This is a genomic window from Mesorhizobium sp. 128a, assembly GCF_053848025.1.
Genome location: NZ_JBSPKY010000009.1, coordinates 114553 through 170849, shown reverse-complemented (window position 1 = coordinate 170849; position 56297 = coordinate 114553). Strand labels below are relative to the sequence as shown.

Below are 56297 nucleotides of genomic sequence, written 5' to 3'. Positions count from 1 at the left end.
GCATCGCCGCTTCCGGCGTCGGCTTCAACCTCGTGCTCACCGGCGCGCTGGTGGCGCTGCTGTTCTTCTTCGACCGGCCCGTGCTGAGCCTTTTCCTGAGTGGTGACAGCACCGCGATCGACATCGCCGCCCATATCAACAGGATAGCGTCCTGGTCATTCATCCTGTTCGGCATCACCATCGTGCTGTTCGCCACCGTGCGCGCCACAGGTGCGGTGATGCCGCCGCTGATCATCCTGGTGATTTCGGTGCTCGTCGTGCGCACCGGCTTTGCCTATTTCTTCAGGAGCTATATCGGCGCGGAAGCGCTGTGGTGGAGTTTTCCGGCGGGATCGATCACCTCGCTGCTGCTGGCCGCCGCCTACTATCGTTTCGGCCGCTGGCGCACCATGCACATGATCGAGGATCGGCCGGCAGCCGGTGAGCCGCCTGACACCGGCCTCGGCATCCCGCGCCAGCGCGCCAACATGGCGCCGGAGACGCCGAACGGGTAAGGTTCAGCGCGCATATTTGGCGCCGAACACCAAAGCGATTACCGAGAAGATCGTGATCATGCCTGCGAAGGCCAGGCTTGCAGTCGCGGCACTGGTCCAGCTCGACAGCAGGCCGATGCCGATCACCGGCAGCGCGTTGCCGCAGAAGCAGCAGATGAAGAAAGCCGACACCACTTCGGCGCGGCGATCCGCCGGTGCGATCTGGCTCACAACCTGCAGGCCGCCGCGATAGCCGAGCGCGCCCACCACGCCGCACAGGGCCGTCGCGGCGATCATCAGCGACATCGAGGCAAAGATCTGCGCCGCGACCACCAGCGCCACAGCCGGGATCATCAGCGCCAGCGCCGCCAGCATGCCGGTGCGGCTGAGCAGCCAGGTCGTGCCCAGAATGGTCGCGGCCGCAACGATCGACAGTTCGAAGAACAGCCCGCCGGCCTCGGCATGGTTGGCCACATGCAGCTGCTGCGCCAGGATGCTCGGCGCCAGTGCTGCATAGAAGCCGACCAGCGCCATGGCGCCGAAGCCGGTCACCGCTGGCGCCACGAAAGCGGCGCGGATGTCGGCCGGCACCGACAGCCGCGGCCGCAGCGAAACATCGGCCAGCCGTCCCGGCCGCGAGACCGTCTCCCGCGTGCGCCAGATCAGGATCGTGACCACCACGAGTAAGGCAAGATAGACCGCAAACGTCAGTCTCAATGGCCACGGCGCATATTCGGCGAGCAGCCCCGACACCAGCGCGCCAAGGCCGAGGCCGACGAAGTTGGTGCTCGTGGCGATGACGGCGGCGCGCGACTTGTCCTCGCCCTCGATCAACTCCGCCAACCAGGCGGTGCCGGTTCCCGCGCCGATGCCGATGCCAAGGCCGCTCAGGATGCGGGCCGCATCGAGCCAGGCGACATTCTCGGCCAGCAAGAACACCAGCGCGCTGACTACCGCCACCGCCATCGCCGCCAAGGCCGCAGGACGGCGGCCAATGCCGTCGGACAAACGTCCGAACATCAGCAATGCGCCGAGATTGCCGACGACATAAACGGCGTAGACCAGCGTCAGCGTGATCTGCGAGAAACCGAAGGCCTGCTTGTAGATGACGTAAAGCGGCGTCAGCGCCGTGCTGCCGGCGAACAAAGCTGCAATCATCGCAGCAACGGCGGCCATCCCGGCGCGGCCGCCGAGTTCATTGTCGCGCGTCGTCATGGTCTCGGTATAGCTGGTCATGGCAACCTCCGGCCAGTTGCCCAACGCCCCAATAGAAGTCCAACGTCGATGTAAGGACGGCCGTTCCACTTGCCCAACCCGCTCCTGACAATCTTGCCAGTATGGCCTTGCCCGAAATCCTCCCTTAACGTCTGTCCATCGAGAGGGAGAATCCATGGGCAAAGGCAGGGTTGAGGCATTCACCGATGGCGTCGTCGCCATCATCATCACCATCATGGTGCTGGAGCTGAAAGTGCCGCATGGCGAGGACCTATCAGCGCTGGCGCCGCTGTGGCCGATCTTCTTCAGCTACGTCTTGTCTTTCATCAATGTCGGCATCTACTGGAACAATCTGCACAACATGTTCCACACCGTGCAGCGCGTCGACGGCCGCGTGCTGTGGGCAAACCTCAACCTTCTGTTCTGGCTGTCGCTGATCCCGGCAACAACGGCCTTCATGGGCGAGAATCATTTCGCGCCGATCCCCGTCGCCGTCTATGGCGTCGACCTGGTGCTGTGCGGGGTCGCCTACAGGTTTCTTGTGACCAAGCTGCACCATCTGCACGGCAATGAAACCGCCTTCGCCAAGGCGCTGGGCAGTGACCGCAAGGGCAAGATTTCGGTAGCGCTTTACACAACGGCGGTGCTGCTGACTTTCGTCAACCAGTGGATCGGCTTGGCGATCTATGTTCTGGTGGCCGCCGTCTGGTTCGTGCCGGATACGCGTTTTTCGCGGGTGATCGAAAAGTAGCGCACGCTGCCGCTACTTGCGCATCGCCTTCAGCTTTTCGGCGACCGACGCGGCGAGATCGGCATAGCGCTCCTCCAGCCGTTCGGCCGCCTTGATGATCGAAAAATCATGGCCGAATTTCTCCAGCGCCATGCGCAATTTCTCGACGAACTCGGCCTGTTTTTCCAGCGCCGAAAACAGCGTCTTCACCTGCGCTTCGCTGATATCGGGATTGGCGAGCATCTGCGGCACCTCGCGGCCCATCTGATCGCCGGTGGCGGTCTGCTCCTTCAGGATTGCAATCCAGTCGGTCAATCGGTCGATCTCCTTCGATGGCCGGCAGCATGCGCAGCGCCCACCGCTCCGGTCAACCCGAAGCCACGGCAACGGGCTTGCCTGGGCCGCGTCTGGCGCTAAGTTCGGCGCAACCCCAAACCAAGGAAAAGACCATGACCTCCGACGCCGAAATCCAGTCCGCTTTGCCCGCCCTCAGCTCAGGCAATGTCGCCGTTATCACCGGCGGCGCCAGCGGCATCGGCCTTGCCGCGGCCAAAAGGCTGGCGGCGATGGGCATGAAGACGGTGCTTGCCGATCTCGGCGGCGCGCGTTTGGACGAAGCCAAGCAGGTCGTCGCAGCGATCGGTGGCGACGATAACGTTCTTGCAGTTGCCACCAACGTCTCCTACGTCGACGACGTCGAAAGGCTGGCCAACACCGTCGACAACGCTTTCGGGGCGGTGTCGATCCTCATGAACAATGCCGGGGTCGGCAACAATCCGGGCAAGCCCTGGGAAAACCGGGTAGCTTGGAGGCGATTGCTCGACACCAATTTCTGGGGCGTCGTGCACGGCGTCGAGGCCTTCGCGCCGGCCATGCTGGCGTCGGGCAAACCCGGCTTGATCGTCAACACCGGCTCCAAGCAAGGCATCACCACGCCGCCCGGAAATCTGGCCTACAACGTCTCCAAATCGGCGTTGAAGACCTTCACCGAAGGCTTGGCGCACGCACTGCGCAACGAACCGGGCGCGAAGGTTGCGGCACATCTTCTCATTCCCGGCTTCACCTTCACCGGCATCACCGAGGGCGCGACTGAAAAACCGGCCGGCGCCTGGACCGGCGAGCAGGTCATCGACTTCATGCTGGCCTCCCTCATGCGTGGCGATTTCTACATCCTTTGCCCGGACAATGAGGTGAAGCGGCCGACGGACGAAAAACGCATGGCCTGGGCGATCGGCGACATCATCGAGAACCGCCCTGCCCTCTCGCGCTGGCACCCCGACCACAAGGATGCTTTCGCGGCCTTCATGGAACGCTGAGCTGCGAATTCAGGCGGCGCGTTTTTTCGCGGTGCGCTTCTGCGTGACGGCTTTCTTGGCGGCCAGCTCGGCGATCTCGCGGTCGTGACGTGTGGCCGCGCGCTCGCATTTGTCACGGATTTCCTCGACCTCGGTTTCGGTCAGGTGCTCGATGCCGATGAAATGGTTGTGGCCCTTGCCGACCCGGATCAGTTCATCGAGCTTGGCCTGGACCGCGGCGCCGTCGCGGTTCTGGGTGTTCTGGATCAGGAACACCATCAGGAAGGTGATGATCGTCGTTCCGGTGTTGATGACCAATTGCCATGTATCGGAAAAGCCGAAGAATGGCCCGCTGACGGCCCAGACGATGACGATCGCGCAGCAGCCGACAAAGGTCAGCGGCAGCCCGGCCAGATGAGCGACCGTGTTGGCGATCTTCGTGAACAGCTTTTCCAATTCAAAATCCTTCAATTGCCCGAAACGCGGCAAGCCGGACGGCGCCGCGTTCATCGCTCAGCAAGAAACAGTCGGCAGCCGCTCCAGGTTCCCTGTCGCAGGTGATATCGCGGGTACAATTGAGCACACGCGAAAAGCGTAGCACCCGGAAAGCCGCCTTATGGCTTTGTTGCCATAGTCCCTGTGCAGGCCATAGACCCTGGTCCTTCCGCTTCACCGCGGTTTATCTCCAAAGCCCCTTCCGCCGCGCCACCCCCGCAGAGCGGAAGGGGTTCTGTTGCCGCAGACCGACGGATCTCTTCCCGGCAGGCGCGCTGTTCAGAACCTGGGCGCGAGGATTTCGACCAGCCAGTCGACGAAGATGCGCATGCGCATCGAGGAGCCCGGCGGCATGCTCATCTGAGCGCTGCGTTCAGGAACGCTCCTGTTCCCAGCGGTCAAGGAAAGTTTCGATCGGCAAGGCCTGCATGTCGGGAACCGCTTTGGCGAGTTTCTCCGGCGGCCAGTCCCACCAAGCGAGGTATTCGATCCGCGCCGCGATCTCCGGCGTAAAACGCCGGCGCAATTGCTTCGCCGGAACTCCGGCGACGATCGCATAGGCCGGCACATCCCGCGTCACCACTGCATTGGCGCCGACAATGGCGCCGTTGCCAATGCTGATGCCGGGCATGATGACAGCGCCATGGCCGATCCAGACATCGTTGCCGATGCTGACGGCCTTGGCCTGCCGCCGCTCGCGGAACGCCGCATCGACGCCCAGCCAGCGGAAATACTCGTTCGGCCGGTAGCTCAGCTTGTGCTGCGTCAGCCGCTCGATCGGATGCTCCAGTGCATTGATGCGGCTGTTGGCGGCGATCGAGCAGAATTTGCCGATCGTGGTGTAGATCGCCTCGGCGTGGCGCTCGAAATAGGAGAAGTCGCCGACATTGACCTCGCGCAGCACCACCCGCTCGCCGATCGAGGCATAGCGCCCGAGCTTGCAAGCCTTGAGCTCCGCGGTCGGATGGATGCGCGGGTCCGGGTCTTTCAGGACAAGGTTTTCAGTACGGTCCATGGCGCGGCTTTACCTCCGCGCAATTGCGGAAGCAATTGTCGCATCACCAAACAGCCTAGAGTAACCGCCTATTTCGGCTGGCCGTTGGTCCACACCACGCTCTGGCCGAACAGCGGCACGGTGGTCACCGACATTTTCGCCGAGCCGTCCTGCACCTGGCGCGAATGCGACAGATAGATCAGCGTCTCGTTTTTCTTGTCGTAGATACGGTTCACCACCTGCTTCTTCCAGATAAGGCTGATGCCTTGCTTGAACACCTCTTCGCCGCCCTCGCCCATGTCGATGTCACCAATGGTGATCGGCCCGGTCTGACGGCAGGAGATCGAGGAATCAGAGGGATCTTCGAACCAGTTGCCCTTGTGCAGCCGGTCGATGATGCTGCGGTCGAAATAGGAGACGTGGCATGTCACGCCGTCGACTTTCGGGTCCTTGATCGCCTCGACGATGATGTCGTTGCCGACCCAGTCGACGCCGACCTTGCCGACTTCCTCGGCCGCGGCAGCACCGGCGCCAAGGGCAATACATGCGGCCAGCGCGCCGCCGAACAGTTTCTGCCCAATCCGTCGTAGCAAGGAAGCCTCCTCAGGTTCAGTTTGCGGGCCTCAGGTGGGATAGGGACCTGCTGTTTGCAAGGTAGTGCTCAGCCCGGTTGCGGCAACGCGGCATCTTTGCCTAGACCCTCGCGACCGGCTAAGACTGCCGCTGCAGGCGCCAATCCGGCGCCAACAAAATCACGACGGACACTTCCTGATGATGCGTTCAATCCTGGTCGGCATTCTGGTTCTGATGGCGGCCGGCATCGGCTGGCTCACCTTCGACTGGTACAAGGGCCATTATGGCGGCGAGCCGTATGGCGGCGCCTTCGCGCTGGTCGACCAGAAAGGCGGACCGATCACCGAAGCCGCCTTGCGGAGCGGCCATCCCAGCGTCGTCTTCTTCGGCTTCACCCATTGCCCGGAAGTCTGTCCGACCACGCTGTTTGAACTGGCCGGCTGGCTGAAGACGCTGGGCGACGACGGCAAGAACCTCAACGCCTATTTCGTTACCGTCGACCCGGAGCGCGACACACCCGAGGTGATGAAAACCTATGTCGGCAATTTTTCCGACCGCATCGTCGGCATATCTGGCGATCCCGACAAGGTACACGCGATGGCGAAGTCCTTCAGCATCTACTGGAAGAAGGTCGACACCGGCGACGGCGACTACATGATGGACCACACCGCCTCGGTGCTGCTGCTCAATGCCAAGGGCGAGTTCGCCGGCACCATTGCTTACGGTGAGAGCGCCGACACGGCGATTGCCAAGCTGAAGCGGCTGGCAGCAGGCTAAGCATGATCCCGAAAAGTGGAATCCGGTTTTCTCGGACAAAAAGGTTTTGTCCGGAGATCATGCTCAAACAAGAGACCAGCTGATGGTGCAGACCAGGCTCCATTTCATCGCTGGCAAGGTCGAAGCCGACAGCATCTTCGCCGCGCTCGAACTGGCTTTCGAGGATGAAGGCCCGCCGCTTGCCGTGCTCGAGGTCGACGAGGACCGCGATATCTACGAAGTCTCGCTCTATGCCGACGGCAATGTCGATGCGGTTGAGACAAGGCTGAAAGACATCCTTGCCGGACTTTCGCTACCGAAGCCTATCGAACGCGAGGTCTTGCCTGACATCGACTGGGTGGCGCGCTCGCTGGAAGGGCTGAAGCCGGTGCGCGCCGGGCGTTTCTTCGTCCACGGCGCGCATGACCGCCGGAAGCGCCATAGCGGCGAACTTGCCATCGAGATCGAGGCCGGCCTTGCCTTCGGCACCGGCCATCACGGCACCACCGCCGGCTGCCTGGAAATGCTGGAGCGGGTGGTGCGCCGCGAGCATCCCAAGAATGCTCTCGACCTCGGCACCGGCAGCGCGGTGCTGGCCATTGCCGTCGCCAAGCTGGCGCATATTCCGGTGCTGGCGACCGACATCGATCCGATCGCCGTCCGGGTCGCCGCCGCCAATGCGCGCCTCAACCATGTGAAAGCGCTGGTCGAAACTGTGACGGCGCCCGGCTTCCACCACCCGATCTTCGGCAAGCGCGCCCCTTTCGACCTCATCGTCGCCAACATATTGGCGCGGCCATTGATGCGGCTCGCGCCGGAAATGGCCAAGCATATCAGACTCGGCGGCTCGATCGTGCTGTCCGGCATCCTCGATCGCCAATGCAACGCGGTGATCTCGGCCTATGTCGGCCAGAATTTTCGCCATGTCAGGACCTTGCACCGCGAGGGCTGGGTAACGATCCACCTCAAGCACTGAGCTGGACCAATTCGCGTCATCGAAAATCGATTCCGGTTTTCCGGGTCATGCGCTACGGTCGTTCGCAATACAGGAGGACCCGCCATGTTCCAGACCTTTGATTCCGCCGGCGATGCCAGTGTCGGCAAGCCGCGCGTGAAGCTGCTGCGGCAATGGCTGGCGGACAATGGGCTGGATGGTTTCCTGGTGCCTCGCGCCGACGAGCATCAGGGCGAATATGTCGCCGACCGCTCGGCGCGGCTGAAATGGCTGACCGGCTTTAGCGGGTCCGCCGGCGTCGCGCTCGTGCTGCGCGACCGCGCCTTCATGTTCGTCGACGGGCGTTACACGCTGCAGGTGCGCGGTGAGGTCGATCTCGATATTTTTGCCATCGAGAGCCTCGTCGACAATCCACCGGCGTCCTGGATCAAGGACAATCTCGGCAAGGGCGCGCGGCTTGGCTTCGACCCCTGGCTGCACACGATCAACGAGGTCAAGGCGCTGAAAACCTCGGCCGAGCAATCCGGCGTGGCGCTGGTGCCGCTGGACAAGAACCCGGTCGACATCATCTGGAAGGATCAGCCGGCAGCGCCGGCAGCACCCGTCGAGATTCACCCGATCGGCTTCGCCGGCGAACTGGCCAAGGACAAGCTGGTGCGGCTGGCGGCGGCGATCGGCAAGGACGGCGCAACGCACGCCGTGCTCACCGATCCCTCCTCGATCGCCTGGGCCTTCAACATTCGCGGCGGCGACGTGCCGCACACGCCGCTGGCGCTCGGCTTCGCGATCCTCGCCGCCGACGGCAAACATCAGCTGTTCATGGACCAGCGCAAGTTTTCGCGCACGGTAGCCGCATATCTCACCCAGCTTGCCGACTTGCACGAGCCCGGCGAGTTCGAGGCGGCGGTCGTCGCCCTTGCCAAGGGCGGCGCAAGGATCGCGCTCGACCCGGTACTGGCGGCGGAAAAGCTCAGAATGCTGGTCGAGGACAATGGCGGCACCGTTGTTTCCGCGCCCGATCCCGCCCGCATTCCGCGTGCGACCAAGAACCAGGCCGAAATCGCCGGCAGCCGCGCAGCGCATCGGCGCGACGGCGCGGCGGTGGCGAAGCTGTTGTGCTGGCTGGAGCGGCAGGAGCCGGACTCGCTCGACGAAATAACCGTCGTCACCAAACTGGAAGAGACGCGCCGGCTGACCGGCGAGGAAACACAGATGCCGTTGCGCGACGTCTCCTTCGACACCATTTCCGGCGCCGGCCCGAACGGGGCCATCATGCATTACCGCGTGTCGCGCGCCACCAACCGCAAGCTGGCAAAGGGCGAGCTGTTTCTGCTCGATTCCGGCGCTCAGTATCAGGACGGCACGACAGACATCACCCGCACCGTCCCTATCGGCCAGCCGACCGAAGAAATGCGCGAGCGCTTCACGCTGGTGCTGAAAGGCATGATCGGTATTTCCACACTGCGCTTCCCCGCCGGCACGCGCGGCTCCGAAATCGACGCGGTGGCGCGCATGGCGCTGTGGAAGCATGGCTGCGACTTCGCCCATGGCACCGGCCATGGCGTCGGCTCCTATCTGGCCGTCCATGAAGGGCCGCAGCGTATCGCCCGCACCGGCACCGAAAAGCTGCTTGCCGGCATGATGCTCTCCAACGAACCCGGCTACTACAAGGAAGGCTCCTACGGCATCCGAATCGAGAACCTGATCCTGGTGACGCCGGCCGAACCGGTAGAGGGCGGCGACATCGCCATGCACAGTTTCGAGACGCTGACACTGGCGCCGATCGACGTCCGGCTGATACGCACCGACCTCTTGCACCGCGACGAGTTGCAATGGCTCGACCGGTATCACGCCTGGGTGCTGGCCGAGATTGGCCCGATGCTCGACGGCGAGACGCTGGCCTGGCTGGAGAAGGCGACGGCCCCGCTGCCGCACGACGCCAAGATTTGAGCTTCTACCCGACGAACTGCCGCGCCAGGATCAACACTGCTGCCCCGGCCAAAAACATCGCCATCAGGCCGCCGCGCAACGACACCACAGCGGTGACGATCAGCGCCGCCCATTCGGCCGGCCCGGCGCTAAGGGCGGCCGGCGCCACCAGCGTCGTCAGCACCGCGGCCGGCACGGCGTTCAGGCCGGCCTCGACGCGTGGATGGATGTGGTCGAAGCGCGAGATGACCAGATGGCCGCCGACGCGGGTGAGATAGGTGGCGATCGCACCGGCAATGATGATCCAGAAGGTCGCGCTCATCGCTTTGCCTCCACGCCGCTATGGTGCGGCGGCAGGATGACCGCCAGCAGCACGCCGGCAATGGCGCCGATGGAAACGTGCCAGGGCGAACCGACTGTCTTGTAGGCAATGATCGACGCGGCGGCGCTGGCGATCACGACCGGCAGCCACAAAGGCCGCTTGCGAAAGCCCAGCACCAGGCCAAGGAAATAGATCGGCAGCAGGAAATCGATGCCGAGTGCGTGCGTGTCCGGGATGAGCTTGCCGAACACGGCGCCCAGGCCGCTCTCGATCACCCAGAACACATAGACCGGCAGGCCGACGCCCATATACCAGACGAAGCCGACGGAACGGCCCGATTCTGCCCTCGCTTCGGCGATGGCGAATTGTGGATCGGTGAGGACGAAATAGCCCAGCGCCTGCTGGATCACAGGCCAGTGCGCGATGCGCCGCCCGATGCCGGCGGAATAGAGCACATGACGAAAGTTCACCGCAAAAATCGACAGCACGATCAGCCAAGGCGCTACGTGCTGGCCGAACAGTTCGATGCCGACCATCTGGCTGGCGCCACCATAGATCGTGGCGCTCATCAGAAAAGATTCGAGAACGGAAAAGCCGTTATCCACCGCGATTGCACCGAACAGCACCCCGAACGGGGCCGCGGCGACCACCACCGGCAACGACAGCCGTACGCCGTCCCAGAAATCGCTGGCCACAGATTTTTCGGTTAAGGTCTCTGCCGACATGTCACATTTCCCAATCGCGCTGCTATGTAGGAGCCAACGTTCGAAAAGTCAGACGAATTCGCTTGAGCCAACAGATCAGCGAAACTGATGTAAGGCGTCGCGAAGCTTCACGAGGGTTCACATGATCGTCTACGATTTCACCGGCAGGCACGCGGTCGTCACCGGCGCCGGCGGCGGTATGGGCGAGGCAATCACGCTGGCGTTGCTCGATGCCGGGGCCTCGGTCACCGCCATCGACATCAAGCCGCGTCCGGCGTCCCTTGCCGCCCATGACGACCGGCTCACCTTCGCCCAGGGCGACCTCACCGACGCCGCCTTTGTCGAGCAGACCATTGGAGCGGCAGGTCGCGAGCGCGGCGGCATCGACTATCTCGCCAATGTCGCAGGCGTACTCTGGTTCGGCCGCGACAAGTCGGCCCTTGAAATGGACCTCGATGTCTGGGACCAGGTGTTCAACATCAATCTGAAATCCTTCGTTCACACCTCGCGGGCGGTTGTTCCGCATATGCGCGCCGGCGGGCGCGGCGGCGCCATGGTGCATTTCTCGACCATCCAGTGGTATCGCGGCGATCCAAAACCGCAGGATGCCTACCAGGCCTCCAAAGCCGGCGTCTGCGCACTGTCGAAGTCGCTCGCCATGCAGTTGGCGAGCGATGGCATCCGCTCCAATTCGATCTGCCCGGGAATGGCGCTGACGCCGCTGCAGGCGCGCTGGGACACCGAGGAGAAGCGCGCTGCCGTTGCCGACTACACCCCGCTCGGCCGCATCGGCACGCCGCAGGACATGGCCAATGCCGCGCTCTTCCTGCTTTCCGACGCGGCAAGCTACGTCACTGGTATCGAACTGGCCGTCGACGGCGGTCTTTTGATGCGCATGTAGCCACGCAGCGTGCCTGGTTAGCTCTGCGGCGCGGTGCCCTGGATCGCTCTGCCCCAGTCGAGCAGCGGCCTGGCGCGCAATGTAAAATCGACAAGCTCGTCGACCAGCGCCGGCGCGTGAATTTCGACCGGATCGATGACACGCTGGACGACGAAATGCCGGTTGCGCACAGCCTCCGCGAGATCGGCGTCGGCGATCTGCTCGAAACCGCGCGGCGCCCGCTTCATGCGGCCTTCGGTATCGAATTCGAGACCGTTTTTCTTCAACGTTGAAACCAGCTTGCGGAAATCGCCGGGCCGATCGGTGATCGCCTTGCGCATCGCCAGCAACAGCGGCGGCTCGGGGTTCCACCAGGCGACGTCGGCAAAGCAGCGCTCCAGCCCGATATGCACGTAGAATACGCCCAGCCTCGTCTTGCTGCCGTCCGGTGACAGGATGGCCGAAACATGTCGGTTGTAGGGCCGTTTGTCCTTGGCGAAGCGGACGTCGCGGTTGATGCGGAACAGCGATTTCTTGCGGTCGCCGCGCAGGCCAAGCCCCGCCGCTGCAAAACGCTCCGTCAGCGTCTCGACCAAATCGCCGATCGGCCCATGCAGTTCGCTGTCGTAGAGCGCGCGGTTCTCCTGGAACCATTCGCGGCTCTGGTGGAAATCCAGCGCCTTGAAGAACGGAATGGCTTTCGGACCAAAGCCTTTGAATGCGCCGCCGGTCACGCCTTGCCGACCCGTTGCAGCCAGGTGTCTTCGTCGATGACTTCGACGCCGAGTTCACTGGCAAGCTTCAGTTTGGAGCCCGCACCCGGCCCGGCCACCAGCAGATCCGTCTTCGCCGATACCGAACCTGCCACCTTGGCGCCGAGCCGTTCGGCCATCGCCTTGGCCTCGGAGCGTGTCATCTTTTCCAGCGTGCCGGTGAAGACGATGGTCTTGCCGGCAACCTCGCTGTCGGCAGAAACGGTGACGATATAAGGCTTCGGCTTGACCTGCTCGAGCAGCTTGTCGAGCACATCGTCATTGCGTTCATTGCCGAAGAAATCGCGCAGCGCATCGATCACCGTGTCGCCGATGCCGTTGATCGAGGGGAAGACGCTGTGCGGATCCTCAGCCTGCGCCGTCTCCTTGCCGACGCGGATCAGCTCCTCGATGGTCGAGAACGTCCGGGCAAGCACGGCCGCCGTCGTTTCGCCGATATGGCGGATGCCGAGCGCGAAGATGAAACGGTCGAGTTCCGGCTCGCGGCGCGAATCGATTGCGGCAAACAGCTTGTCGAGGCCTTCGTAGTTGCGATCCTCGACACCGCGCACATTCTTGCGCGCCTTGCCCGATGCCGCCTCACGCTGCCTGGCCTGCTCCTCGCGCCGCTCGGCCAGCGCCCTGGTGACGGCCGGCCGGCGGTCCCGCAGCGTAAAGATGTCGGCGGCTGTCTTGACCAGGCCCGAATTGAAGAACAGGTCGATGTTTTCCGCACCAAGGCCCTCGATGTCGAGCGCGCCGCGCGAGACGAAGTGGCGCAACCGTTCCACGGCCTGCGCGGCACAGATCAGCTCGCCGGTGCAGCGCCGGCGCGAATCCTCCTTGCCGGTCTTCTCGTTGACCTCGCGCGTCGCCGGCGAACCGCAGACCGGACAAGTGTGCGGGAATTCATAAGGCACGGCACCGCCTGGCCGCTTGTCGATGACGACGCTGACGATCTGCGGGATCACGTCGCCCGCCCGTTGTATGACAACCGTGTCACCGATGCGGACGTCGATGCCGTCGCGGATCGGCAGGCCATTGCTGTCGAAGCCCTTGATGTAATCCTCATTGTGCAGCGTGACGTTTTCGACCACCACGCCGCCGACGGTGACCGGCGCCAGCCGTGCCACCGGCGCCAGCGTGCCGGTGCGGCCGACCTGGATGTCGATCTTTTGCACCGTCGTCATTGCCTGTTCGGCCGGGAATTTATGCGCAACGGCCCAGCGTGGCTCGCCGGTGACAAAACCCCAGCGGCGCTGCAGTTCCAGCTGGTCGACCTTGTAGACGACGCCGTCAATGTCATAGCCGAGCGACGAGCGCAGTTCTTCGATCTTGTGATACTGCGCGATCAGTTCCTCGACAGACTTCGCCCGCACCATCAGCGGGCTGACCTTGAACCCCCACTCGGCGAATTTCTGCACCGACTCGAATTGCGTCGGCGCAGGATCTTGCGTGGTGTAGCCCCAGGCATAGGCGAAAAATCTGAGATTGCGGCTGGCGGTGACGGACGCATCCTTCTGGCGCAGCGATCCCGCCGCCGTGTTGCGCGGGTTGACATAGTCCTGGCCGCCAACCGCGGCCGAGCGCGCCTTCAGCGCCTCGAATTCGGCATAGGTCATGTAGACCTCGCCGCGGATCTCGATGGTCTCGGGCCAGCCCGAGCCCTTCAGCTTGGCGGGGATGTCGGCGATGGTCCGGAGGTTGGCGGTGATGTCTTCGCCGACAGCGCCGTCGCCGCGCGTAGCGCCCTGCACGAACACGCCGCGTTCATAGCGCAGCGACGCCGACAGGCCGTCGATCTTCGGCTCGGCCGTAAACGCGATGTCGAGATCCTTGTCGCGATCGAAGAAGCGCCGGCCACGGTGAATGAAATCGGCGACATCCTCGTCGGTGTAGGCCTTGGCGAGGCTGAGCATCGGCACCGCATGGCGCACTTTGGCAAAGCCTTCCGCCGGCGCAGCGCCGACCCTGAGCGAGGGCGAGTCCTCGCGCACCAGACCGGGAAAGCGCTCTTCAATGGCAAGATTGCGCCGCCGCAGCGCATCATATTCGGCGTCGGTGATCGTCGGCGCGTCCTCGGCATGGTAGCGCAGGTCATGGCCGGCGATCTCCTCGGCCAGCCTCTGGAGCTCATCCGCGGCCTCGTTTTCGCTCAACGATTCGACTGGTTTTTCAGACATGCAACGGTCCCTGTAGTGTGGCGCGACACCATAAATCAGGATTTCGGAAAAATCATTCCCGAACAGCGGGATGGAGCCATATCCTGACTCTGTCCAAAGCCATGCGACAGCCTATGCAGCGGCGGTATTTTCGCGCAGCAAGCGCTCTGCCGCCGCGCGTGCCTCGTCGGTGATGGTGGCGCCGGCCAGCATGCGCGCGATCTCTTCCTGGCGCGCCGCCCGGTCCATCTCGGCAATGCCGGTGGCGACCTTGTCGGAGCCGCCGGATTTCGAAATCAGGAAATGCGTCGCCGCACGCGCCGCGACCTGCGGCGCATGCGTGACCGAGAGCACCTGCACCCGCGTCGACAGCCTCGCTAACCGTTGGCCGATGGCATCGGCCACGGCGCCACCGACCCCGGTGTCGATCTCGTCGAAGACCAATGTCGGCGCCGAGCCGCGGTCCGCCAGCGCCACCTTGAGCGCGAGAAGGAAGCGCGACAGCTCGCCGCCGGATGCGACTCTCATCATCGGGCCGGCCCTGGTGCCGGGGTTGGTGCGCACCCAAAACTCTACCTGGTCGATGCCTTCTTCCACACGGTTCTCGCCATCGCTGGCCAGTTCAACGATGAACTCGGCCCGCTCGAGCTTGAGCGCCGGCAGTTCGGCCATGACAGCCTTGGTCAAGCCGATCGCGGTGGCGTGGCGAAGCGAGGACAGCTGGGCCGCGGAAATGTCATAGGCTTCGCGCGCGGCTGCAGCCTGCTTTTCCAGGACATGCAGGCGCCCTTCGCCGGCATCGAGATCGGCAAGATCGGCGGACATCGTATCGCGCAGCTGCGCCAGATCGTCGACGGGCACACTGTGCTTGCGTGACGCCGCGCGCAGCGAAAACAGCCGCTCCTCCGCTTTCTCCAGCCGCTGCGGATCATATTCGGTGGCGCGCAAAGCCGCCTCGACACCGGACTGCGCGGCGTCGAGCGACAGCATCGCCTCATCCAGCGACTTCACCACATCCTCGAGCAGGCCCGGCGCTTCGCTCGCCTTGCGCTGCAGCCGCCTGAGCAGGCTGGCGAGCTGCGGCAGCGGCGAGGACGGGCCAGACAGCACATCCTGCGCGTCATGTATTTCCGAAGCGATCTTTTCCGCCCGCATCATCGTGGCGCGCAGTTCCGCCAGCTGCGTCTCCTCGCCGGGCTGCGGATCGAGCTTGGCCAGTTCGGCGACGGACGCCCTGAGATAATCGGCCTCGCGCGCCGCCGCCTCGACCTTCGCGCGGTGCCTGGCGAAGTCCTGTTCGCAGCCGCGCCAGTAGCGCCATGCCTCGCCAGTCGCGCGGGCAGCACCGAGATGACCGCCAAAACTGTCCAGCAATTCGCGATGTGCGCCCGGATCGACCAGAGCGCGCTCATCGTGCTGGCCATGGATTTCGACCAGTGCGTGGCCGATGTCGCGCATCAGGGTGACGCTGGATGGCTGGTCGTTGACGAAGACACGGGTGCGGCCATCCGCCGTCTGCAGCCGGCGCAGGATGATATCGCCGTCGTCCTCGATGGCGTTTTCGGCCAGCAGCGCGCGCACAGGGTGGTTGCGCGGTACGTCGAACACGGCAATGACCTGGCCCTGCGCCGCGCCGTGGCGCACCAGCGAGGCGTCGCCGCGCGCGCCAAGCGCCAGCGACAGCGCGTCGAGCAGGATGGATTTGCCGGCGCCGGTTTCACCGGTCAGCACGGAAAGGCCGAGCTGGAAGTCGATATCCAGCTTCTCGATCAGGACGATATCGCGGATCGACAGTCTGGAAAGCATCAGAACCCGAACCTATCGCATGTCGTCCCAAAGCGGATCGGTTTGGGACAACGGCATGCACAAGACAAAAGACTTAGGGCGCGACGCGCCTCAATGCGGCATGCGACCGGTGGAGTCGCAGCGCCGCACTATCTTTTTGTTTGAGCGTCGGATCAATCCGAAAAGCGCTGTCCGCCTCTGTAGAGGCTTCAGGCGCCGGTGATCAGCTTTCCGGCCTTGGATATCCACGATCCGGCATTCTCGCGCGGCTCAAGCCCATTGCTCTGCAAGAGCTTGTAGGAATCCTTGTACCACTGGCTGTCGGGATAGTTGGTGCCGAGCACGGCGGCGGCTGTCTGCGCTTCCGAGGTCAGGCCCATCGCGTAATAGCTTTCCGTCAGACGCGCCAGCGCCTCTTCGACGTGGCGGGTGTTGGAATAGTTCTCGACCACGTTGCGGAAGCGCTTGACGGCGGCGATGTATTCGCGCCGTTCGAGATAGTAGCGGCCGATCTGCATCTCCTTGCCGGCCAACTGATCGTTGGCGAAGCGGATCTTGTCCTTGGCGTCGTCGACATATTCCGAAGTCGGCCAGCGCGTCACCAGATCCTGCATCGTCTGCACGGTCTGGCGAGCTTCCTTCTGGTCCTGGGTGACGTCCTTGATCTGACGGTAGTAGCTCAGGCCGATGATGTATTGCGCATAAGCGGCGTCGTCGGTCGACGGGTAGAGCGTGAGGTAGCGCTTGGCCGAGCCGATCGCTTCGTCATAATGGCCGGCGCGGTAGTCGGCAAAGGCACCCATCACCATCGATTTGCGGGCGAATTCCGAATAGGGGTGCTGGCGGTCGACGGCGTCGAACTTCTTGCTCGCCTCATCCAGGCGGCCGGCGTTCAGATTGGCAAGGCCTTGATTGTAAAGGACGTCCGCCGGTTCGGTCTGGTCGACATAGGTCGACAGATCGACGTCTTTCTCCGACGACATGCAGGCCGAGAGGAACAGCGATGGCACAACCACCGAAAGCGCCAGGAAAACAGCCCGATACGGCGCTTTCGATTGACCAACTCGCTTGAAGAACATGATTGGATTGCGCCCTTTCGGCGTTATTTCAATGCCTTTCGCATGGCGTTCCCTCAAAACTTGATCCCCACTTTTGAGCGACATGCACCAAATAGACGGCGGCAGCCATAAACCATAACTGCCTTGCCCAGCAACGCTATGTCTAGCCAATCGCACATTTTTGTGGCGGCCTGGCGTTGCCCCGAAAGCTATGCGCTTTCACCGGCCAGTGATGCATCCATGCAACACCAGCCGACGCCAAGAAAGCCAGAAAACCATTAAGAATCAGATTACCCAGGGCGCAAAGACAGGCCCGGTGACGGCGCTCATCTCGGCGGTACGGCCGCGCTCGCGGCGCGTGGTCTCGACGACCTCGAAGGCCGAACGGTCGGACAGCAGGCGCCGCAAGGCCGCGGCGTTCATCCGGTGGCCGCCGCGATAGGAACGGAAGCAGCCAATGAAGCGGGCGCCGGCCAGCGCCAGATCGCCCATCGCGTCCATCGTCTTGTGGCGGGCGAATTCATTGGGATAGCGCAGGCCGCCCATGTTGATCACCCGGTTGTCGTCGCCGATCACCAGAGAGTTCTCCAGCGACGAGCCCAGCGCATAGCCGGCTGCCCACAGCCGCTCGACATCCTTCATGAAACCGAAGGTGCGGGCGCGCGCAATGTCCTGGCGGAAGATGTCGGGGTTGATGTCGGAGGCGAACAGCTGACGGCCGATCGCCGGGCTTTCGAAATCGATCTCGACCTCGAAGCGCGTGCCGCTATAGGGCCTGAACTCGGCCCAGGACGCGCCGTTCTCGATCCGGACCGGCTTGACCACCCTGATGTAGCGGCGCTTGACCGCCAGCGTCTCGATGCCGGCCTGGTCGATGGCTTCGACGAACGCCACCGCGCTGCCGTCGAGGATCGGGACTTCGTGGCCGTCGATCTCGATGACGATGTTGTCGATGCCGAGCCCGAAGAGCGTCGCCATCAGATGTTCGACGGTGGCGATATGTTCGCCTGCCGGATCGCCGAGCATGGTGCAGAGGTCGGTTGCGCCGACTTCGGCAACCAGCGCACGGAACTCGCGGCTCTCGCTTCCGTTCGAAAGGTGGAAGATGACGCCGGTGTCGGCGTCCGCGGGAAGGAAGTTGACGGTGACCGGTTTGCCGCTATGAACGCCGGTACCTGTCAGCGTTGCACGCGATCGAAGTGTCGTCTGGTAGTCTTGCAAGACAAACCCCATAGCCCATAACGCCCGTGTCCGCTTTATAGCCCCAAAGGGCGCGGCTCTTGATTATCGGCAGGCAGGGCCAACTCCCCGAATCCCAGCACACCGAAAGTGCTGCGGCAAAGATAGTGGCCAGTCAGGGAGACTCCAAATCACGGTTTCTTACTCTGTGTAACCGCGATCTGCTGTGAGCGTCACATCGTAACGCCTTGTTATCAAACCGCTTTAAGCGTTAACAGGCAAACGATCTCTCGTCTGCCTGTTAACAAGTGTTACATGCCGTTAACGGCTCAGTTGGCCTGGCGGCGCAGGAAAGCCGGGATCTCCAGCTGGTCGTCTTCCTGGGCAGACCTGGTCTGTGGCGTCAACCTGCCCTGATCGTCGAGCTGGCCGCGGCGCGGCGCGTAAAGCTGCGGATCCTGGCTGGCAAGGCGGCGCATTTCCGGCGCTGCCTGGCGCAGTTTCGGTTCGCGCGGCTGCGCCGGCTGCAGCCGGGCTGGCTCTTCCTCGCGGCGCGTCAGCCCGTTGGTCAGCCGCTTGAGCAGCCCCATTGGCCCGCTGTTTTCATGGTCGGCCGGACGGCCCTTGGCTTCCACCTCGGCCTTCACCACCGGCGGAAAATCCTCCACGCGGGGCATGCGCTGCGGTGCGGCAGCCACCGGCTGCGGCATTTCCCTCAGCGGCGCCGGCTGCATGACCTGCTGCACGACAGGCTGCGGCTGGGCAGGCGGAGCCTGGAAGATCTTGCTCTGCGGGCGGAAGTCTTCCGCCTGGGCCATCGGCGCCGGACGAGCCATTGCCGCCGCATTGGCTTCGGCAAGCTGGATTGCCTCGGCGACCGGATCGGCCGCGCGCGTCTCATAGGTCTGCTGGACCGGCGCTGGCCGGCTTTCCGCCGCCGGAGCCGGACGGCTGACAGGCTTCTGCTGCGGCGGCATAGCGCGGATCGAGATCGGCACCGCGGCGATTTCGGCCGCCGACTTGTCGATGCCGGTCGCGACAACCGAGACGCGGATGACGCCTTCGAGCTCCTCGTCGAAGGTGGCGCCGAGGATGATGTTGGCATCCTGGTCGACCTCTTCGCGGATGCGGGTCGCAGCTTCGTCAACTTCGAACAGGGTCAGGTCGCGGCCGCCGGTGATCGAGATCAGCAGGCCCTTGGCGCCCCTCATCGAGGTCTCGTCGAGCAGCGGGTTGGCGATCGCTGCCTCGGCGGCGGCCATCGCGCGGCCCTCGCCCGAAGCCTCGCCGGTGCCCATCATCGCCTTGCCCATCTCGCGCATCACCGAGCGAACGTCGGCAAAGTCGAGATTGATCAGGCCTTCCTTGACCATCAGATCGGTGATGCAGGCAACTCCGGAATAGAGCACTTGGTCAGCCATGGCGAAGGCGTCGGCGAAGGTGGTCTTGTCATTGGCCAGCCGGAACAGGTTCTGGTTGGGGATGACGATCAGGGTGTCGACGCACTTCTGCAGTTCCTCGATGCCCATGTCGGCCGTCTTCATGCGGCGCTGGCCTTCGAAATGGAACGGCTTGGTGACAACGCCGACGGTGAGGATGCCCTTTTCGCGCGCCGCGCGGGCAACGACCGGGGCAGCACCGGTGCCGGTGCCGCCGCCCATGCCGGCGGTGACGAAGCACATATGGGTGTTGGAGAGGTGATCGATGATCTCATCGATGCACTCCTCAGCCGCCGCGCGGCCGACTTCCGGCTGCGATCCGGCGCCGAGGCCCTCGGTGACATGCGCGCCGAGCTGGATCAGCCGCTCGGCCTTCGACATGGTCAGCGCCTGCGCGTCGGTATTGGCCACCACGAACTCGACGCCGCGCAAGCCGGCGGTGATCATGTTGTTGACGGCATTGCCGCCACCGCCGCCGACACCGAACACGGTGATCCGCGGCTTGAGCTCGGTGATGTCCGGCTTTTGCAGATTGATGGTCATTGTCTCCGTCCTTTGCCTTTCCCGCCGCTTCGCCGCCGCGGCCGCCTATGGGGCTGTCCCCGTCAATTAGAAACTGTCTCTCAACCACTGACTCATGCGATGCAGTTTTCCGCCCGTTCCGGTCATCCTGAGACCGGAAATTCCTTTCGCCGGATGGCTCTCGAAACTCGCCATCTGCGGATAGATCAGCAGTCCGACCGCCGTCGAGAAAGCCGGCCCCTTGGCGGCTTCCGGCAGGCCTGCCACGCCAAGCGGGCGACCGATGCGCACATTGCGTCCGAGAATCCGGCGCGCCGCTTCCGGCAGGCCCGCGAGCTGGCTGGCGCCGCCGGTCAGCACGACCCGTTTTCCCACGGCATTGCCGTAGCCGGACTTGTTCAGCCGGTCGCGAAGGAGTTCCAGCGTCTCATCTATGCGGGCGCGGATGATGCGCGTCATCACCGAGCGCGGAATCTGCAGCGGCATCTCGCCTTCCTCGCCGATCGGCTGGATCGACACCAGGTCGCGATCGTCGGCACTGCCGGGCAGCGCCGAGCCATGCATCACCTTCAGCCGTTCGGCGGCGTCGAGCGACGTCGACAGGCCCTTGGCCATATCCAGCGTCACATGGTTGCCGCCGATGGCGATGGCGTCGCCATGGACGAACTTGCCTTCCGAAAACACCGAGATCGTCGTCGTGCCGCCGCCCATGTCGATGCAGGCGGCACCCATTTCCAGTTCGTCGTCGACAAGCGCCGCAAGCCCGCTGGCATAGGGCGTCGCCACCATGCGCTCGACCGAAAGATGCGAGCGGTTGATGCAGAGTTCCAGATTGCGCAGCGGTGCGGCGTCACCCGTCAGCACATGCATGTCGACGCCGAGCTGATCGCCGACCATGCCGCGCGGATCGCGCACGCCGCGTTCGGCGTCCAGCGAAAAGCCGACCGGCAGCGAATGGATCACATCGCGCTCGGCCTTGAGCGCCTGCTTGGCGCCTGCGGCAAGGACGCGCTTGATATCGGCCTCGTCGGCCTGATGGCCACCGAGATTGATCGTGGCCGAGTACGTTTCGCTCTTCAGCCGGCCGGCCGTCATGTTGACGATCAACGAGTCCACGGTCAGTCCCGCCATGCGCTCGGCGGCGTCGACGGACAGGCGAATGGCGTGTTCGGCGCGGTCGAGGTCGACGACCACGCCCGACTTCACGCCCTGCGACTTCTGATGGCCGATGCCGATCACCTGGATGCGATGCGAGCGGCCACGCAACAGCTTGCCGTCCTCGCGCGGCTTCAGCTTCGCCACCACGCAGCAGACTTTGCTCGAGCCGACATCCAGCACGGTCAGCGTGCCGGAGCGGCGCGAAGAGGCATCGCTGTTGCCGCCAAGCCAGCTCATATCTTCGTCTCCGGCTTGCGCTTCAGGTTCTGCGGCTTTTCGTTGAGCGCGGCCTGGCGCTGCGTCGCCGCTTCCGGCGTCAGCTGCACGACCAGGCGATCGGAGATGCGCATGTCGACGGCGGCGATATCGCGCGTCAGAAGACCGTTGTCATGATCCATGCGGACCAGATCGGCGATCGCCTGATCCTCGCCATCCTCGGGCAACTTGACCGTGATGCCGTTTTCCAGCTTCAGGTCCCAGCGCCGCTCGCCGATGCGGATATAGCCTTTGACCCGCGCGGCAAGCTCGGGAAATTTCTTGATCTTGGCCACGAAGTCGGGCGCCTTGGCCGGCGCACCGGTGCCGATGATGAGCGGCAGCAAGGCCTGCTTGCCGCCCGAGAACGGCGCGATCACCGCGCCGGAGCGCTCGATGACGGAAAGCTCCGAGCCCTGCTGCCAGAGCGCGAAGGGCTCACGCTCCTCGACGCGCACTTCCAGCGTATGCGGATAGACCTTGCGCACGGCCGCCACTTCGACCCAGGGCAAGGTGTCGATCCGTTCCCGCGCGGCCTCGGCATCGAAGCCGATCAGCGACGTCCAGCCGTCGAGTTCCAGCCGGTCCAGTATATCGATCTCCGAGGTCTGGCGATTGCCGACCACCTTGATCTGGTCGACGGCAAAGCCGGTGCGGGCGGTGATGCTCTGGACGATGTCGTCGGCATGGCCGCCGAGAATGGCGCCATAGAGGCTGCTTGATGCAATGAGCGAAAGGGACAGGATGGCCGCGGAAAAACGCGGCGCGACGAAGTCGCCGCCACCCAGGCGCGCCAGCACGCGCACCGGCCTGCGCAGCACGCGCGGCAGTACGAAATGGTCGAACGACAACGGCATGCCGAACAGTGCCGGCCCGGCGCCGCCCCTGCCCTTGTCCTGTCCCCATTTCAACGCAGACACGAAGCGTCCCCCACCATCCAACTCAACAGATCGCCGAACGGATGCCCCGCTTGGGCGGCGATTTCAGGCACCAAAGACGTCGGCGTCATGCCAGGCTGAGTGTTGATCTCGAGCCAGACAATTTCGCCGTTTTCGGAGTAACGATCGTCATAGCGGAAGTCCGACCGGGAAACGCCCCGACAGCCGATAGCCAGATGTGCCTTGAGCGCCAGTGTCTGTATTTTTTGGTAAATATTCGGTGAAATTTTAGCAGGGATTTCGTGTTTTGACCCGCCGGCGACGTATTTTGAATCGTAGTCGTAGAAGGAATGGCCGGTCGGAATGATCTCGCAGACACCAAGCGCCACGTCGCCCATGACAGCGCAGGTCAACTCACGGCCATGGATGTAGCGCTCGACCATGACGGTCTCGCCATATTTCCATTCGGACGAACCGATGACCTGCGGCGGATGCGACTGGCCTTCATGCACGATGACGACGCCGAAGCTCGAGCCTTCATTGACCGGCTTGACCACATAGGGCGGTTTCATCGGATGCTTGTTCTGGATGGCAAAGCGGCTGGCAACCTTCGATTCCGCCACCGCAATGCCGGCAGCCTTGGCCACCTTCTTGGCCTGCTCCTTGTTCATGGCGAGCGCCGAGGCGAGCACGCCCGAATGAGTGTAGGGAATGGCCAGATACTCGAGGATGCCCTGGATGGTGCCGTCCTCGCCGAACGGGCCGTGCAGCGCGTTGAAGACAACATCCGGCTTGAGCTCCGCGAGCACGGCGCCGACATCGCGCGCGACATCGACGCGGGTAACCTGGTAGCCTTCATTCTCAAGCGCATCAGCACACGCCTTCCCCGAAGACAGAGACACGGGCCGCTCGGACGAGAATCCGCCCAGGAGGACAGCCACATGCTTGTTCTTCATATCCCGTCATCCCCTCTCACGGCGGGCTCGCAACCACGCATTCAGCGACCAGATTGAGTCCGAGTCTCCCGGCAGGTTGCCCCCCAGACGGAAAACGCGGTCGACGCGTCGAACGACTCAAATCAGGAAACGCTTTAGGGCAGAGAATCAGAGAGTTGATTCGCTGGCAAGTGCTTATGATTCCGACAGATTCACTTTCCGTAAAAACAGCCGGAAAAAGCGGATTGTGAGTCTTTGCAGCAACGGTCGGATGGGTATTTCGGACCGTTCGAAGTTCATGCATCACATGAACTTCAGCACGCGCTAACGCACCAAGCTGCGTTGAAACTCAGGTCAGGCCGAGCCGAAAATGGTGGCGTTCGAGAACCGGAGCGGAGCGGACATTCAAGTCCGTGAGCACCGGAAGCGCAGAAGGCCATCGTTTGCAGGCCGGCCTCAGCTGAATATCAATGCGCCTTAAAGCAGTTGCCCGAGGAATTCCTGCACGGCATGGCCGGGGCGGAAATTGCCGAGGCGCTTGATCTCCCACTGCAACCGGATACCCGAATTTTCAAGCACACGGGCGCGCACCGTCTCGCCGAGATATTCGAGGTCGTAGCCGGTCGCGGTTCCGGTGTTGATCATGAAGTTGCAGTGCATCGGCGACATCTGCGCGCCGCCGATCATCAGTCCACGGCAGCCGGCCTTGTCGATCTCCTTCCAGGCCGAAGTGCCTTCCGGATTCTTGAAGGTCGAGCCGCCGGTCTTCTCGCGGATCGGCTGCACCGTCTCGCGATGCGTCTGGACGGCGTCCATCGCCGCCTTGATCGCCGCCTTGTCTTCGGGAACACCTTCGAAAATGGCCGAGGTGAAGATCAGCCCGGCCGGTGCTGCCGAATGGCGATAGGCGTAACCCATGTCTTCATTGCTGAGGGTGTGGAGGTTGCCCTTGCGGTCGAGCGCCCGCACCTCGACGACGCGCTCGCGCGTCTCGACGCCATTGGCACCGGCATTCATCCTGAGCGCGCCGCCAACGGCCCCGGGAATGCCGTGATAGAAATGAAAACCGCCAATGCCGGCCTCATAGGCAACGGCAGCGACGCGCTTGTCGGGCGTCGCCGCACCTGCCTTGATGCCGGTCGGCGAAACCGCCTCGGCCTCGCCAAAGCCCTTCGCCGAAAGCCTGACGACGAAACCCGGAATGCCGCCGTCGCGCACCAACAGGTTCGAGCCGACACCGACGATGGTCAGCGGGATCTCCTCCGGGACGGCGCGCAGGAAGGCGGCAAGGTCTTCCTCGTCGGCCGGCTGAAACAGTGCCTCGGCCAGCCCTCCGGCGCGGAACCAGGTGATCTTGTCCATCTCGGCGTTCGGTGTCAGCCGGCCGCGCAAGCCGGTAAGCCGGTCGCCCAGTTTGTCGAGCAGATCCTGGCCGCGCATCATGAGACCGCACCGCCGAGTTCTTTGGGCAGCGCATAGGCCCATTGGGTGATGTTGCCGGCGCCGAGGAAGATGACAAAGTCGCCGGGCTTGGCCAAGTCGTGAATGGTGGGGGCGATGGCAGCCGGACCTTCGATATAGCGCGCATCGCGATGGCCGCCGGAACGGATGCGCGACACCAGCGCCTCAGAGGTCACGCCATCGATCGGCTCCTCGCCCGCCGCATAGACCGGTGCCAGCATCACCGTGTCGGCATCGTTGAAGCAGACCGAGAATTCGTCGAACAGATTGTGCAGCCGGGTGAAGCGATGCGGTTGCGCGATGGCGATGACACGGCCCTTGGTGGCGCTGCGTGCCGCCTTCAGCACCGCCGTGATCTCGACCGGGTGATGGCCGTAATCATCGAAGATCTCGACGCCGTTCCACGAGCCGGTGTGGGTGAAGCGCCGTTTGACGCCGGCAAAGGACGACAGGCCCTTCTTGATCGCGTCGGCCGACAGGCCGAGCTCATGCGCAACCGCAATCGCGGCGGTGGCGTTGGAAACGTTGTGGCGGCCGGGCATCGGCAGCCGCAGGTCCGATATGGTCGTCTGGCCGCCGGCCTTGCGGTCGCGGATCACCACGTCGAACTCGCTGGCGGCGCCCGCCATGCGATGGTTGGTGAAGCGCACATCGGCCTGTGCGTTCTCGCCATAGGTGATGACGCGGCGGTCCTCGATGCGGCTGACCAGCGCCTGCACTTCCGGATGGTCGGTGCACATCACCCCAAAGCCGTAGAACGGCACGTTCTCGACGAACTGGCGAAACGCCTCACGCACCTTGTCGAAGCTGCCATAGTGGTCGAGATGCTCGGGATCGATATTGGTGACGACGGCGATTTCGGCCGGCAGCTTGAGGAAGGTGCCGTCGCTCTCATCGGCTTCGACCACCATCCATTCGCCATCGCCCATGCGGGCATTGGTGCCGTAAGCGTTGATGATGCCGCCATTGATCACCGTCGGGTCGAGCCCGCCGGCGTCGAGGAGCGTCGCCACCATCGAGGTCGTCGTCGTCTTGCCATGCGTGCCGCCGATGGCGACGGCCTGGCGGAAGCGCATCAGTTCGGCCAGCATCTCGGCGCGGCGCACGATCGGCAGCAGCTTTTCGCGCGCGGCCTTCAGCTCCGGATTGGTCTTCTTGATCGCGGTCGAAACGACCACGACTTCGGCAGCGCCGACATTCTCGGCCTTGTGGCCGACGAAGCATTCGATGCCCTTGTCGCGCAGCCGCTGCACATTGGCGCTGTCGGCCTGGTCGGAGCCCTGCACCTTGTAGCCGAGATTGTGCAGCACCTCGGCGATGCCGCTCATGCCGATGCCGCCAATGCCGATGAAATGCACAAGGCCGATGGTCTGCGGCATCTTCATCAATGCGTCCCTTTCCTGAAATCCGATACGGTTTTTCTGGACGCAATAGCCTCTGTGAGATCGGCGAGCAACCGTGCCGCGTTCGGCCTGCCGGCAGACTTTGCGCCGGCAGCCATGGCCGCCAGCCGCTCGGGACTGTCCATCAGCCCGCCAACAAGCGCCGCGATGCGCTCCGGCGACAGCGACGATTGCGGATGCACTTCACCGCCACCAGCCGCCGCAACGGCGGCCGCGTTCGCTGCCTGGTCGTGGTCCAGCGCATAGGGATAAGGCACCAGCAGCGCCGGCCGGCCGATGACGGCGATTTCCGAGACCGTTGAGGCGCCGGAGCGCGAAATCACCAGATGCGCCGCCGCAATGCGCTGCGCCATATCGGTGAAGAACGGCGAGACCTCGACATGGACGCCAAGGGCCGCATAGCCGACTTTCACCCGCGCCACGTCGTCGGCGCGGGCCTGCTGGGTGATCACCAGCCGCTTGCGTTGCGCATCGGAAAGCAGTGCGATGGCCGCCGGCATGGCATCGGAAAAGAACTGCGCGCCCTGACTGCCGCCGAACACCAGGAGCCGAAACGGCTCTTCCCCGGCGGATGGCGTGTACGGCGTCTTTGCGGCCTCCAGGATCGGCGGCCTGACCGGATTGCCTGTTATGACCGTCTTGGCGCCAGCGGCACTTTCATCTTCGGGCAGGAAGCCGCCGGCAATGGCATCGACACGGCCGGACAGCGCCCGGTTGGCCCGGCCCATCACCGCATTCTGCTCGTGGATCAGCGTCGGCACCTTCCGTCGTGTCGCGGCATAAAGCGGCGGCAAGGTCGGATAGCCGCCGAAGCCGACAACCGCGTCAGGTTTGATCCTGGCGATGACGGCGGAAGCCTGCCGCACGCCGCGCCAGATCTTCCAGAACGCGCCAAGCAGGGCGACAGGGTTTTTCGAGCCCATCGTCGCCGACTGGATCGGATGGATGGCGGCGGCCGGGAAATGCCCGGCAAACCGCTCGGCGCGGTCGTCCGTCGCCAGATGCACGCTCCAGCCGCGCTCGATCAGCTCATGCGCCAGCGCCTCGGCCGGAAACAGATGTCCACCGGTTCCGCCCGCCGCGAGAAGAATGACACCCCTCGCCATATCACTCCGCCGGCAAGGCGCGCTGCGAAAGGGCAAAGCCCATCTGCTTGCGCTTTTCCGGTCGCTTGCGCGTCAGCGCCAGTACCATGCCCATCGAGATGGCAATGGCGATCTGCGAGGAGCCGCCATAGGAGATGAATGGCAGGGTCATGCCCTTGGCCGGCATCAGCTGCAGATTGACGCACATGTTGATGACCGACTGCAGGCCGAACACCGTGACCAGGCCGCCGACGGCATAGCGGGTGAAATCGTCATGTTCCTTCAATGCGGTGCTCAGGCCGCGCAGCACGATGAAGGCAAAGATCGACATGATGAAGAAGCACATGATCAGGCCGAACTCTTCGCCCGCGACTGAAAACACGAAGTCGGCATGAGCATCGGGGATCACGCGCTTGACCGTGCCCTCGCCCGGCCCGACGCCGAACCAGTGGCCGTTGATCAGCGCCTCGCGACCCATGTCGACCTGGAACGTGTCGCCTTCGCCGGTCAGGAATTTGTCGATGCGGGCGGCGACGTGCGGGAACACCGTATAGGCGGCAAACAGGCCGCTGGCGCCGGTGGCGCCAAGCGCGATGATCCACAGCCATGGCAGCCCGGCCATGAAGAACATGACGCCCCAGGTGCCGGTCACCAGCATGGTCTGGCCGAGATCGGGTTGCGCCACCAACAGCGAGATGACCAGGATCAGGAGCAGCAGCGCGAACAGATTGCCGGGAATGTCGGGCTGGCGCTTGTGTTCGGCGAACAGCCAGGCGCAGACGATGACGAAGGCTGGTTTCAGGAATTCCGACGGCTGGATCGACATGCCGACAAACGACACCCAGCGCCGCGCGCCCTTCACTTCGACGCCGATGTAGAGAACGGCCACCATCAGCACCAGCATGATGCACAGGATGACGAGCGCCATGCGCCGAATTTGTCTGGATTCGAGGAAAGACACGGCCAGCATCACGCCGAGCGCCGGCACGGTGAAGATGATCTGCCTGGTGGCGAAATGGAAACTGTCGAGGCCGATGCGTTCGGCCACCGCCGGGCTTGCCGCGAAGGACAGCACGATGCCGAGCCCCATCAGCGACAGGAACGCCGCCAGGAACCAGCGATCGATCGTCCACCACCAGGTTGCAACCGGGCTTTTGTCGAGACGGCTCTGCATTATCGTGCCCCTCCGATGGGTTTCACACCCTCGATAGCATTCGCAGCTTGCCTGAAGGCTTCGCCGCGAACTTCGAAATTCTTGAACTGGTCGAAACTGGCGCAGGCCGGCGACAGCAGCACCACCACCTCGCCGCTGTGATCCTTGGCCGCGTCGTTCGCGGCATGGTCGACCGCAGCGGCCAGCGTGCCCGAGATCTCGTAAGGCACGGCTTCACCGAGCGTCGCCGAAAAGGCTGGCGCGGCCTCGCCAATGAGATAGGCCTTGGCGATGCGCGGGAAGAACCCGCGCAGCGGCTCGATGCCGCCCTCCTTGGGCAGTCCGCCGGCGATCCAGTAGATGCGCGGGAAGCTCGACATAGCGGGTGCCGCCGCATCGGCATTGGTCGCCTTGGAATCGTTGACGAACAGCACATGGTCCTTGCGGCCGACCTGCTCCATGCGATGCGCCAGACCTGGAAAGCTCTCGAGGCCCACCTGTATCTCGCCGAAGTCCAGCCCGACCTTCAAACAGGCAGCGACCGCGGCCAGCGCGTTCTGCGCATTGTGCTGGCCGCGCAGCGAGCCGATGCCCTCGAGGAAAGCGACGCGGCTGTAGCGGCCATGCACGGCTTCCATCAGATTGGAGCCGTCGGCGAAATAGCCATCGGTCAGCGGCAGCCGCTTGGAGATGCGGATCACCTGCCTGCCCGCCCGCTCCAGCCGGTCGGCGATCTGCGCGCACCAGCTATCGTCGACGCCGACGATCGCCGTCTCGCTGCCGGCGACCAACCGCTCCTTGATCGAGGCGTAGTGCTGCATGGTGCCGTGACGGTCGAGATGGTCCGGCGTCAGGTTGAGCAGGATGCCGGCCGTCGGATTGATCGAGGGCGCGAGATCGATCTGATAGGAGGAGCATTCGACGACATAGTGGCGCTCGGGCTGCGGCGGATCGAGCGTCATGATGGCGCGGCCGATATTGCCGCCCATCTGCGTGTCGCGCCTCGCCGATTTGAGGATATGCGCGGTCAGCGCCGTGGTCGTCGACTTGCCGTTGGTGCCGGTGATGGCGATGAACGGTGCTGTCGGTGCACGCGAGATTCGCTCGCGGCAGAACAGTTCGATGTCGCCAATCACCTCGACGCCGGCGCCACGCGCCAGCTCTACCGTCCAGTGCGGCTTGGGATGCGTCAGCGGCACGCCGGGCGACAGCACGAAGGCCGAGAATTTCGCCCAGTCGGCGCCGCGCAGATCGGCGGTCGCAATGCCTTGTCCAGCGGCCTTGGCAACGCTGTCGGGATTGTCGTCCCAGGCCAGCACGTCGGCCCCGCCCTCGATCAGCGCGCGCGCCGTGGCGATCCCCGAGCCACCGAGCCCGAAGAGCGAAACGCGTTTGCCCGAGAAGGATGCGGCGGGGACCAAGCGGGCTCCTATCTCAACTTGAGGGTCGACAGGCCGACCAGCGCCAGGATGACGGCGATGATCCAGAAGCGGATCACCACCTGGCTTTCGGTCCAGCCGAGCTTTTCGAAATGGTGGTGGATCGGCGCCATCAGGAAGACGCGCTTGCCGGTCATCTTGAAGTAGCCGACCTGGATGATCACCGACAGGATTTCGACGACAAACAATCCGCCGACGATGACCAGCACGATCTCGTGCTTGGTGGCGACCGCGACGGTGCCGATGAGGCCGCCCATCGCCAGCGAGCCGGTGTCGCCCATGAAGATCGCCGCCGGCGGCGCATTGAACCAGAGGAAGCCGAGGCCGGCGCCGATGACGGCGCCGAGCACGACAGCAAGCTCGCCGGTACCGGGCACGAAATGGATCTGCAGATATTCGGCGAAGACAGCATTGCCTGAGAGATAGGCGATAACGCCGAAGGATGCCGCCGCAATCATAATCGGCACGATCGCCAGCCCGTCGAGGCCGTCGGTCAAATTCACCGCATTGCCGGCGCCGACGATGACGAAGCAGGAGAACGGCACGAAGAACCAGCCGAGATTGATGATGAATTCCTTGGCGAAGGGGAAAGTCAGCGACGACGAGAACGGCGCCTGGCCATTATGCATGATCGCCCAGGCAGCAATGCCGGCGATGACGAACTCCAGCGCCAGCCGCGCCTTGCCGGAAAAGCCGAGATGCGACTGCTTCGTCACCTTGAGATAGTCGTCGTAAAAGCCGATCGAGCCGAAGCCCAGCGTGACCAGCAGCACCACCCAGACATAGATCGAGGAAAGGTTCGCCCAAAGCAGCGACGAGCCGACGATGCCGCAAAGGATCATCAGTCCACCCATGGTCGGCGTGCCGGCCTTCTTGAAATGCGTCTGCGGACCGTCGGCGCGGATCGGCTGGCCCTTGCCTTGCCTGAGCCTGAGCGAATTGATGATGGTCGGCCCGAAGATGAAGACGATCAGCGCCGAGGTGATCAGCGCGCCGCCGGTGCGGAAGGTGATGTAGCGGAAGACATTGAAGACCGAGACCTTGTCCGCAAAATCGACGAGCAGTGTAAACATGCGATTCCGTCCCCGGGAACTAGTTCTGTTTCGTGCCTGCGGCTTCCGCCGGATATTTGCCCAGCAAGGCCTCGACCAGTTTTGAAAAGCCGATGCCTTTCGACGATTTGATCATCACCACGTCGCCGGCCCTCAGCGCCGACAACAGCAGCGGCTTCAACTCCTCGGCGCCGGCGCGGTATTCCGTCGTGATTTCGGCGGGCAGGATATCGGCCAGCGCCCGCATTTCCGGGCCGCCGAGAAAAACTGTATTTGTCCCAGTGCCGACGATCAGTTCGGCCAGGGCGGCATGGAGCTTGGCCGAATGGTCGCCGAGCTCGAGCATGTCACCGAGCACGGCGATACGCCGGCCCTCGCCCGCGACAGGCGTCGCATTGAGCAGCGCCATGGCCGCACTCATCGATGCCGGATTGGCGTTGTAGCTCTCGTCGATCAGCGTGATTAGTCCCTTGGGGTGGCGCAGCACATACCGCTTGCCGCGGCCGCGCTCGGCAGAGAGATCCGCCAGCGCCTCCGCCACCTTGCCGATATCAGCCTCGATGAGATGTGTCGCACCGAGGACAGCGAGCACATTCTGCACCATGTGGCGCCCGGGCGCGCCGATGCGGGCCGTCACCTCTTGCCCGCCGATCCTGGCGGTGATGACGGAATGGTCGGCCTGCAGCTCGCATTTGGTCAGCTTGTAGGTCGAGCGGACGTTTTCGCCGAAGCTGAAGACATGTTCTATGCCGGCGGCGCGCGCCATCTTGTCGAGCAGCTTCCAGCGTGAATCGTCACGGTTCAACAATGCAGCACCGCCAGGCTCGATGCCTTCAAAAATCTCGGCCTTGGCTTTGGCGATCTCGTCGAGATTTTTGAAGAAGCCGAGATGGGCGGCGGCGATCAGCGTGACGATGGCGACATGCGGCCGGACCATCTTGACCAGCGGCCGGATCTCGCCGGGATGGTTCATGCCGATCTCGAACACCGCATAGTCGCAATCGTCCGGCATGCGCGCCAGCGTCAGCGGCACACCCCAGTGATTGTTGAACGACTGCGCCGAGGCGTGCACTTTGCCGACGGCCGACAGAACATGGCGCAACGCTTCCTTGGTGGTGGTCTTGCCGGCCGAGCCGGTCACCGCGATGACTTTAGCCTTGGAGCGCGCGCGGGCGGCGGCGCCAAGCTTTTCCAGCGCCGCCAGCACGTCCGGCACTACGATCATCGGCGCCGTCAGACGCCCGAGCGACGGCAATTTGCCTTCGGCGACAACGAGCACGCCGGCGCCGGCCTTGATCGCCGCGGTCGCGAAATCATGGCCATCCATCGCCTCGCCCTTGATGGCGAAGAAAGCATCGCCCGGCTGCAGGCTGCGGCTGTCGATCGATATCCCCGAAATGCCCTCCGGCATCGGCCCGAGCGGCCGTCCGCCCATGGCGTCGACCAGCGCATCGGCAGTCCAGAGCATGCTCATGCGGCCCGCTCCCGCAGCGCCGAGCGGACTTCCTCATGGTCTGAGAAAGGAAATGTCTCGGCGCCGATGGTCTGGCCCTCTTCATGGCCCTTGCCGGCAACGATCAGTGTATCGCCGGCTTTGAGCATCGCGACCGCTTCGTGGATCGCCTTGCGGCGGTCGCCGATTTCGATGGCGCCGGGCGCAGCCGCGAGGATCGCGGCGCGGATGGTTTCGGGGACTTCCGAACGTGGATTGTCGTCGGTGACGATGACGACATCGGCTAACCGCGTGGCGATCTCGCCCATGATCGGCCGCTTGCCCCTATCGCGGTCGCCACCGCAGCCGAAAACGACGATGACGCGACCGGTGGTGAACGGGCGCACCGCGGCCAGCACATTTTCCAGCGCATCCGGCTTGTGGGCATAATCGACATAGACCGGCGCGCCATTGACGGTCGCGCCGACAAGGTCGAGCCGGCCTGGTGCCCCCTGGAGTTTCTCCAACGCCATCAAAGCCTTGGCGACTGGTGTTCCAGTCGAAATAGCCAGGCCCGCAGAAACCAGGGCGTTGGCGATCTGGAAATCACCGGCCAGCGGCAGGTCGATCTCATAGATCACGCCGTCGGCCTCAACCTCGGCGCGCTGGCGGTGGCGCTCGTGCTCGACCCGCTTCAGGCGCAGGAAATCGCCATGGCGGCCGACCGTCAGCACATTGAGCCCCGCGGCCTGCGCCGCCTTTATCGTCGGCGCCGACCACGGATCGTCGGCGAAGATGACAGCCGGCGCGCCTTGCGGCAGCAGCGTGTCGAACAGGCGCAATTTCGCGCGGTGATAGTCCTCGACCGTCGGATGATAGTCCATATGGTCGCGGCCGAGATTGGTGAAACCGCCGGCGGCAAGCCTGACGCCGTCCAGCCGGCGCTGGTCGAGACCATGGCTGGAGGCTTCCATCGAAGCGTGGGTGACGCCGGCCTCAGCCAATTCCTTGAGTAGCTGGTGCAAAGCAACCGGATCGGGCGTGGTCAGCGAGCCATAGTCGTTGCGGCCTGGCGCCACCACCCCGGTGGTGCCGATCGAAGCGGCGGCAAAGCCGGCCTGCTCCCAGATCTGCCTGGTGAAGGCGGCGACCGAAGTCTTGCCGGCGGTGCCGGTGACCGCGACCATGGTGTCAGGCTGCTTGCCGAAGAAACGTGCCGCGCTCAGCGCCAATGCCAGGCGGGGGTCGTCAACGCTGAGAACCGGGACCGACAGGCCCGTAACCGCGCTGGTCTTGCCCACAACAATCGCCGCCGCGCCGCGCTTCGCCGCATCGGCGGCATAGGCAGCGCCGTCCGCCTTGCTGCCGGCAAGCGCAAAAAAGACGAGACCCGGTTTGACCTGACGGGAATCCGACGAAATCCCGGTTACCTCCACATCGCGGGAAGCTGTTCCCTCGACAGGCAGGATACCGGCTAAATCTCTCAGGTGCATCGAACCCCGTTTATCTCAACAAAATAGCGCGCAGTTGCCGGCGCGCCCCAAGAATCACTGATAGGAAACCAGCGTTGCACCATTTTCATGGCTGAAATCTGGCTTCACGCCAAGCATGGCGGCTGCCCGCCTGATGATATTGCCGGCCATGACACCCGCATTGTTGGCCGCGACGTCGGTCATCCCTGGCTTTTCCGGATGCGGAGCGTCGGCAATCGTAAACACCAGATATTGCGGATCGTCCATCGGGAAGGCGGCGACGAAGGTATTGAAATTCAGTTCCTTCGAGTAGCGGCCATTGATGACCTTCTCGGCCGTTCCGGTCTTGCCGCCGACGCGATACCCGGGGGCTCTGGCGTTTCTTGCCGAGCCTTTCTCGGCATTGAGCGTGTAGAGGTAGCGCATGCCCTCCACCGTCTTTTCGCTGACCACTCTCTTGGCCACCGCCATTGCTTCCTGCTCGCTGCGGACCAGGAATGTCGGCTGGATCAGGTAGCCCTGCATCAGCGCCGCGCAGCCGACGGCGGCCTGCAGCGGTGTCGTCGACACGCCATGGCCGAACGCGATGGTGAAGGAGTTGACCTGTTTCCAGACCTTCGGCTCGGTCGGGCGGGCGACTTCAGGCAGTTCCGTCTGCATCCTGTCCAGGATACCGAGGCGATGCAGGAATTCGCGATGCCCCTCGATACCGACCATTTCGGCCTCACGGGCCGATCCGATGTTGGAGGAATAGAGGAACACTTCCGGCAGTGACAGCACGCGGTTCTTGCCATGGAAATCGTGGATGGCCTGGTGGCCGACACGGATCGGATGCGATGCGTCGAAACGGCTGTTCATATTGGCCTTGCCGGAATCGAGCGCCATGGCCGAGGTAAAGCTCTTGAAGGTAGAGCCCATCTCGTAGAGGCCGGCCGACATGCGGTTCAGCCGATCCTTGTCCTGCGCATTGAAGGGATTGTTCGGATCGAAATCCGGCACCGAGGCCATCGCCACCACTTCGCCGGTCTTGATGTTGAGCACGACGGCGCCCGCGCCCATGGCTCGATAGCGTTCGAGGCCAGCGGCGATCTCGTCGCGCACCACATGCTGGACGCGCAGATCGATCGACAGCTGCACCGGCTTCAAATCCTTGGCGATCGCAAGGCCTGAGGCCTGCAGGTCGCTCAGCCCCTGCTCGTCGATGTATTTCTCCATGCCGGAGATGCCCTGATTGTCGATGTTGGTGAGGCCGACAATGTAGGACGAGGTCACGCCGGCCGGATAGAAGCGGCGCTTTTCCGTGCGAAAGCCGATGCCGGGAATGCCGAGCTGCATGATGTCGGCCTGCTGCTTGGGCGTCAGCTGCCGCTGCAGCCAGACGAAGCCGGCGCCGCTCTTCAGCTTGTGGTAAGTTTGCTCGGGGTCGATGTCGGGCAGAATGGTCGACAGCTTTTCGATCGCCTCGTCGGCATCGACGATGCGGCGCGGCTCGGCAAACAGCGATGCCGTCTTGATGTCGGTCGCCAGCACCTCGCCGTTGCGGTCGACGATGTCTGGACGTGACGCCGTCACCCGGCTTTGCGGCCCGCCCGACATGTCGGGATTCTGGAAACCGAGATAGACCAGCCGCCCGGCGATGGTCGAATAGATGCCGAAGAAAACCGCCATCGTCATGATGATGCGGGTCTTGGCCTTGCCGCCGGTCGCCTTGCGCGCACCCTCGACGACGATCGAGCCGCCCTCGCCGGTCCTTGCTCGGCGCTTCAGCAATTTGCCGATCGATGGAAGTTTGGCGATCCTGGGAAATCCGGAGATCATTGGACGATGGCTCCGGTCACCACAGGATCCTTGCCGGCTGGTGCTTTGCCGGAGATATCAGCCATGCCGCCAAGCCGCTGCGACGACAGGTCCTCTATGTTGAGCGGTTTTGCCGGGAGATCGTCGATCCCGACGATCTGCCGCGCATTGACCGGCTCGAGTGCGAGCTGCGATTTGTAGGTTTCGGCCAGCTTCTGCAGGCGCGACGGCTGGGTCAGCAGGCTCCAGTCGGCCTTAAGCAGGTCGATGGTATCCTCCTCGTAGCGGATTTGCGCCTCGATCTTCTGCACCGAAGCCAGTTGTTCCTCAGCCTCGCGCTTGGCCTTGTAGGTCAGGGCCGCGGCCGAGACCATGACGGCGATCAGGACTATGTCGCTGGTTCGAAACAAGTGTTCACCTCTCTCGCGGCGCCTGGATGCCGGGAAGCTTGGGAAGGCCGAAAATCGAAAGGTCGCCGGCGCGCGCCGGCGCCTCGGTGCGGATGGCAGCGCGCAGCCGCGCCGAGCGCGCCCGCGGATTGGCTGCTATTTCGGCGTCGCCGGGCGTGACGCCGCCACCGGCTTTGCGGAAGGTCGCGCTGCGCGCATGCGCCTCGGGCATATGGCGCGAGCCGGTCACCGCGTCGGCGCGGTCGGCAATAAAGCGCTTGACGATGCGGTCTTCCAGCGAATGGAACGTCACCACGGCAAGCCGCCCGCCGGGCTTCAGCACGCGCTCGGACGCCACCAGGGCCTTGGCCAGTTCGCCAAGCTCGTCGTTGACGAAAATGCGCAGCGCCTGGAAGACCCGGGTGGCCGGATGGATCTTGTCCTTCGGCGCGCGGCCGATATGCGTCTCGATGGCATCGGCGAGGTCGAGCGTGCGCTCGAAGGGGATTTTTTCGCGGCGCGCCTCGATCATGCGGGCAATGCGACCGGCGTTGCGCTCTTCGCCAAGGAAACCGAAAATGCGGGCAAGATCGCCCGTCTTGAAGCTGTTGACGACATCGGCGGCGCTCAAGCCCGCCTGTGCCATGCGCATGTCGAGCGGACCGTCGGCGCGAAACGAAAAGCCGCGCTCGGCCTGGTCGACCTGCATGGAGGAAATGCCGATGTCGAGGACGACGCCGTCGGCGCTTTCGACCTGTTCGTCCAGCGTCGAGAACGGCGCCTGCACCAGCCTCAGCCTACCGTCGGATTGCTGCTCCAGGCTCCGCCCCGCGGCAATGGCGTCCGGATCGCGATCGATCGCCACGACAGAGGCACCGCTTGCCAGGATCGCCTTGGTGTAGCCGCCGGCGCCGAACGTACCGTCGACGATCACATCGCCGGCTTTGGGCGAGAGCGCCTCCAGCACTTCGGCAAGGAGGACCGGAATGTGACGGGCCGGTCCGCCAACGGCGCTGATATCATCGCCGTGACTCGCCATCATTCCGGTCGCTCCCCAGCCTTGGCCTCGTGAGCCGTCGTCCCCTGCCGAAGCTGCAAAAGCCGGGCGCGCGCCTGCGCGCCATAGGCGGCAAGCCGACCCGGCTCCCAAATTTGAAAGAAATTGCCGCGGCCGACAAAGGCCACGTCCGTCGAAATGCCCGTGTGCTCGCGGATGAAATCGCTCATCGTGATGCGGCCGTCCTGGTCGAGCTTCAGGAACGTCCCGTCGCCATGGCAGAAGAAGGACATGTCGTCCGCCGTCTGCAAAAAAGGATCTTCCAGCGCGATGCGCTGTTCGTAGCGGTCGAGCAGGTCGAGGCCGCCGACATCCATCGCCGGGACATCCAGGCCGCGCAGCGCGTAGAGTTCGGAATAACCGCGCTTCTGCACGACCGCGCGAAAATGCGCCGGAACGGAGACCCGCCCCTTCGCATCGATCCTGTTCACCGCGCTTGACAGAAACCGGTCCATGACACGTTACAGCCGCTTCCGCCGCCGCACCCCTCTCCATGTTTTCGCCCGCGCCGCAGCGCGTCCCCTGCCGAAAAACGGCTTCATTCCCAACGGCAAAACCCGGCAAACGCACAGCCGCCGCGGCTGCCCGATTGGCGTACGCTTTACCCTGACGCGGAACGAAGGCTTTGGTATCGAGATGGGATATCATGGGGCACTATGGGCGTCAACGGGAACAGGCTTCACAAACGCGCGCGCCACAACCGGTGAGAGCAGCTTGGTCAACGCTCCCGTCTTTATCGTCCATTAAGCCTAACGAACCGTTTAGAGCGGCTTGGCCCAACCGGAGGCGGCTTGCCGTGCACCGCAGCCGCGCATAGCGTCGGCCAACTTTTCCGCTCAGCAACAAGGTTAGAAAATCCATGTCCGAAACAGCCAGGTCACGAGCGGCCTCCCTTGCCCATCTGCGTCGCGGCGGGCTTGCCAAAGGCGACCCCATCCCTTTGCCGCTGACCATGGCCGCCATTTTCCACAACCCGGGCGACGGCGCCGGCTACAGTCAGTATGGCCGTTACAGCAACGCCACCTGGGACGCGGTCGAGCACATGCTGGCGCATCTGGAGGACGCCCCATGCGTCGGCTTCCCCTCGGGAATGGCGGCGATCTCTGCGGTGTTTTTCGGACTGCTGAAAACCGGCGACCGCGTCCTTTTGCCTTCCGACGGCTATCACGCCACGCGGGCGCTGGCCGAGCGCTTTCTCAAGTCCTTCGGCATCAGCTATGATCTCAGGCCGACATCGACCTTCCTCGACGGCGGCTTCGACGGTTATCGGCTCGTCTACATCGAAACCCCGTCAAATCCGCGACTGGACATCTGCGACATCACAGCCGTCGCCGAGGCTGCCCATAGGGCGGGCGCAACGGTCGTCGTCGACAACACCACGATGACGCCGTTCGGCCAGCGCCCGCTCGATCTCGGCGCCGACATTGTCGTTGCCGCGGACACCAAGGCGGCCAATGGTCATTCCGACGTGCTGTTCGGCCATGTCGCCAGCCGCAACCCCGACATCATCGCCGCCGTCACCGGCTGGCGCGAGACCGCGGGCGGCATTCCCGGACCGTTCGAGGCATGGCTGGTCCATCGCGGCCTGGAGACGCTGGACGTGCGCTTCGACCGCATGTGCACTTCGGCGGAGGTGATCGCGAAGCGCTTGAAAGACCATCGCGCGGTGAGCGGCCTGCGCTATCCCGGCCTTGAAGGCGACCCCTCGCACAATCTTGCCCGCGCCCAGATGGAGCGTTTCGGTTTTCTCGTCTCCTTCGAGTTTGCATCGGAGGAGAAAGCCGAGGACTTCATCAACAATTGCACCCTGATGCAGGCGGCGACATCCTTCGGCGGCGTCCACACCTCAGCCGAGCGGCGCGCCAAGCGAGGCGACGCCGTTCCGCCAGGCTTCGTGCGCCTGTCGGTCGGTTGCGAGCCGGTCGAAGAACTGTGGCAAGCGATCGAAGCATCGCTGGACAGGATTGGCGCTTGAATCAACAGGCGCGCCCGAGGGCGCAACCTGCTGATCTCAAAGGATTTCGTCACGATGCAGTAGAAGAAACTGCCAGCTGGCCTGTAAGCCGGGTTTTGTATGGCCCCCGCCCCTTGCGGGGCGAGAACGTGGCGGCCATTCATCTTGGACGCATGTTGCCATGCGCCTCACGCAACCTACCCGGACGGTGAGCCGGAAACAGCCCTCGAAGGTTTCCCCTCGCACCGTCCCTATTCGGTCTTGCTCCCGGTGGGGTTTACCGTGCCGCTCCTGTTGCCAGTCGCGCGGTGGGCTCTTACCCCACCCTTTCACCCTTACCCCGATAAATCGTGGCGGTTTGCTTTCTGTGGCACTTTCCCTGGGGTCGCCCCCGCCGGCCATTAACCGGCACCGTGTCTCCATGGAGCCCGGACTTTCCTCACCCGCAGCCTTTCGGCTTTGCGGGTGCGGCCGCCCGGCCAGCTGGCAGAGCGTATAAAGGGGTTCACGTGCGAAAACGCAAATGAAAAAGCAGACTTATGCCGGCGATCCCAATGCCGCCATCTGCACCTTGACCTTGCCGCAGTAAGCGGCCGACACCGGGTTCATGCGCGTCGCGGCATGGCCGGCATTGTATTTCAGGATGGTGCCGCAGGTCGTGCCGCCACCGAGATTGCGCGCCATGGCGAGATACTTCATGCCGTATTTGATGTTGGTGTCGGGATCGAACAGGCCCTTGGTCGAGCCGCTGTAGCCCATCATGCGCGCCGTTGCCGGCTTGATCTGCATCAGACCGATCTCGCCGGCGCTGCCAACGATGTTGGGCCTGTAGTTGCTCTCGATCTTGATCACCGCCTTGGCCAGCGATACCGGCACGCCTTCGGCCGCCGCATGGCGGGCGATGATCGCTGAATACTGGCCGCCGAGCGCGGCCGCCGCCGTCGATTCCGCAGCAGTGCTCGGACCGATCGATGCGGTCGTCGTCCGGTCGATGCTCTTCCTGCCGCGCTTCAAATGCCTCTTGGCCGTCGCTTTTCTGACCTTCACCACAGCTGCCTTTTGCACCTTGGCAGTGGCTGTCCTCTTGGCTTTCGGGCTCGCTTTCGTCATGGCGGTTTTGGCGGGTGCGGCGATGAAGCCCTGGTCTGCCCTCTGGCTCAGAGGTGCGGCATCGGCCGCATTGAGGGCAAAAGTCATCACGCCGGCAGCAATAGCTGCCGTTACAACGGTCAATTTCTGCATGTGGTCCTGTTCTGTCTGAGCCGCGCGAAGATCTTCACGCAGCAACGCCTAATCAATATCGGGACTTCCGGGGGGATGAAGGCCTGATAACTTGCACGAACTGCCTTTGAGGGCCGAATTGGTGTCGATCAAGGCGAGGCAATTCACTTTCAGTGACAGGCTGTAACTCGAATATCAGGAAAAGGTTATTTAGACGCAACTGACCTGAGGGAAGTCAGCAGGCTTTGCAGCGTGCGGATTGTCGAGCCGTCGGCGACGCCATCCACCAAGCGTGGCCGGAAATGCCGCTGAAACGCTTCGACGACGATCTCGGTCTGGCGGTCGAAGATACCGGATATCTCGACGCCATAGCCGTAGAGCGCCAGCATCGACTGCAGCGCCTCGACCTCGGCGCCGGTATCGCCGGCTTTCAGCACCGCGCCGCGCCGGATCGGCGCCGCAGGCACGAGATGGCCGACCCCCGCCGCAAACAGCGCCTTCCAGGGGAATTTCTCGCCCGGGTCGATCTTGCGCCCTGGCGCGATGTCGGAATGGGCGAGCACCCGTTGCGCCGTAATGGAATGGCGCCCGACTATCCCTTTGCACAGTCCGATCACCGCCTCTATCTGCCGCTTGGGAAAGGTCGAATAGCCGAGCGAATGGCCGGGATTGACGATTTCGATGCCCACCGAGCAGGAGTTAATGTCGGTGCGCCCGAACCAGGAACTGGCACCAGCGTGCCAGGCGCGGTCGCTCTCGCGCACCATCTGGACGATGCGGCCGTCTTCGTGGACGAGATAGTGTGAGGAAACCTCGCTGGCCGGATCGCACAGCCAGGCTTCGGCGGCGGCACCCGTAGCCATGCCGGTATAGTGCAGCACGATCATATCGGGCCTGAGCGTCTCGCGCCGCGGGCCGAAATTCGGCGATACCCTGACCTCGGCGCGAGGCTCGTCGGGCAGGAAGCCGCTCATGCGTGCCTGAGGCCCCGCTCGATCATCTCGTAGGCCGCGTTGATCGCCGCAAGCCTGGTCGTCGCGATCTTGATGAATTCCTGCGGCAGGCCGCGCGCGATCAGCCGGTCCGGATGATTGTCGGAGACCAGCTTGCGATACCGCTTCCTGACCTCGTCGAAGGGCTTGCCGCGCTCGATGCCGAGCACGACATAGGGATCGCCGGCGCCGAGATTGACGTGCCTGGCCATGATGGCCTCGTAGTGCACTTCGTCGATGCGGAAAATCTCGGCAATGCGGTGCAGGAAAATGCCTTCGCGTTCATGCACCAGCCCGTCGGCCTTGGCGATGTGGAACAGGCCGTCGAGTATGTCTTCCAGCATGACGCAGTTGGAGTGGCCCGAGCCACACATCTGCGCCATGCGCTCGGCATAGGTCTCGAACCCGGCGACGTCGCGCTTGGCCAGATCGTAGAGCCGCGCCACGTTGCGGGTCTGCTCTCTCGGCACCTCGAATATTTCCTGGAAGGCGCGCACCTCGTCCTGGGTAACGATGCCATCAGCCTTGGCCATCTTCGCCGACAGTGCAATCATCGCCACCGAGAAGGCGACGCGCCGGCGCAAATCCGCATCGCCGGAAAAAACAGTGCGCACAGCCTCGACCACTTCGGTGACGCCCGAATTGGCTGACGAGGAAACGCGGATGATGAACTCGCCGAGGCGATCCCAAATCGACATAAGCGCTTATTAGGGCCGCCGGCCACCGCTATCAAGCCAAGAGTGCCGCAGGGGTGAATCGATTTACGCAGACAACCGACGCACGCCACACGAATTAGCCGACCGTAGTCCCGAAACCGCCAGGGTGGCCCCTAAACGCAGGAAGGCCGGCGCGAAGCCGGCCTCCTCTCGCGTCACATCAAAGTGACCGAGACTGCTGCTACTGCGCCGGGGCGGCAGGAGCAGGTGTTGCCGGAGCCGGTTCTGCGGGCTTCGGGGCATCCGGGGTCACCGGCTTCATCGGCTCGGCGGCTGGCGGATTGGTGCTCTGGGTGGTGGTGTTATCCGTCCCGCTGTCGCTGCAGGCTGCAACGCCGAGCAGGGCCAGGGCGGAAACGGAAGCAAGAATGAGCTTTTTCATGACGATCTCTCCTTCAACACACGTTCACGTTGCGGTGAACGGTCGAACAGGAAATGCATCAGCCGCCCATGAGTTTCGTAACGTTGCGTTTCCGCATGTAACATCAAGAGCGGCGATTGCAGGCCGGGCGATGGCACACTAACAGTTTGAAACCAAATGACATGCCGGAGCTCTTCGTGGACAAGAAATGGGATTTTTGGATCGATCGCGGCGGCACCTTCACCGACGTGATTGGGCGCGCGCCCGAGGGCGGGTTGCATCCCAGGAAACTCCTGTCGGAAAATCCTGAAGCCTACCCCGATGCGGCGATAGCCGGGATCCGCGAATTGCTGGGGCTGAAATCCGGCGCCGCCATCCCGTCCGGCCTGATCGGCGACATCAAGATGGGCACCACCGTCGCCACCAACGCGCTTTTGGAGCGCAAGGGCGACCGGGTGCTTTTGCTCATCACCAAGGGCTTTCGCGATGCGCTGAGGATCGCTTACCAGGCGCGGCCCGACATCTTCGCCAAGGAGATCATCCTACCTGAACAGCTTTACGAGCGGGTCATCGAGATCGACGAACGCGTGCGCGCCAATGGCGATGTCGAGCGCCTGCTCGACATCGCCGCCTGCCGCCCGGTGATCGAACAGGCCCGCGCCGATGGCATCGACGCGGTGGCAATCGTCTTCATGCATGCCTGGAAATATCCCGATCACGAGAAGGCGGTGGCGAAAGTCTGCCGCAAGATCGGGTTCAGCCAAGTCTCGGTCAGCCACGAGGTCTCGCCTTTGATCAAGCTGGTCGGCCGCGGCGACACCACCGTGGTCGACGCCTACCTGTCGCCGATCCTGTCGCGCTATGTGCAACGGGTGGCGGGAGAGCTGGGCGCTGCGCCAACCTCCCCGGCGGCGGAGATGAGCCAATCCCCTCGCCTGATGTTCATGATGTCGTCTGGCGGACTTACCGCTGCCGACATGTTCCAGGGCAAGGACGCGCTGTTGTCCGGCCCGGCCGGCGGCGTCGTCGGCATGGTCGAGACGGCGAAGCTTGCCGGCTTCGAGAAAGTCATCGGCTTCGACATGGGCGGCACCTCCACCGATGTCGCCCACTATGACGGCGAGTATGAGCGCGCCTTCGACACCGAGGTTGCCGGCGTGCGCATCCGCGCGCCGATGATGCGCATCCATACTGTGGCCGCGGGCGGTGGCTCGATCCTCCACTACGAAGCCGGTCGCTTCCGCGCCGGCCCGGAATCCGCCGGCGCCAATCCCGGCCCGGCTGCGTACCGGCGCGGCGGCCCGCTCGCCGTCACCGACGCCAATGTCATGCTGGGCAAGCTGCAGCCCGATTTCTTCCCGGCGATTTTCGGCCCCGGCCAGGACCAACCGCTGGACGTTGCCGCCGTGCGCAAGAAATTCACCGCGCTTGCCGCCGAAATCGGCGACGGCCGCACGCCGGAAGCCGTCGCCGAAGGCTTTGTCACCATCGCGGTGGAAAACATGGCCAACGCCATCAAGAAGATCTCCGTCCAGCGCGGCTACGACGTCACCGAATATCTGCTGAACTGTTTTGGCGGCGCCGGCGGTCAGCATGCCTGCCTGGTTGCGGACGCATTGGGCATGGAGGCGGTGCTGATCCACCCCTTCTCCGGCCTGCTGTCGGCCTATGGTATCGGCCTGTCGTCAGTGTTCGCGTCGCGCCAGCAGGCGCTGCTCAAGCCGCTTGCCGAAGAATCCAGGACCGAGATCGGCAGCCTCATTGCCACGTTGAAAAAAGCCGTCATCGTCGAACTCGCCGCGCAAGGCATCGCGCAGGATAAGGTTGCCGCAAAGCCGGTGCTGCACATTCGCTATGACGGCACCGACACGACGCTGCCGGTGAATTTCGAGGCCGACTCGATCTTCCAGGCCAGGCGCAATTTCGAAATCGCCCACAAGGCGCAGTTCGGTTTCGTCTATGAGGACAAGCCGATGATCGTCGAGACGGTTGGCGTCGAAGGCACCGAAATCGCCGAAGCCAGGGCCGAAGCCTATGCGCCCGCCGGACCGTCAAGGGTTGAAGCCGGCGCTTCTGGAACGCGGCGCATCTACACCGAGGGCCGGTGGCATGAGGCCGGCATTCATCGCCGCGAAAATCTGCGCCCCTCCAATCTGGTCCCAGGTCCTGCCCTGATCATCGAGCCGAACCAGACCATCGTCGTCGAGCCGGGCTGGCGGGCCGAAATCACCGACCTCAATCACGTCGTCATCCGCCGCACAGAACGGAAGGTGCGCATGGCTGCCCTCGGCACCAAAGCCGATCCGGTGATGCTGGAGGTCTTCAACAACCTCTTCATGTCGATCGCCGAACAGATGGGCGTCACGCTGCAGAACACCGCCTATTCCGTCAACATCAAGGAAAGGCTGGACTTCTCCTGTGCCGTCTTCGACCGCCATGGCGCGCTGGTCGCCAACGCCCCGCACATGCCGGTGCATCTCGGCTCCATGGACCGCTCGGTCGAAACCATCATCCGGCTGAACTCCGGTGACATCCACCCCGGCGACGTCTTTGCCCTGAACGCACCCTACAATGGCGGCACACATCTGCCTGATATCACCGTGGTGACGCCGGTGTTCGATGACGCAAAGCAGGAGATCTTGTTCTGGGCGGCCTCACGCGGCCACCATGCCGATATTGGCGGCACCGCACCCGGCTCCATGACGCCGCTTGCCACCACGGTCGACGAGGAAGGCGTGCTGTTCGACAATTTCCGTGTTGTCGACCGCGGAAAATTCCGCGAGGCGGAGCTGCAAACGCTGCTCACCGATCACCCCTACCCCGCCCGCAACCCGCACCAGAACATCGCCGACCTCAAGGCGCAGATCGCCGCCAATGAAAAGGGCGTGGCGGAACTGCGCAAGATGGTTGCGCATTTCGGTCTCGATGTCGTCGAAGCCTATATGCGCCATGTCCAGGACAATGCCGCCGAAAGCGTTCGCCGCGTGCTGGAGCGGCTGCCCGACAGGTCTGAGTATGAATACCCGACCGACACCGGCCAGGTGATCAAGGTGAAGATCACGGTCGATCGGCAAAAGCGCGAGGCGACCGTCGACTTCACCGGCACCTCGCCCGTGATGAAGAACAACTTCAACGCACCAGAACCCGTCGCCCGCGCCGCCGTCCTCTACGCCTTCCGCGTCATGGTCGAGGACATGATCCCGATGAATGCCGGCTGTCTGCGGCCGATCAACATCATCATCCCCGACGGCTCGATGCTGAAGCCCGCCTACCCCGCCGCCGTCGTCGCCGGCAATGTCGAGACCTCGCAGCATGTCACCAACGCGCTGTTCGGCGCCATGGGCGCCATGGCCAATGCGCAAGGCACGATGAACAACCTGACCTTCGGCAACAAGCAGTACCAGTATTACGAGACGATCTGCTCCGGTTCGCCGGCAGGCCGGATGAACTCCGGCCGCGGCTTTGCCGGCACTTCCGGCGTCCACACCCACATGACCAATTCGCGCCTCACCGATCCGGAAGTGCTCGAATTGCGCTTTCCCGTGCTGCTCGAGGATTTTCACATCCGCGAAGGGTCCGGCGGCAGGGGCAAATGGAGCGCCGGCGACGGCACCAGGCGCACCATCCGCTTCCTCGAAAAGATGGAATGCGCCATCCTGTCCTCGCACCGCAACCGCCCGCCGCAAGGCCTCGACGGCGGCGGCGATGGCGAGGTCGGCTCGACCAAGGTGCGGCGCAGCGATGGATCGATCGATGTGCTGAAGGCCTGCGACCAGACCGTGCTCGACGCCGGCGATGCCGTCATCCTGACGACGCCGACACCGGGAGGGTTTGGCCAAGATTAATGCACGCCGCCCAAAAATTGTTCATCTGTTTGGGAAAACGACTTGCATCAAAACAACAAGCTGAAGCGTCAACAGCCTGTCACCGGCCTGTCATGACGCTGCGCTACCCGCTTGCGCCAAAGCAAATGGGGAATCATTAGCCATGACGGACGTTTCGGTAGATCTGGTCTTTCGCCGTGGCAAGGAAGTTGGAAAAGCCGTCTATCAGAACCGCCCGCTGTCCAAGGCCGGCCTTTCCGAACGGTTGTTTGCGCTTCTGTTTTCCGGCCTCGTCTATCCGCAGATCTGGGAAGACCCTGAAGTCGACATGGAGGCCATGCAGCTTGGCCAGGGCCACCGGGTCGTCACCATCGCCTCCGGCGGCTGCAACATCCTGGCCTACCTCACCCGCTCGCCCGAACGCGTCGATGCCGTCGATCTCAACGCCGCCCATATCGCCTTGAACCGGATGAAGCTGGAGGCTGTGCGGCATCTGCCTTCGCAGGGCGACCTGTTCCGCTTCTTCGGCGCCGCCGACACCAGCCACAATTCAGAAGCCTATGACCGCTTCATCGCGCCGCATCTCGATCCGGTCAGCCGCCATTATTGGGAGCGCCGCAACTGGCGCGGCCGCCGGCGCATCACCGTCTTCGACCGCAATTTCTACCAGACCGGCCTGCTCGGCCTGTTCATCGCCATGGGCCATCGCACAGCGAAATTCTTCGGTGTCGATCCCTCTGGGATCATGCAGGCCAAGAGCATCGCCGACCAGCGCCGCTTCTTCAATGAGGAACTGGCGCCGGTCTTCGACAAGAAGCTCTTGCGCTGGGCGACCTCGCGCAAGGCTTCGCTGTTCGGCCTCGGCATTCCGCCGGCGCAGTACGATTCGCTGATCACCTCGGGCGACGGTTCGATGGCCAGCGTGCTGAAGGCACGGCTGGAAAAGCTCGCCTGCGATTTTCCTCTGAAGAACAACTACTTCGCCTGGCAGGCTTTTGCCCGCCGCTACCCCAATCCGGGCGAAGCCGCCTTGCCCGCCTATCTCGAAGAGGCCAACTACAAGGCGATCCGCGACAATGTCGATCGCGTCGGCATCCACCATGCCAATCTGATCGAATTCCTGGCTGGCAAGGATGCCGGGACCGTCGATCGTTTCGTCCTGCTCGACGCGCAGGACTGGATGACGGATGACCAGCTCAACGCGCTGTGGTCGGAGATCACCCGCACCGCTTCAGTCGGCGCCCGCGTCATCTTCCGTACCGCGGCCGAACCCAGCCTGCTGCCCGGCCGTGTCTCGACCTCGCTGCTCGACCACTGGAGCTACGAGGACGAGGCCTCACGCGACTATTCCGCCCGCGACCGCTCGGCGATCTATGGCGGCTTCCACCTCTATGTGAAGCGCGCCGCATGAGCACGAGCGAGTTGCCGGCCGACCATGCCGAACTGATGGACGGCGTCTATCGCTGGCAGCGCCATATCTACGACCTGACCCGCAAGTACTACCTTCTCGGCCGCGACCAGATGATATCGGGGCTGGATGTACCGGCGAGAGGAACTGTGCTTGAGCTCGGCTGCGGCACCGGCCGCAACATCGCGCTTGCCGCCCGCCGCTATCCCGACGCCCGCTTCTACGGCCTCGACATCTCGGCCGAGATGCTGGAGACCGCCAGCAAGGCGATCGGCCGCGAAGGCCTGTCCGGCCGCGTCGTGCTGGTGCGCGGCGATGCCACCAATTTCGACACCAACGCGCTGTTTGGCGTCGAGCGCTTCGACCGCATCTTCGTGTCCTATTCGCTGTCGATGATCCCCGGCTGGGAAAAGACGGTTTCAGCAGCGCTTGCGGCACTCGCGCCCGGCGGTTCCTTGCATGTCGTCGACTTCGGCCAGCAGGAAGGCCTGCCGCGCTGGTTCCGGGCCGTGTTGCGCGGTTGGCTAAAGAAATTCCACGTTGCGCCGCGTGAATCGTTGCGTGAGGTCCTGGAATCGGAATCTCGGCGAACCGGCGCAACCTTGCGTTTCCGCACGCTTTATCACGGCTATGCCTGGCTGGCGATCGTCAAGATCGCCATCTGACCTGTATCAAAGTCCTGAGTTTGAAGTCTGAGGGCCTGCCGCTCTCGTCCATGACGAGCGGCACCAACCTGCGAGCATGAGCGGCACCAACTGCGAGCGCATTGCTACGTGTCCCACTGAGTGGTACATTACCTTGATGCTTGGACGCATGCGATGATCGTCGGCTTTAGAGACGGATGGCTACGGGCTTTCTTTGTGGACGACATCCACTCCCGCAACATCCCGTCCGATCTCGAAGGCCGCTTGTTTCGCAAACTCCAGATGATCGACGACGCGATGACTGACCAGGATTTACGGGTGCCGCCCTCCAATCATTTCGAGAAGTTGCGTGGCAACCTTGAAGGCTTCCATTCGATCCGCGTCAACAAGCAATGGCGGCTGGTCTTCCGCTGGGACGGTGGCCGCGGCGAGGCGTCGGAAATCTATCTCGACGACCACAGCTATAGATGAGGTGAGACATGTTGATGACCGCGCGCAAGCCCGCAACGGTTGGCGAAATCCTCTCGGAAGAATTCATGCAGCCGCTCGGCCTGACACAGGCAGCTTTGGCCGAAGCGATGGGCGTCCAGCGCAAGCACGTGAACGAGTTGTGTAACGATCGCCGAAATGTGACGGCAGCGACCGCGCTCATTCTGGCGCGAGTGTTCGGCAACAGCCCGGATTTCTGGCTGAACGTCCAACGCCGCAACGATCTTTGGCAAGTCATGAATTCGCCCGACGAACGAGCGCGTGTCGATCGCGCCAAACCGTTGCCGACCGCCGCGTAGGGAAGTTTTTGCGGCGGTCGAGCGTCACATTCCTCTAATGCAGCGCCTTCACCAGCGCGCCAAGCATCACCTGCGGCCGGTAGCCGAACTTCGCCGGCGTCAGCCCGAGCCGCACCACCACCAACTGCTCCGACGGGACGATGGCGACCGTCTGGCCGTCATGGCCCTCCATCCAGTACGTGTCCTTGGGCAGGCCGGCGGCGACGCCGGCGCCTGGGTTTTCCTCGTCGCCCGGCGCCTCGATCCACAACTGGCCCTTGCCATAGACCTTCGAGGCCGGCGCCGGCTCGCGCATCCAGTCGACGAAACCGGCCGGTAGGATCTGGTTGCCGTTCCACACGCCGCCTTGCAGCAGGAACTGGCCGAAGCGCGCCCAGTCATGCCCCGTGGCATAGAGATAGGATGAGCCGACGAAGGTGCCCTCTTCGTCAGTTTCGAGTACCGCGCTCTGCATGCCGAGCGGCGCGAAAAGCGCCGTCCTTGGCCACGCCAGCGCCTTGTCCTTGTCGCCGATAGCGCCCTGCCAGAGCCGCGACAGCATCACCGCCGTGCCGCTCGAATAGGAAAAGATCTTGCCGACCTCGCCGGTCAGCGGCTTGGATTCGGCAAAGCCCGCCATGTCGGGCTCAAGATAGAGCATGCGCGTCACGTCGGCGACGTCACCATAATCCTCGTTGAATTCCAGCCCGCTCGACATCGCCATCATGTCGGCGAGACTGATGGCGGCGCGGCCGTCCGCCTTCCAGGGGCCGAACAAGCCCTGGTTCGTCATCGCCATCTTGCCGTCCTTGACCAGCGTGCCGACGAGCGCGGCGTTGACCGTCTTGGTCATCGACCAGCCGAGCAGCGGCGTCTTCGCCGAAAAACCGTCGCCATAGCGCTCGGCGACGATGCGGCCGTTCTTCACCACCACCACAGCCCGCATGCCGATACCGGTCATCCGTGCATCGTCGAGGATCTTGCCGATCTCCGGATTCTGCGAGGCATCGACCCGATCTCCCTCAGGCCACAGATCGCCCTTGGTGGCCGCCGACGCTTCGGCAGGGATTGTCGTGCGCCGTACTTTGCCGACATCACCATCGGGAACGGAGGCGCAGCCCAAGCCGTCGCGAGCGACGGCAACGCTCTTGCCGAAGAAGCCAAGCAGCCCGGCCGAGACGGTCCCCCTATTCTTGTCGACCGACACTTTCATCAGCCTGAGCAGCGGATGGCCGGGCGCCTGCACATCGACAGCCAGCACCTCGTTGGGGTCACGTCCGGCGATAAAAACATTCGAGCAGACGATCTTGGCCGAGTAACCGGAGCCGACGCGGATCAGTTCGGGCGGCGCGATGTAGAGCCAGGCAAACAGGGCGGCAACGGCCAGCAGGACCAGGCCGAGCAGCCATTTGATGATCTTCACGACGATACGCATCACCCGTCCCTGCTTTTCCGCTGCCCGGTGGCTTCCGGCTCGATGTATGTCATCGATTTGCCGCCATTGCTTCCGCAAAATCGGTGTTCTTGTCGAGCGCCGTCAACCTGTTATCAACCATGATCGGCGATCACTGGTGCATGTCGCCCAAAAGTGCACGGCGGTTTTGGGACAACGACATGCACGAGAATAGAGAATCAGGCGATGCTGTGGGGCGATCGTCTGAGGGCTGGTACGTGCTATCAAAGGCACCGAGGGGCCACCCGCAACAACCCAACAGCGACCGGCTGATTCCGGCTCGGGAAATGCGATGCGCCGTTTCGCGGCCCTCATCACGTTGACGCTGCTGGCCGCCTGCTCGACCGCCGGCGATCTCGTGCCGTCGATGTCGCCATCCTCGTCCAGCAGCCCGACGGTTGTGGTGCGCGCACCGCGCTTCGAAGACTCCAAGCCGCATGAATGGGACAGCGGCGCTCCCTGGAACTACGCCGTTCACGGTACGGATGTCTCCAAATACCAGACCTCGGTCGACTGGCCGACAGCTAAGGCCAGCGGCATCTCCTTCGCCTTCATCAAGGCAACCGAGGGCGGCGATCGTTTCGACGAGTATTTCAACGAGCATTGGGCCCGCACCAAAGCCAATGGCATTCCGCGCGCGGCCTACCATTTCTTCTATTTCTGCACGCCGGCCGCCACCCAGGCGCGCTGGTTCATCGAAAACGTGCCCGTCGACCGCTCGGCCATGCCGCCGGTGCTCGACATGGAATGGAACCCGAAATCGCCGACCTGCCGGCTGCGCCCGGATTCGGCCACGGTGCGGGCGGAGATGACCACCTTTCTCGAAATCGTCGAGCGGCACTACGGCAAGAAGCCGATCATCTACACCTCGGTCGACTTCTTCGATGACAATGAGCTCGCGACTTTCCGCGGCTATCCCTACTGGCTGCGCTCTGTCGCCGGCCACCCCCGCCAGAAATATGGCAGCCACCCCTTCACCTTCTGGCAATACACCGGAACCGGCATCGTTCCCGGCATGACCGGCAAGTCCGACATCAACGTTTTCAACGGCAGCGAAGCTTCGTGGAAAAAGTGGCTGCGGCAGAACACCCGTTGACACCGGCTCTGCCGCCTGCTTTTCGACGTCCCATGCGCACCGACTTGCAATCACCGGGATATCAAGGCCGCAAACAGGCGGGTGGCCGGCTGCGTTCTGCGCTGGTTGCGATGCTTTTGCTGACGGTCATGCCGGCGGCGGCGCAGGAATGCGGCGGCGACTTCGAAGCCTGGAAACAGGGGGTGGCGGCGGAAGCCAAGGCTGCCGGTGTCGGCGCTGTCGGCCTCGACGCGCTGGAAGCCGCCACCATCGACGACAAGGTGCTGGCGCGCGATCGCGCCCAGGGCGTCTTCGCCCAGACCTTCATCCAGTTCTCCAACCGCATGATCTCGGCCTACCGGCTGAAGCAAGGTGCGGCAAATCTGAAGAAATACGCCGACGTCTTTGCCCGCGCCGACCAGCAGTTCGGCGTCCAGGCGCCGGTCATCACCGCCTTCTGGGGGCTGGAGACCGATTTCGGCGCCGTGCAGGGTGATTTCCACACGCTGAGCGCCTTGGTGACGCTGTCGCACGACTGCCGCCGCCCGCAACTGTTCCGCCCGCAACTGGTGCCGCTGTTGATGCTGATCGATCGCGGCGTCGTTCCGGCCGACGTCGCCGGCGCCTGGGCCGGCGAGGTCGGCCAGACTCAGATCCTGCCCTCCGACTATCTGGCGCGCGGTGTCGACGGTGATGGCGACGGCATCGTCGACCTCAGGCGCAGCGTGCCCGACGTGATCATGACCACGGCCAACAAGGTGCTGTCGCGCGGCTGGAAACGCGACCAGCCCTGGATCGAGGAAGTGCGCGTGCCCGAGGATATGCCGTGGGAGCAGACCGGCCGCACCAACAGGCTGCCGCTGTCGCAATGGGCCGCATGGGGCGTCACCAACCCCGACGGCACGCCGCTGATCGACAACGGCCTGAAGGCCGGCCTGGCGTTGCCGATGGGCCGCAAGGGCCCTGCTTTCCTCGCCTATGACAATTTCGACGTCTATCTCGAATGGAACCAGTCCTTCACCTACGCGCTGACCGCCGCCAACTTTGCCACACGGTTGGCCGGGGCAAAGCAGTTCGATCCGCGCAATCCCGAAACCGGGCTCAACGGCGACCAGATGAAGCAACTGCAGACCAAGCTCGAGGCCAGGGGCTATGACGTCGGCACCGTCGACGGCATCCTGGGCACCAACACCCGCGAAGCCATCCGCAAGGAACAGATGCGGCTTGGCCTGCCCGTCGACGGCTGGCCGACGCCGGAGCTTTTGGGCAAGCTGTAGCCGTTGACGTCATCACGTCAGGGAGCCGTGCATGAGCCGTTTCGATCCAAAGAACAGCTACACGCCTTCTACCACACCTCTGAAAACATGGGCTGATATCGAGGCATTCTATGTCTCGCTGACCAGGGAAGCGTTCGACCAACAGCCGATGGTCGATCTCGTTCGCCATATCGGAGCCAAATACACCGAGGGCAGATTCCACGCGCTCACCTCGATGCAAACGCTGGTCGTCAGTGTGAACAATCCTATCGAACTCGGCCGCGAAAACCTGCGGGTCGACTATCTGCACAACGACGGCAGTTGGGAGTTCAACTACTTTTCCAAACCGTTCAAGCCAGCCGAATTCACCAGACGCTACGCGGCGTCACTGGGAAACGAGAAGTTCGACAATTTCCTCGAGATGATCGGTTGGTAGAAAACGGTATCCGATTGCCTACCGAATGTTCTGCGTTGCGTAGTAAAAATTCTTCATGTGGCAGGTCAGCGCTTTCACACCCGGCTTTAAATACTTCTTTATTCCTGCCTTGTAATCCGCCTCGCCAGTTGTCGACCAAGCATAGTTGTAACGGACTTGGTACGGAACCAGTTGGTAGGTGAATTTCATCGACGGCTGTCCATCGACAATACCACACTTCACGCCAGTAACGAGCCCATTGTGCCCGAAAGACCTCACGCTTTTAGAAAAAGATTCAATTCTGTCCAGCCTGATCCAATCCGTCTGGTTTGCGCTTGCCGGGTTTGAAAACAAAATGAGAGAAGTGAGACCCACTGACGCAATGCAGCGAAGCTTCAAAGTAAATTTGTTTTTCATGTTGCCCCCAATCAATGAGCGCAACAAAGCATAAATAATCCCCACTTCCAACCTATATTCAGCACGCAGGTTGTCGCTGTCGCAATATTAGCACTACCTAATCCGCCATCGTCTCCAAACTTGCAAACCCCTGCGGAGCGTCACCCTCGTCGAACGGCGTCGTCACCTCGACGAAGGTGTCGGGATAAAAGCCGTTGAAACGGGTTCTCAGCGACAGCGAATAGGCGCCGATATGGCCGATCTCGATCCAGTCGCCGGTGTCGACGGTTTCCGGCAGCCAGAAGGGGCGGGACAGAATGTCGACGGAATCGCAAGTTGCGCCGCAGACCTTGAACGGCACGATGTTCTTCTCCTCGCCATTGCGCGAGCGGATCGCCGGATCGGGAATGAAACGCGCCGGCAGCGTGATCTTGCCGGTCCATGAATCCGACAGCGACGCCCAGATGCCGTCATTGATGTAGAGCCGCTTGCCCTTGCGCAGCAGCACGCGCACGATCAGCGACAGGCAGCGCGCCACGATCACCCGGCCGGGCTCGGCCACGAGCGGTATCTGGTCGAACTGATATTCCCTGAGGTCGCCCGACAGCCGCGACATGATCTGGCCGAGCGACGGCATCTCGATCTGCTTGCGGTTGGGATCATGGCCATATTCGGCGGGAAAACCGCCCCCGACATCGAGACCGGCAACGTCGAAGGTCAGCCGGTTGCGCACCCAGTCGGCCGAGGCTAGCGCCCGCTCATAGGTGTCGGGATCCTCGATCTGGCTGCCGACATGGAAGCAAAGCCCAACCTTGTAGCCAGTGCGGTTGAGCCGCTCGGCAAGCTCAACCGCATAGGCCGGCCCGGCGCCGAATTTCTTCGACAGTTCGTAGGCCGCCGACCCCTTGGTCTGGATGCGCACGAACACGCTGATGGCGCCCGGATCAATGTCGAGCGCCCGCACCACTCGCGTCAGCTTGGTGATCTCGTCCTCATGATCGAGCGAGATGACGCGGATGGCGTATTTCTCCAGCGCCAGCTTGATGTCCGACTGCGCCTTGACCGGATGCATGTAGAGCATTTCGGCATCAGGCGAGACCGCGCGCACGGCGGCGAATTCGCCGGGCGAGGCCACGTCGAAGGCAGTGACGCCGGCTTCGACCAGTGCCTTCAGCACGATCTGCTCGCCATTGGTCTTGACCGCATAGGCGGTCTTGCCGGGAAACATGCCCATGAATTGTTTGGCATCCGCCTTCAGCACCTGCGGGCGAAAGCAGTAGACCGGGTCGTCCGGACGAAGCGCCAGCGCCGCCTCGCGGGCATTCTCGAATCGCTGCATGGACGAATCCCCTAACTTCTCGGCTGCGCACAATTAATCCAAGCTAGCGGCTAAAGAAAACAATTCTGTGTCTGGTGGGCGCTTCGGTTAGCGTCGGATCGAGCGTTTGCCAACGATCAGGTTTCGGGTGGCCCTTGTCGCCGAACCCGATATGCCTTCTGCCTGAGCGGCTGGCATCCATGCCGTCTTGGGGAGGATATTTCACAATGGCAATAGCCACTACGGCCGTGCCGCGCGGACCGATGACGCTCAGGGACTGGGGCCAGCTTCTGCTCCTCGGCGCCATCTGGGGCGGCTCGTTCTTCTTTGCCCGCATCGCCGTTGCCGAGATGCATCCGCTGGTGCTGGTGCTGTTTCGCGTCGCCATCGCGGCCATAGCGCTTCAGCTCTATCTTGCCATTCGCGGCCCGTCCTTCCGCCTTGCCCTGCCGCATGCCGGCCTGTTTTTCCTGCTGGCGTTTGCCAACAATGTCGTGCCGTTCACACTGATCTTCGCCGGCCAGACCGCGCTTGGCGCCGGCGTCGCCTCGGTGCTCAACGCAACGACGCCGTTCTGGACGCTGATCCTCGCCAACGCGCTGACATCGGACGAAAAACTGTCGTGGAACAAGCTTGCCGGCATCGGGCTCGGCATTGCCGGCACCGCCGTCATGATCGGCCCCGGCCTGCTTGCCGGGCTTGGTGGCCCGGTCTGGGCTAAGTTCGCGCTGATCGGCGCCTCGCTGTCCTACGCCGTTGCGCTGATGATTGCCCGCCGCTTCAAGGGCGTGCCTTCGCCCGTCATCGCCACCGGACAATTGACCGCGTCGACCATCATCATGATCCCGGTGGTGCTGTTCACCTACGGCCCGGCCGGCCTGTTCTCGGCCTCGCCGCCGGTCTGGGCGGCGGTGCTTGCGCTGGCGCTGTTGTCCACCGCCTTCGCCTACATCCTCTATTTCAACCTGGTCGCCTCGGCCGGCGCCACCAACGCCTCGCTGGTCACGCTCATCGTCCCGGCCAGCGCCATACTGCTCGGCCTACTGTTCCTCGGCGAACGGCTCGCGCTGTTCGAGTTCTGCGGCATGGCGCTGATCGCCTTCGGGCTGGTGACGATCGACGGACGGTTGTTCGGTCGGCGCTAGAACTGGTCTGGTAGCGCTGCCATGCCACGCTTCCGCCACAGCCCCGTCACAATTTATTCACAGCCCGCCAACGGGGATTTGCCGAAGAGTTTCAATACCTAACGCCAAATAGCAGGTCGCAAAATCCACAATCGCGTCGCATTGCAGCATATTTTCCGCTTGCCTGTG

General features: G+C 63.3%; 54 protein-coding genes and 1 other RNA gene (1 of these 55 running past the window's edge). 19 read left to right on the top strand and 36 right to left on the bottom strand.

The features are described from left to right. Nucleotides 1-494: the end of an MATE family efflux transporter gene (locus ACWTU9_RS16930; protein WP_455859272.1), read on the top strand. It extends 967 nt beyond the left edge of the window; 494 of the gene's 1461 nt are visible here — the last part of the coding sequence; its start codon lies beyond the left edge, outside the window; it ends in the stop codon at nt 492-494. Nucleotides 495-497: 3 nt separating this feature from the next. Here the strand turns inward: ACWTU9_RS16930 and ACWTU9_RS16925 are convergent, their stop codons facing one another. Further along, nucleotides 498-1709, bottom strand: coding sequence for an MFS transporter (locus ACWTU9_RS16925; protein WP_454589691.1), 1212 nt, complete (start codon nt 1707-1709; stop codon nt 498-500). A gap of 154 nt (nt 1710-1863) precedes the next feature. Between ACWTU9_RS16925 and ACWTU9_RS16920 the strand changes: the two genes are divergently transcribed. Continuing rightward, nucleotides 1864-2439: a TMEM175 family protein gene (locus tag ACWTU9_RS16920; protein WP_455859271.1), complete on the top strand. Its 576-nt coding sequence runs from the start codon at nt 1864-1866 to the stop codon at nt 2437-2439. Nucleotides 2440-2451: 12 nt separating this feature from the next. Here ACWTU9_RS16920 and ACWTU9_RS16915 read toward each other — a convergent pair whose 3' ends face one another. Further along, nucleotides 2452-2733, bottom strand: a complete 282-nt coding sequence (locus tag ACWTU9_RS16915; protein WP_095773965.1) for a hypothetical protein — start codon at nt 2731-2733, stop codon at nt 2452-2454. A gap of 134 nt (nt 2734-2867) precedes the next feature. Here ACWTU9_RS16915 and ACWTU9_RS16910 point away from each other — a divergent pair, with 134 nt between their 5' ends. Next, nucleotides 2868-3734: an SDR family NAD(P)-dependent oxidoreductase gene (locus tag ACWTU9_RS16910; protein WP_455859270.1), complete on the top strand. Its 867-nt coding sequence runs from the start codon at nt 2868-2870 to the stop codon at nt 3732-3734. 9 nt (nt 3735-3743) lie between these two features. On the opposite strand, the gene ACWTU9_RS16905 is transcribed toward ACWTU9_RS16910, so the two are convergent. After that, nucleotides 3744-4169 carry a low affinity iron permease family protein gene (locus ACWTU9_RS16905; RefSeq protein WP_455859269.1) on the bottom strand — a complete coding sequence of 142 codons (426 nt, stop codon included), beginning with the start codon at nt 4167-4169 and terminating at the stop codon, nt 3744-3746. A gap of 277 nt (nt 4170-4446) precedes the next feature. Here ACWTU9_RS16905 and ACWTU9_RS16900 point away from each other — a divergent pair, with 277 nt between their 5' ends. Next, nucleotides 4447-4572 (top strand): hypothetical protein, encoded by a 126-nt coding sequence (locus tag ACWTU9_RS16900; RefSeq protein WP_455859268.1) that lies wholly within the window; start codon nt 4447-4449, stop codon nt 4570-4572. Between the two features lie 9 nt (nt 4573-4581). On the opposite strand, the gene ACWTU9_RS16895 is transcribed toward ACWTU9_RS16900, so the two are convergent. Further along, on the bottom strand, nt 4582-5223 hold the full coding sequence (locus ACWTU9_RS16895) for a DapH/DapD/GlmU-related protein (protein WP_455859267.1): 642 nt from the start codon (nt 5221-5223) through the stop codon (nt 4582-4584). Between the two features lie 68 nt (nt 5224-5291). Then, nucleotides 5292-5795, bottom strand: a complete 504-nt coding sequence (locus ACWTU9_RS16890) for a CreA family protein (protein ID WP_455859266.1) — start codon at nt 5793-5795, stop codon at nt 5292-5294. Nucleotides 5796-5973: 178 nt separating this feature from the next. Between ACWTU9_RS16890 and ACWTU9_RS16885 the strand changes: the two genes are divergently transcribed. From ACWTU9_RS16885 to ACWTU9_RS16875, 3 genes are all read left to right on the top strand, one after another. Next, the gene (locus tag ACWTU9_RS16885) at nt 5974-6552 is read left to right on the top strand and encodes an SCO family protein (RefSeq protein ID WP_455859265.1); all 579 of its coding nucleotides are present in this window, start codon (nt 5974-5976) and stop codon (nt 6550-6552) included. An 82-nt stretch (nt 6553-6634) separates the two neighbouring features. Then, nucleotides 6635-7507: a 50S ribosomal protein L11 methyltransferase gene (locus tag ACWTU9_RS16880; protein WP_455859264.1), complete on the top strand. Its 873-nt coding sequence runs from the start codon at nt 6635-6637 to the stop codon at nt 7505-7507. A gap of 84 nt (nt 7508-7591) precedes the next feature. Next, nucleotides 7592-9436, top strand: coding sequence for an aminopeptidase P family protein (locus ACWTU9_RS16875; protein WP_455859263.1), 1845 nt, complete (start codon nt 7592-7594; stop codon nt 9434-9436). 4 nt (nt 9437-9440) lie between these two features. Here the strand turns inward: ACWTU9_RS16875 and ACWTU9_RS16870 are convergent, their stop codons facing one another. Continuing rightward, the gene (locus ACWTU9_RS16870; RefSeq protein ID WP_454589699.1) at nt 9441-9737 is read right to left on the bottom strand and encodes an AzlD family protein; all 297 of its coding nucleotides are present in this window, start codon (nt 9735-9737) and stop codon (nt 9441-9443) included. Further along, a complete protein-coding gene (locus tag ACWTU9_RS16865; protein WP_455859262.1) occupies nt 9734-10462 on the bottom strand; it encodes an AzlC family ABC transporter permease in 729 nt (242 codons plus the stop codon). Before ACWTU9_RS16865 ends, ACWTU9_RS16870 begins: the two co-directional genes overlap by 4 nt. Before the next feature lie 121 nt (nt 10463-10583). Here ACWTU9_RS16865 and ACWTU9_RS16860 point away from each other — a divergent pair, with 121 nt between their 5' ends. Then, entirely contained in the window at nt 10584-11342 is a 759-nt protein-coding gene (locus ACWTU9_RS16860) for an SDR family NAD(P)-dependent oxidoreductase (protein WP_455859261.1), read from the top strand. A gap of 17 nt (nt 11343-11359) precedes the next feature. Here the strand turns inward: ACWTU9_RS16860 and ACWTU9_RS16855 are convergent, their stop codons facing one another. From ACWTU9_RS16855 to mraZ, 21 genes are all read right to left on the bottom strand, one after another. After that, nucleotides 11360-12055: a DUF2461 domain-containing protein gene (locus ACWTU9_RS16855; RefSeq protein WP_455859260.1), complete on the bottom strand. Its 696-nt coding sequence runs from the start codon at nt 12053-12055 to the stop codon at nt 11360-11362. Continuing rightward, complete coding sequence (gene ligA, locus ACWTU9_RS16850) at nt 12052-14256, bottom strand: NAD-dependent DNA ligase LigA (RefSeq protein WP_455859259.1); 2205 nt, start codon at nt 14254-14256, stop codon at nt 12052-12054. Before ligA ends, ACWTU9_RS16855 begins: the two co-directional genes overlap by 4 nt. Nucleotides 14257-14367: 111 nt before the next feature. Continuing rightward, the gene (gene recN, locus ACWTU9_RS16845) at nt 14368-16041 is read right to left on the bottom strand and encodes a DNA repair protein RecN (RefSeq protein ID WP_455859258.1); all 1674 of its coding nucleotides are present in this window, start codon (nt 16039-16041) and stop codon (nt 14368-14370) included. 188 nt (nt 16042-16229) lie between these two features. Then, complete coding sequence (locus ACWTU9_RS16840) at nt 16230-17099, bottom strand: outer membrane protein assembly factor BamD (RefSeq protein WP_455859257.1); 870 nt, start codon at nt 17097-17099, stop codon at nt 16230-16232. A gap of 264 nt (nt 17100-17363) precedes the next feature. Beyond that, nucleotides 17364-18311 carry a UDP-3-O-acyl-N-acetylglucosamine deacetylase gene (lpxC, locus tag ACWTU9_RS16835; protein ID WP_455859256.1) on the bottom strand — a complete coding sequence of 316 codons (948 nt, stop codon included), beginning with the start codon at nt 18309-18311 and terminating at the stop codon, nt 17364-17366. Nucleotides 18312-18586: 275 nt separating this feature from the next. Next, nucleotides 18587-20239, bottom strand: a complete 1653-nt coding sequence (gene ftsZ, locus ACWTU9_RS16830) for a cell division protein FtsZ (protein ID WP_455859255.1) — start codon at nt 20237-20239, stop codon at nt 18587-18589. A 66-nt stretch (nt 20240-20305) separates the two neighbouring features. Further along, nucleotides 20306-21613, bottom strand: a complete 1308-nt coding sequence (ftsA, locus tag ACWTU9_RS16825; protein ID WP_112560390.1) for a cell division protein FtsA — start codon at nt 21611-21613, stop codon at nt 20306-20308. Then, nucleotides 21610-22551 (bottom strand): cell division protein FtsQ/DivIB, encoded by a 942-nt coding sequence (locus ACWTU9_RS16820; RefSeq protein WP_454574896.1) that lies wholly within the window; start codon nt 22549-22551, stop codon nt 21610-21612. The genes ftsA and ACWTU9_RS16820 overlap by 4 nt, the downstream gene beginning before the upstream one ends. Further along, the gene (locus ACWTU9_RS16815; protein ID WP_455859254.1) at nt 22539-23465 is read right to left on the bottom strand and encodes a D-alanine--D-alanine ligase; all 927 of its coding nucleotides are present in this window, start codon (nt 23463-23465) and stop codon (nt 22539-22541) included. The genes ACWTU9_RS16820 and ACWTU9_RS16815 overlap by 13 nt, the downstream gene beginning before the upstream one ends. A 456-nt stretch (nt 23466-23921) precedes the next feature. Next, a complete protein-coding gene (murB, locus tag ACWTU9_RS16810) occupies nt 23922-24887 on the bottom strand; it encodes a UDP-N-acetylmuramate dehydrogenase (RefSeq protein ID WP_455859253.1) in 966 nt (321 codons plus the stop codon). After that, nucleotides 24884-26290, bottom strand: a complete 1407-nt coding sequence (murC, locus tag ACWTU9_RS16805; RefSeq protein ID WP_455859252.1) for a UDP-N-acetylmuramate--L-alanine ligase — start codon at nt 26288-26290, stop codon at nt 24884-24886. The genes murB and murC overlap by 4 nt, the downstream gene beginning before the upstream one ends. Next, nucleotides 26290-27414 (bottom strand): undecaprenyldiphospho-muramoylpentapeptide beta-N-acetylglucosaminyltransferase, encoded by a 1125-nt coding sequence (gene murG, locus ACWTU9_RS16800; RefSeq protein ID WP_455859251.1) that lies wholly within the window; start codon nt 27412-27414, stop codon nt 26290-26292. The genes murC and murG overlap by 1 nt, the downstream gene beginning before the upstream one ends. A gap of 1 nt (nt 27415) precedes the next feature. Beyond that, nucleotides 27416-28567, bottom strand: coding sequence for a putative lipid II flippase FtsW (gene ftsW / locus ACWTU9_RS16795; protein ID WP_454589713.1), 1152 nt, complete (start codon nt 28565-28567; stop codon nt 27416-27418). Continuing rightward, the gene (gene murD / locus ACWTU9_RS16790; protein WP_455859250.1) at nt 28567-29967 is read right to left on the bottom strand and encodes a UDP-N-acetylmuramoyl-L-alanine--D-glutamate ligase; all 1401 of its coding nucleotides are present in this window, start codon (nt 29965-29967) and stop codon (nt 28567-28569) included. Before murD ends, ftsW begins: the two co-directional genes overlap by 1 nt. Before the next feature lie 8 nt (nt 29968-29975). Then, nucleotides 29976-31058: a phospho-N-acetylmuramoyl-pentapeptide-transferase gene (gene mraY / locus ACWTU9_RS16785; RefSeq protein WP_023668273.1), complete on the bottom strand. Its 1083-nt coding sequence runs from the start codon at nt 31056-31058 to the stop codon at nt 29976-29978. Between the two features lie 19 nt (nt 31059-31077). Beyond that, entirely contained in the window at nt 31078-32511 is a 1434-nt protein-coding gene (locus tag ACWTU9_RS16780) for a UDP-N-acetylmuramoylalanyl-D-glutamyl-2,6-diaminopimelate--D-alanyl-D-alanine ligase (protein WP_454589715.1), read from the bottom strand. Beyond that, a complete protein-coding gene (locus ACWTU9_RS16775) occupies nt 32508-33962 on the bottom strand; it encodes a UDP-N-acetylmuramoyl-L-alanyl-D-glutamate--2,6-diaminopimelate ligase (protein WP_455859249.1) in 1455 nt (484 codons plus the stop codon). Before ACWTU9_RS16775 ends, ACWTU9_RS16780 begins: the two co-directional genes overlap by 4 nt. Nucleotides 33963-34016: 54 nt before the next feature. Then, a complete protein-coding gene (locus ACWTU9_RS16770) occupies nt 34017-35759 on the bottom strand; it encodes a peptidoglycan D,D-transpeptidase FtsI family protein (protein WP_455859248.1) in 1743 nt (580 codons plus the stop codon). Next, on the bottom strand, nt 35756-36148 hold the full coding sequence (ftsL, locus tag ACWTU9_RS16765) for a cell division protein FtsL (protein WP_454589717.1): 393 nt from the start codon (nt 36146-36148) through the stop codon (nt 35756-35758). Before ftsL ends, ACWTU9_RS16770 begins: the two co-directional genes overlap by 4 nt. Before the next feature lie 4 nt (nt 36149-36152). Further along, nucleotides 36153-37169, bottom strand: a complete 1017-nt coding sequence (rsmH, locus tag ACWTU9_RS16760) for a 16S rRNA (cytosine(1402)-N(4))-methyltransferase RsmH (protein ID WP_455859247.1) — start codon at nt 37167-37169, stop codon at nt 36153-36155. Next, the gene (mraZ, locus tag ACWTU9_RS16755; RefSeq protein WP_454574884.1) at nt 37166-37639 is read right to left on the bottom strand and encodes a division/cell wall cluster transcriptional repressor MraZ; all 474 of its coding nucleotides are present in this window, start codon (nt 37637-37639) and stop codon (nt 37166-37168) included. Before mraZ ends, rsmH begins: the two co-directional genes overlap by 4 nt. On the opposite strand from mraZ, the gene ACWTU9_RS16750 reads away from it, so the two are divergent. Together ACWTU9_RS16750 and ACWTU9_RS16745 are read left to right on the top strand one after the other, a co-directional pair. Then, the gene (locus ACWTU9_RS16750; RefSeq protein WP_455859246.1) at nt 37638-37931 is read left to right on the top strand and encodes a hypothetical protein; all 294 of its coding nucleotides are present in this window, start codon (nt 37638-37640) and stop codon (nt 37929-37931) included. The genes mraZ and ACWTU9_RS16750 overlap by 2 nt on opposite strands. 112 nt (nt 37932-38043) lie before the next feature. Then, nucleotides 38044-39159 carry a cystathionine gamma-lyase gene (locus ACWTU9_RS16745; RefSeq protein ID WP_455859245.1) on the top strand — a complete coding sequence of 372 codons (1116 nt, stop codon included), beginning with the start codon at nt 38044-38046 and terminating at the stop codon, nt 39157-39159. Nucleotides 39160-39227: 68 nt separating this feature from the next. Here ACWTU9_RS16745 and rnpB read toward each other — a convergent pair. The 5 genes from rnpB to ACWTU9_RS16720 all read right to left on the bottom strand — a co-directional run bounded on the left by rnpB (nt 39228) and on the right by ACWTU9_RS16720 (nt 42449). After that, an RNA gene (gene rnpB / locus ACWTU9_RS16740) (RNase P RNA component class A) lies at nt 39228-39625 on the bottom strand. A 50-nt stretch (nt 39626-39675) separates the two neighbouring features. After that, a complete protein-coding gene (locus ACWTU9_RS16735; RefSeq protein ID WP_455859244.1) occupies nt 39676-40380 on the bottom strand; it encodes a lytic transglycosylase domain-containing protein in 705 nt (234 codons plus the stop codon). Nucleotides 40381-40565: 185 nt separating this feature from the next. Beyond that, nucleotides 40566-41333, bottom strand: a complete 768-nt coding sequence (locus ACWTU9_RS16730; RefSeq protein WP_455859243.1) for an N-acetylmuramoyl-L-alanine amidase — start codon at nt 41331-41333, stop codon at nt 40566-40568. After that, entirely contained in the window at nt 41330-42049 is a 720-nt protein-coding gene (locus ACWTU9_RS16725; protein ID WP_455859242.1) for a TerB family tellurite resistance protein, read from the bottom strand. Before ACWTU9_RS16725 ends, ACWTU9_RS16730 begins: the two co-directional genes overlap by 4 nt. A gap of 199 nt (nt 42050-42248) precedes the next feature. Continuing rightward, nucleotides 42249-42449, bottom strand: coding sequence for a hypothetical protein (locus tag ACWTU9_RS16720; RefSeq protein ID WP_454574879.1), 201 nt, complete (start codon nt 42447-42449; stop codon nt 42249-42251). Between the two features lie 176 nt (nt 42450-42625). Here ACWTU9_RS16720 and ACWTU9_RS16715 point away from each other — a divergent pair, with 176 nt between their 5' ends. The 5 genes from ACWTU9_RS16715 (at nt 42626) to ACWTU9_RS16695 (ending at nt 49092) form a co-directional block, all read left to right on the top strand. After that, on the top strand, nt 42626-46273 hold the full coding sequence (locus tag ACWTU9_RS16715) for a hydantoinase B/oxoprolinase family protein (RefSeq protein ID WP_455859241.1): 3648 nt from the start codon (nt 42626-42628) through the stop codon (nt 46271-46273). Between the two features lie 142 nt (nt 46274-46415). Beyond that, nucleotides 46416-47663, top strand: coding sequence for a DUF3419 family protein (locus tag ACWTU9_RS16710; RefSeq protein ID WP_455859240.1), 1248 nt, complete (start codon nt 46416-46418; stop codon nt 47661-47663). Next, a complete protein-coding gene (locus tag ACWTU9_RS16705) occupies nt 47660-48325 on the top strand; it encodes a class I SAM-dependent methyltransferase (RefSeq protein ID WP_455859239.1) in 666 nt (221 codons plus the stop codon). The genes ACWTU9_RS16710 and ACWTU9_RS16705 overlap by 4 nt, the downstream gene beginning before the upstream one ends. Nucleotides 48326-48478: 153 nt before the next feature. Further along, nucleotides 48479-48775: a type II toxin-antitoxin system RelE/ParE family toxin gene (locus ACWTU9_RS16700; protein ID WP_455859238.1), complete on the top strand. Its 297-nt coding sequence runs from the start codon at nt 48479-48481 to the stop codon at nt 48773-48775. An 8-nt stretch (nt 48776-48783) separates the two neighbouring features. Then, on the top strand, nt 48784-49092 hold the full coding sequence (locus tag ACWTU9_RS16695) for a HigA family addiction module antitoxin (RefSeq protein ID WP_455859237.1): 309 nt from the start codon (nt 48784-48786) through the stop codon (nt 49090-49092). 34 nt (nt 49093-49126) lie between these two features. On the opposite strand, the gene ACWTU9_RS16690 is transcribed toward ACWTU9_RS16695, so the two are convergent. Beyond that, a complete protein-coding gene (locus tag ACWTU9_RS16690) occupies nt 49127-50506 on the bottom strand; it encodes a serine hydrolase domain-containing protein (protein WP_455859236.1) in 1380 nt (459 codons plus the stop codon). 310 nt (nt 50507-50816) lie between these two features. Between ACWTU9_RS16690 and ACWTU9_RS16685 the strand changes: the two genes are divergently transcribed. The 3 genes from ACWTU9_RS16685 to ACWTU9_RS16675 all read left to right on the top strand — a co-directional run bounded on the left by ACWTU9_RS16685 (nt 50817) and on the right by ACWTU9_RS16675 (nt 53291). Further along, nucleotides 50817-51620: a glycoside hydrolase family 25 protein gene (locus tag ACWTU9_RS16685; protein ID WP_455859235.1), complete on the top strand. Its 804-nt coding sequence runs from the start codon at nt 50817-50819 to the stop codon at nt 51618-51620. 110 nt (nt 51621-51730) lie between these two features. Then, the gene (locus ACWTU9_RS16680) at nt 51731-52876 is read left to right on the top strand and encodes a lytic murein transglycosylase (protein WP_455859330.1); all 1146 of its coding nucleotides are present in this window, start codon (nt 51731-51733) and stop codon (nt 52874-52876) included. Nucleotides 52877-52907: 31 nt separating this feature from the next. Then, a complete protein-coding gene (locus ACWTU9_RS16675; protein WP_455859234.1) occupies nt 52908-53291 on the top strand; it encodes a hypothetical protein in 384 nt (127 codons plus the stop codon). 18 nt (nt 53292-53309) lie between these two features. Here ACWTU9_RS16675 and ACWTU9_RS16670 read toward each other — a convergent pair whose 3' ends face one another. Both ACWTU9_RS16670 and ACWTU9_RS16665 read right to left on the bottom strand, forming a co-directional pair. Further along, entirely contained in the window at nt 53310-53687 is a 378-nt protein-coding gene (locus ACWTU9_RS16670) for a hypothetical protein (RefSeq protein ID WP_455859233.1), read from the bottom strand. Between the two features lie 97 nt (nt 53688-53784). Next, nucleotides 53785-55005 carry an alanine racemase gene (locus ACWTU9_RS16665; RefSeq protein WP_455859232.1) on the bottom strand — a complete coding sequence of 407 codons (1221 nt, stop codon included), beginning with the start codon at nt 55003-55005 and terminating at the stop codon, nt 53785-53787. Between the two features lie 206 nt (nt 55006-55211). Here ACWTU9_RS16665 and ACWTU9_RS16660 point away from each other — a divergent pair, with 206 nt between their 5' ends. Then, nucleotides 55212-56129 (top strand): DMT family transporter, encoded by a 918-nt coding sequence (locus tag ACWTU9_RS16660; protein ID WP_455859231.1) that lies wholly within the window; start codon nt 55212-55214, stop codon nt 56127-56129. Nucleotides 56130-56297 lie beyond the last annotated feature (168 nt).

Excerpts from the sequence above, each read along its gene's own strand:
- lpxC (WP_455859256.1), bottom strand. The coding sequence starts at position 18,311 with ATGGGGTTTGTCTTGCAAGACTACCAGACGACACTTCGATCGCGTGCA.
- ACWTU9_RS16880 (WP_455859264.1), top strand. The coding sequence starts at position 6,635 with ATGGTGCAGACCAGGCTCCATTTCATCGCTGGCAAGGTCGAAGCCGAC.
- ACWTU9_RS16665 (WP_455859232.1), bottom strand. The coding sequence starts at position 55,005 with ATGCAGCGATTCGAGAATGCCCGCGAGGCGGCGCTGGCGCTTCGTCCG.
- ACWTU9_RS16680 (WP_455859330.1), top strand. The coding sequence starts at position 51,731 with ATGCTTTTGCTGACGGTCATGCCGGCGGCGGCGCAGGAATGCGGCGGC.
- ACWTU9_RS16885 (WP_455859265.1), top strand. The coding sequence starts at position 5,974 with ATGATGCGTTCAATCCTGGTCGGCATTCTGGTTCTGATGGCGGCCGGC.
- ACWTU9_RS16675 (WP_455859234.1), top strand. The coding sequence starts at position 52,908 with ATGAGCCGTTTCGATCCAAAGAACAGCTACACGCCTTCTACCACACCT.
- mraZ (WP_454574884.1), bottom strand. The coding sequence starts at position 37,639 with ATGGACCGGTTTCTGTCAAGCGCGGTGAACAGGATCGATGCGAAGGGG.
- murB (WP_455859253.1), bottom strand. The coding sequence starts at position 24,887 with ATGATGCGCGGCCAGGATCTGCTCGACAAACTGGGCGACCGGCTTACC.
- ACWTU9_RS16865 (WP_455859262.1), bottom strand. The coding sequence starts at position 10,462 with ATGTCGGCAGAGACCTTAACCGAAAAATCTGTGGCCAGCGATTTCTGG.
- rsmH (WP_455859247.1), bottom strand. The coding sequence starts at position 37,169 with ATGATGGCGAGTCACGGCGATGATATCAGCGCCGTTGGCGGACCGGCC.
- ACWTU9_RS16725 (WP_455859242.1), bottom strand. The coding sequence starts at position 42,049 with ATGTCGATTTGGGATCGCCTCGGCGAGTTCATCATCCGCGTTTCCTCG.
- ftsA (WP_112560390.1), bottom strand. The coding sequence starts at position 21,613 with ATGAGCTGGCTTGGCGGCAACAGCGATGCCTCTTCGCGCCGCTCCGGC.
- ACWTU9_RS16690 (WP_455859236.1), bottom strand. The coding sequence starts at position 50,506 with ATGCGTATCGTCGTGAAGATCATCAAATGGCTGCTCGGCCTGGTCCTG.
- ACWTU9_RS16730 (WP_455859243.1), bottom strand. The coding sequence starts at position 41,333 with ATGAGCGGCTTCCTGCCCGACGAGCCTCGCGCCGAGGTCAGGGTATCG.
- ACWTU9_RS16780 (WP_454589715.1), bottom strand. The coding sequence starts at position 32,511 with ATGAGCATGCTCTGGACTGCCGATGCGCTGGTCGACGCCATGGGCGGA.
- recN (WP_455859258.1), bottom strand. The coding sequence starts at position 16,041 with ATGCTTTCCAGACTGTCGATCCGCGATATCGTCCTGATCGAGAAGCTG.
- ACWTU9_RS16910 (WP_455859270.1), top strand. The coding sequence starts at position 2,868 with ATGACCTCCGACGCCGAAATCCAGTCCGCTTTGCCCGCCCTCAGCTCA.
- ACWTU9_RS16670 (WP_455859233.1), bottom strand. The coding sequence starts at position 53,687 with ATGAAAAACAAATTTACTTTGAAGCTTCGCTGCATTGCGTCAGTGGGT.
- ACWTU9_RS16700 (WP_455859238.1), top strand. The coding sequence starts at position 48,479 with ATGATCGTCGGCTTTAGAGACGGATGGCTACGGGCTTTCTTTGTGGAC.
- ACWTU9_RS16735 (WP_455859244.1), bottom strand. The coding sequence starts at position 40,380 with ATGCAGAAATTGACCGTTGTAACGGCAGCTATTGCTGCCGGCGTGATG.
- ACWTU9_RS16775 (WP_455859249.1), bottom strand. The coding sequence starts at position 33,962 with ATGCACCTGAGAGATTTAGCCGGTATCCTGCCTGTCGAGGGAACAGCT.
- ACWTU9_RS16705 (WP_455859239.1), top strand. The coding sequence starts at position 47,660 with ATGAGCACGAGCGAGTTGCCGGCCGACCATGCCGAACTGATGGACGGC.
- ftsZ (WP_455859255.1), bottom strand. The coding sequence starts at position 20,239 with ATGACCATCAATCTGCAAAAGCCGGACATCACCGAGCTCAAGCCGCGG.
- ACWTU9_RS16750 (WP_455859246.1), top strand. The coding sequence starts at position 37,638 with ATGACACGTTACAGCCGCTTCCGCCGCCGCACCCCTCTCCATGTTTTC.
- ACWTU9_RS16660 (WP_455859231.1), top strand. The coding sequence starts at position 55,212 with ATGGCAATAGCCACTACGGCCGTGCCGCGCGGACCGATGACGCTCAGG.
- ligA (WP_455859259.1), bottom strand. The coding sequence starts at position 14,256 with ATGTCTGAAAAACCAGTCGAATCGTTGAGCGAAAACGAGGCCGCGGAT.
- murG (WP_455859251.1), bottom strand. The coding sequence starts at position 27,414 with ATGGCGAGGGGTGTCATTCTTCTCGCGGCGGGCGGAACCGGTGGACAT.
- ACWTU9_RS16685 (WP_455859235.1), top strand. The coding sequence starts at position 50,817 with ATGCGCCGTTTCGCGGCCCTCATCACGTTGACGCTGCTGGCCGCCTGC.
- ACWTU9_RS16695 (WP_455859237.1), top strand. The coding sequence starts at position 48,784 with ATGTTGATGACCGCGCGCAAGCCCGCAACGGTTGGCGAAATCCTCTCG.
- ACWTU9_RS16925 (WP_454589691.1), bottom strand. The coding sequence starts at position 1,709 with ATGACCAGCTATACCGAGACCATGACGACGCGCGACAATGAACTCGGC.
- ftsW (WP_454589713.1), bottom strand. The coding sequence starts at position 28,567 with ATGCAGAGCCGTCTCGACAAAAGCCCGGTTGCAACCTGGTGGTGGACG.
- mraY (WP_023668273.1), bottom strand. The coding sequence starts at position 31,058 with ATGTTTACACTGCTCGTCGATTTTGCGGACAAGGTCTCGGTCTTCAAT.
- ACWTU9_RS16870 (WP_454589699.1), bottom strand. The coding sequence starts at position 9,737 with ATGAGCGCGACCTTCTGGATCATCATTGCCGGTGCGATCGCCACCTAT.
- ACWTU9_RS16720 (WP_454574879.1), bottom strand. The coding sequence starts at position 42,449 with ATGAAAAAGCTCATTCTTGCTTCCGTTTCCGCCCTGGCCCTGCTCGGC.
- ACWTU9_RS16745 (WP_455859245.1), top strand. The coding sequence starts at position 38,044 with ATGTCCGAAACAGCCAGGTCACGAGCGGCCTCCCTTGCCCATCTGCGT.
- ACWTU9_RS16895 (WP_455859267.1), bottom strand. The coding sequence starts at position 5,223 with ATGGACCGTACTGAAAACCTTGTCCTGAAAGACCCGGACCCGCGCATC.
- ACWTU9_RS16860 (WP_455859261.1), top strand. The coding sequence starts at position 10,584 with ATGATCGTCTACGATTTCACCGGCAGGCACGCGGTCGTCACCGGCGCC.
- murC (WP_455859252.1), bottom strand. The coding sequence starts at position 26,290 with ATGAAGATGCCGCAGACCATCGGCCTTGTGCATTTCATCGGCATTGGC.
- ACWTU9_RS16815 (WP_455859254.1), bottom strand. The coding sequence starts at position 23,465 with ATGAAGAACAAGCATGTGGCTGTCCTCCTGGGCGGATTCTCGTCCGAG.
- ACWTU9_RS16840 (WP_455859257.1), bottom strand. The coding sequence starts at position 17,099 with ATGTTCTTCAAGCGAGTTGGTCAATCGAAAGCGCCGTATCGGGCTGTT.
- ACWTU9_RS16710 (WP_455859240.1), top strand. The coding sequence starts at position 46,416 with ATGACGGACGTTTCGGTAGATCTGGTCTTTCGCCGTGGCAAGGAAGTT.
- ACWTU9_RS16770 (WP_455859248.1), bottom strand. The coding sequence starts at position 35,759 with ATGATCTCCGGATTTCCCAGGATCGCCAAACTTCCATCGATCGGCAAA.
- ACWTU9_RS16920 (WP_455859271.1), top strand. The coding sequence starts at position 1,864 with ATGGGCAAAGGCAGGGTTGAGGCATTCACCGATGGCGTCGTCGCCATC.
- ACWTU9_RS16875 (WP_455859263.1), top strand. The coding sequence starts at position 7,592 with ATGTTCCAGACCTTTGATTCCGCCGGCGATGCCAGTGTCGGCAAGCCG.